This window comes from Pseudomonas sp. OA65, assembly GCF_017498305.1.
Lineage (GTDB): Bacteria > Pseudomonadota > Gammaproteobacteria > Pseudomonadales > Pseudomonadaceae > Aquipseudomonas > Aquipseudomonas zanjanensis.
This window is the reverse complement of the sequence record NZ_JAGDEZ010000025.1, coordinates 1-57,671: the sequence shown is the minus strand read 5'-3', so window position 1 is coordinate 57,671 and position 57,671 is coordinate 1. Positions and strand designations below refer to the sequence as shown.

Sequence of the window (57,671 nt, the reverse complement as noted above, 5' to 3'; positions counted from 1 at the left end):
TTCCTCATGGCGCTCACGCAAGGCCTTGACCAGTTCGAAGTCCTGGGGGTTGATGTACAGCCGCACGTTGCCCACGCCCAACGGCAACAGCTTGAGCGCTTCGCGCATGACCTGTTCGATCTGGGTCGAATCGATGGCCAGTTCGCGCTGGATCACTTGCTTGGCGATGTGCTGCACCAAACCCACCAGGGATTTCTCGATCTGGGTGTCCTGCTCGGCAATGGGGTCGAACAGGTTGAGCATCAGCGATTCCAACGCACGGAGCTTGGCCGTCAACGCCACATCGGCTTCCTGGCGGACCTTGAGCGTGGTGCTGTGGAAGCCTTCCTTTTCACCCACGGCAAAGCCTTCGTTGTAGGCTTCCTGGCGAATGCTCTCGACTTCCTCGAGGGTCAGTGGCTGGACTTCCTCCAGCGGCACTTCCTCCGGTTCCGGCAGCTCTTCCACCGGTTCCGGCTCAGGCTCGGGCACATGGGGGTCGAAGCTGGGCAGCGACCAGACGTCGAAACCGCCGACGTCCCGGGCGCGGATCAGGTCGCTGGGTGCTTCATCACTCTTGGCAGACATAACGACCTTAGATCATCTCTTCGCCGCCCTTGCCACCGAGAACGATCTCCCCGGCTTCGGCCATGCGGCGGGCGATGGTGAGGATTTCCTTCTGTGCGGTTTCCACGTCGCTGACGCGCACCGGGCCCTTGGCCTCGAGGTCGTCGCGCAACAGTTCGGCCGCCCGTTTGGACATGTTCTTGAAGATCTTTTCCTTGACGCCTTCGTCCGAGCCCTTGAGGGCCAGCACCAGCACATCGGACGATACTTCGCGCAACAGCGCCTGGATGCCACGGTCGTCGACATCGGACAGGTTGTTGAACACGAACATGAGGTCTTCGATCTGACCGGACAGGTCTTCGTCGAATTCGCGGATCGAGTCCATCAACTGACCTTCGATCGAACTGTCGAGGAAGTTCATGATGTCCGCCGCGCGCTTGATACCACCCAAGGTGGTGCGCGAGGCATTGGAGTTACCCGAGAACTGCTTCTCGAGAATCTGGTTCAATTCTTTCAGGGCCGCCGGCTGCACGGTGTTGAGCGACGACACCCGCAGGATGATGTCCAGGCGCACCTTATGGTCAAAGTTGCCGAGCACTTCACCGGCCTGGTCCGGATCGAGGTAAGCCACCACGATCGCCTGGATCTGCGGGTGCTCGTAACGGATCACGTCGGCAACCGCCCGCGGCTCCATCCACTTGAGGCTGTCCAGGCCGCTGGTGTTGCCACCCAACAGGATCCGGTCGATGAGGCCGTTGGCCTTGTCCTCGCCCAGGGCCTGGGTCAGCATCTTGCGCACGTAGTCGTCGGAACCGACGCCCAGGCTGGTCTGATCGCCGACGATGTCGACGAACTCGCTCATCACCTGCTCGACCTGCTCACGGTGCACGTTGCCCATTTGCGCCATGGCCACGCCCACGCGCTGGACCTCTTTGGGCCCCATGTGACGCAGCACTTGGGCGGCGTCGGTCGACCCCAGGGACAGCAGCAGGATCGCGGCTTTGTCGACCCGGGACAATTTGGCAACAGCGGCTCGATTATCACTCATCTGCGTTAATCCACTCTTTCACGACCTGGGCCACACGACCCGGGTCTTCTGCCACCAGACTCTTGATGGCGTTCAACTGAGCGTCGTAGCCTTCGCTCGGGCTTGGCAGCAGGATGCTCTGCGGCCCGCCGAGGCTGACGCGATCGTTGGCCAATTCGCCATCCAGGCCGCCCATGCCTCCCAGCTCGACATCGCCCAAGCCTGCCAACTGCTTGTTCTTGCCGCCGCCGGTGATGTTGTTGAGCACCGGACGCAGTACACCGAAGACCAATATCAGGATGAACAACACTCCCAATACTTGCTTGACCACATCCCAGAACCAGGGTTGCGAATAAAACGGAATGTCAGCGACTTCTTCACCGCGCTCCAGGGAGAACGGCACGTTGATCACGCTGACGCTGTCGCCACGGCTGGCGTCGAAACCGACCGCGTCCTGCACCAGGCGAGTGAAGCGCGCCAATTCGTCGGCAGTCCAGGGCGCACGGCTGGTTTCGCCGTTGGCCGGGTTGACCTTGACCTGATCGTCCACCACCACGGCGACCGACAGGCGATTCAAACGGCCCTGCTGCTGCTTGGTGTGGCTGATGGAACGGTCGAGCTCGAAGTTCTTGGTGGATTGCTGACGCTTGTCGGCCGGGTACGGCGCGAGCATCGGCTGGCCGGTGGCCGGATCCATGATTTGCTGGCCATTGGCATCGATCAACGGCTGGCCTGGCTGCACCATGCCGGCGGCCGCCGTAGCACCACCGGTGGTTTGCGGCGCGCTGGCCGGCGACGGCGGCTGGTTGCTCAGGGCACCGGGCACGCCCTGCGGACCATTGCTGGCGGTACGCTGCTCGTTCACCGATTGCTCGCTGCGCAACGCCGGTTGATCCGGGTTGAACTGCTCGGAAGTCGATTCGACGGCGCTGAAATCCACATCCGCGGAGACTTCGGCCTTGTAGCGACCATTGCCCAGGATGGGTTGCAGAATGTTATGTACCCGCTGGGTGAACATGCCTTCCATGCGACGGCTGTAGTCGTATTGCTTGCCGGCCATGGTCAGTTCGGAATTTTCCGCCTGGTCGGACAGCAGGTTGCCCTTCTGGTCGACCACGGTGATCTGCGACTTGCTCAGCTCGGGTACGCTGGTCGCCACCAGATTGATAATGGCAACGACCTGGCCTGGCTCAAGGGAGCGGCCGGAATACAGTTCGACCAATACCGAAGCACTCGGCTTGCGCTCATCGCGCACGAACACCGAGCTTTTCGGAATCGCCAAGTGCACACGGGCGCCCTTGACGTTGTTCAGGCTGGAAATGGTCCGTGCCAGCTCACCTTCCAGGCCGCGACGATAACGGGTCGCTTCCATGAACTGGCTGGTACCCAGGCCCTGGTCCTTGTCGAGAATCTCGAAACCGATGTTGCCATCGGTCGGCGTCACGCCGGCGGCGGCGAGCTTGAGGCGCGCACGCGCGACATCGTCGGCCTTGACCAGCAAGGCGCCAGAGTTAGGTTCGACGGTGTAAGGAATGTCGGCAGAAGCCAGGGTCTCCATGACTTGTTTGGCATCCATGCCCTCCAGGCTGCCGTACAACGGACGGTAGTCTGGCTGCTGGGACCACAACACCACGGCGAAACCAATCGCCACGCTGGCAGCCAGGCCGACCAACAGGCCGACCTGACGCAGCATGGTCATCTCGGAGAGATTTTCCAGGAAGGACAGACCGAACAACGGCGGTTTGCCGTCTACCGGAGTGGCCTTGGCTGGAACGTTATCAACGGCTGCTTCTGCCATGACTCAATAATTTCCTTAAACCGGCATCTGCATGATGTCTTGGTAGGCCTGAACCAGTTTGTTGCGAACCTGGGTCAGGGCCTGAAACGAGACACTGGCTTTCTGCGAGGAGATCATTACGTCCGTCAGGTCGACGCCACTTTTGCCAATCTCGAAAGCACTGGCCAACTGGTTCGACGCCTGCTGGGTATCGTTCACTTTATTGACGGCCTGACCGAGCATGTCGGAAAAGCTGCTGCCACCCACCTGGGGGACCGCGACCGATTTAGGCTGGGCCATGGCGTCCATTTGCATGGCCCGCATGTCCAGCATCAACCGATTAAATTCAATACCTTGGCTCATGGTCTACTCTCTCTGGCGGCCCGCGTTTTTTTGACACTTACTCAGCGGGTACGTAGGTATTAGCAACAAGGGTGCCAGCTCCATGGCGATAGAAAACAAATGCGCGCACGAGCTCATCCAAACTCCTGTGGGAGCGAGCCTGCTCGCGATAGCGGTCTGTCAGTCAACATCTACATCGTCTGAATCATCGCCTTCGCGAGCAGGCTCGCTCCCACAGGTTTTAGCAGTGCAATTCCTTGAATCGATGATTCAACTGGCGAACAGATAGGCCTCGACATCCATCCCGGCGTCGCGCATTTGCGCCAGCTTGTAGCGTAGCGTGCGTGGGCTGATGCCCAGGCGTTCGGCCGCCTCTTTGCGGCGTCCGCGTTCGGCGCGCAGGGTATCGATGATCATCTGGAACTCGCGGCGTCGCAGGTCGTCTTCCAAAGCACCAACCGAGTCGCCCTCGACATCCGGGGCTGCTGCCGGTGCCGGCGTCAAGGCTGGCAATGGCGCACAGGCCACCGGCCCGGCCAGGCAGAAATCCTCCGGCTGGATCAAGCCACCCTGCTGCAGGATCAGGGCCCGCTGAATGGCGTTATCCAGTTCTCGGACATTGCCCGGCCACGGGTAGGCAACCAGGCAGGCACGGGCCTCGGCTGAAAGCCGGGCCGCCGCATGCTTCATTTTATTGACGTGCTTGTTCAGCAGACGCTCGGCCAGCGGCAGGATATCGGCGGTGCGCTCACGCAACGGACGCCAAGCCAGCGGAAATACCGACAAGCGGTAATAGAGGTCTTCACGGAAACGCCCCGCCGCCACTTCGCCGGCCAGGTCGCGGTTGGTGGTCGCCACCACGCGAATGTCCAGGCTGATGGGCTTGCGGGCACCGACCCGTTCAACTTCCCGCTCCTGCAACACCCGCAACAGCTTGGCTTGCAGGCCCAAGGGCATTTCGGAAATTTCATCGAGCAGGATCGTGCCACCGTCGGCCTGCTCGAACTTGCCGGCCTGGGCCGCGATGGCGCCAGTGAACGAGCCTTTTTCGTGGCCGAACAGCGTCGCCTCGAGCATGTTGTCAGGAATCGCCGCGCAATTGATGGCGATGAACGGCTCCCCGGCGCGCCGGGATTGTTGATGAATGTAGCGCGCCAGTACTTCCTTGCCCGTACCGGACTCGCCGGAAATCAGCACGGTCGAATCACTGCGCGCCACCCGCGCGGCCAATTCCAGCAGTTGCGCACTGGCCGGCTCGATAGCCACCGGACCTTCGCCCTCCACCGCAAGACTGCCCAAGGCATGACGTGCGACCAGGTCCAGCAGCGCCTTGGGCTCGAACGGCTTGACCAGGTAATCCGCTGCGCCCTGACGCATGGCATCCACCGCTCGCTCGACGGCCCCGTGAGCCGTCATCAGCAAGACCGGCAGTTGCGGCTGACGGGCGCGCAACAGGCCAAGCAACTGATGACCATCCATGCCCGGCATGTTGACGTCACTGACCACCAGGCTGAACGCTTCCCGGCCGACCGCCAACAGCGCTTCTTCCGCCGAACCGACGGCGGCGTAATCGTGCCCGGCCAGCACCAGCGTATCGGCCAGCGCCTCGCGCAGGGCCCGATCATCCTCAACCAGCAACACCTTGATCGCCATTGCGTTCACTCCACCCCCGGCCCGTTGGAAAACAGCGGCAAGCACACCGTTGCGCAAGTGCCACGGCCCAGCCGCGAGCGCAGCTGCAATTCTCCTTGGTGGGCACGGGCCACGGCCTTGACCACAGTCAGGCCCAGGCCGGTTCCGGTGGTCTTGGTGGTAAAGAATGGCTCGCCCAGGCGCGCCAGCACCGCCGGCTCGATGCCGCTGCCGCTATCGCTGACTGACAGGCGCAAGGTGTTGTCCCGTGTGTATAAGTGCACTTTCAGCCGGACGTCGCCGCCGCTGGCCTGGATTGCGTTTTCGATCAGGTTCAACACCGCGCCCACCAGCGTGTCGCGGTTGCACAACACTTCGCCGGCATGGCTGTCGCACTGCCAACGAATCGGTAATTGCTGCACGTGGGTCAACGCCGCGGCTTGCAGCGATTGCAGCAAGGCCTTGGGGCTGACACGGTCAGTCAACGGCAGCTCGCCGCGGGCGAACACCAGCATGTCGCGCACTTGGTGTTCCAGTTCGTGCAGGCGCTCTTTCAAGCGTCCGGCGAAGCGTTGCTGGGTTTCCACCGGTAATTGCTGCTCGGTCAGATGACTGGCATAGAGCAGCGCGGCGGAAAGCGGCGTACGAATCTGGTGGGCCAGCGAGGCCACCATCCGCCCCAGGGAAGACAGGCGCTCATGGCGAGCCAACTGGTCTTGCAGGTGACGGGTTTCAGTCAAGTCGTTGAGCAGCACCAATTGCCCAGGCTCGGCATCCAGCGAGCGTGTCGAGATGGACAGGCGGCGACCGTCCTTGAGGGACACTTCATGGCCGTCGTCTTCCCGAGGCGCAAAGCAGCGGGCGATAACGTGCCGCCACAGCTCGCCTTCCAGCGGCAGGCCGAGCAATTCGCAGGCTGCCGGGTTGGCTTCGCGCACGAAACCGTGAGCATCGATTACGATGACGCCACCCGGCAAGAGGTCGAGGAGGTTTTGCAGCCGATTGGCCAGCCGTTCTTTTTCAGCCAGCTCCTGCATGCGCTGGGCGCTGACCACGGCCAGCTCACCCTTGAGCTCGGTGACCCGGGCTTCGAGCAAGCTGTAGGAATCAGTCAGTTGGCTGGACATCTGATTGAACAGCGAAAATGCCTGCTCAAGTCCAAGCCGGCTCGCCTGTTCGGCGGACGGCAGGTGTCCCGGCTCGGGGACAGGCGACATCTGGGCGGCTTGGGTCATCGTGCTCTCTCGCTTGGCTGACCGTCAGTTAAACGGAACGTTGCGAGGGCTATAGCAATACCCGTGCCGAAAAAAAACCGCCTGAAAATCAGGCGGTTGGAAAACAGGCGTCAATCATCCGCCTGTTCATCTCCTTCGCGACGGCTCATGCCGTACTTGCGCATCTTCTCCACCAGGGTGGTACGGCGGATGCGCAGGCGTTCTGCCGCACGGGCGACGATGCCGTTGGCATCGTCCAGCGCCTGCTGGATCAGCCCTTGTTCAAGGCCTCCCAGGTAATCCTTGAGGTCCAGGCCTTCGGGCGGCAACAAGGCATTGGCGGTGAAGTCCGGCGTGTGGCCGTTGATTGCCACCCGCTCCTCCAGGTCACTGCGCAGGCTGTCGACCATTTGCTCGTCTTCGTCGTCGACGTAGCGGAATTTCTTCGGCAGTTCGTTTACCCCGATCACCCCATACGGGTGCATGATCGCCATGCGCTCCACCAGGTTGGCCAACTCACGGACGTTGCCCGGCCAGCCATGGCGGCACAGGGACATGATCGCCGCCGAGTTGAAGCGGATCGAACCGCGCTTTTCATGCTCCATGCGCGAGATCAGCTCGTTCATCAGCAACGGGATGTCTTCGACGCGCTCACGCAGTGGCGCCATCTCGATCGGGAAAACGTTGAGGCGGTAATAGAGGTCTTCGCGGAAACTGCCGACCTCGATCATGCTCTCGAGGTTCTTGTGCGTGGCGGCGATGATGCGCACATCGACGCTCTGGGTCTTGTTGCTGCCCACGCGCTCGAAGGTGCGCTCCTGCAGGACCCGCAACAGCTTGACCTGCATCGGCAGCGGCATGTCGCCGATTTCGTCGAGAAACAGCGTACCGCCGTTGGCCAGTTCGAAACGTCCGGCGCGGCTGGTGATTGCACCAGTGAATGCACCCTTCTCATGACCAAACAGTTCGCTCTCCAGCAACTCGGCCGGGATCGCGCCACAGTTCACCGGCACGAACGGCGCTTCGCGGCGCTTGGAATGGTAATGCAGGTTGCGCGCAACCACTTCCTTACCGGTGCCCGACTCGCCCAGGATCAGTACGCTGGCGTCGGTGTCGGCGACCTGCTGCATCATCTGGCGTACATGCTGGATCGCCCGGCTGGTGCCGACGAGGCTGCGGAACAGGTTGGGTTCGCGATGCCGGCCGCGCTCGCGGGCCTGATCGTACATCTCGCGGTAAACCTGCGCGCGATGCAGCGAATCAAGCAGCTTGCTGTAGCTGGGCGGCATTTCGAGGGTGGAAAGCACCCGGCGACGCTGGTCTTCTGGCAAGTCAAGGGAAGAATTTTCGCCCATTAACAAAACCGGAAGGAACTCATCCCAGGTTGAGAGTGTCTTTAGCAAGCCCAAAAGCGCTGCGGGAGCATTTACGGTCCCGATAAGGACACAAATGACTTCACGACTGGACGACAAAGAGCCGACGGCCTGCTGCCAGTCATGGCTTCCGCAGGGTAAATTTTCTTCGCCAAGAAAATTCAGGATCACCGCCAGGTCGCGGCGGCGGACGCTATCGTCATCGATCAGGAGAATTTTGGTTTCACGCCACATGCAATAGCAACTTCCCTAGTCAACCCAATGCCCAGAATTAGGGGGCAAGCTAGACGCTTGCAGACTTGTTATGCCTGTAGACGCCTTAAATCTGTAAACAGCTACTAGTTAAGTCAAAAAACCGTGCACAGTCAAATTTATGGCGCAACGGATTCGGATTAACTGAGCATTAACCGAACAGATGGTAAACCTTTGCAGCGTTCTGTGCTTGATGGATCTGCTGCATCTCATCGACGATTGCCTGACGCTCCCCCGTCGCCGCCTCCAGCAATTGCCGATACACCCCCAGCAATTCCTCAAGATTGAGCCGCAACGCCGCCTCGTCCACCTGAGGCTCACCCAAGACGTCTTCCATGCAGGAACGGCACGCCAGGTCCAATTGACCGATGGCCTCCCAGTTACGCTCGGCCAGGGCATCGACCAAGGCGTCACGGGTTTGTTCGATTCGCTGCAGGACAAGACTCATGAGAGCACTCCTTAGAATTGCGGACCAGGTGCGGCAATGGCGTCCCAGCCTTCTTTGACCGTGCGAAGCAGATCGGCGACTTCGTCGAGGATCTTCGGATCGGCCTTGACGTTGGCTTCGGCCAGACGTTTCATCATGTAAGCGTAGAGAGCATCCAATTCAGCGACCGACTCGGCCTGGTTTTCCAGGTCCAGGCCTTCACGCAAACCACCGACGATGCCGATGGCCTTACTGATCAGAATGCCTCTGTTTGCAATATCCTTGCGCTCCAGGGCGCCCTTGGCCTGGGCGATACGGTCCAACCCGCCTTCCATGAGCATCTGCACAAGACGATGGGGACTGGCTTCGGAGGTTTGCGCCTGGGCGCCAATCTTCTGGTATTGGCGAAGGGCCAACATCGGATTCATGTTCTACCTCATCAAAAAACTTCGGTTCGTATAAACAGCGTATCGACGCTGCGCCAAAAAACTTTAGACCGAAAAGCCGAAAGCCCGGAGCGTTGTCAAAACGTTGCCGGGCTTTTTTTGCATCGGTGAAAAATCAGCTGTTTCTCTGTTGCGCCGTCATTGCCTCGAACATCGAAGTGATGTTGCTGGCAGTGGCCTTCAGCTTGCCGACCAGGGTGTCCATATCGTTGTACTTTTTAGTCAGCACAGCGGTCAGGGTCTCGACCCGACGATCCAGAGCCTCCTGATCGCTCTTCAGGCGGGTCTGGGTCCTGGTCAGCGTCGTGGTCCGCTGATCCAGGATACCACCCCTCTCGCTGAAGGGTTCGATCGCCTTGCCCATGCGCTCCAGCAGGCCGTTGGTGCCCGTGAACAACGTCTGGACTTCACCGCTGAGCTTTTTATCGCTCATCGCTGCGCTGAATTTGACGCCATCGAAGTTCAACGCACCCGTCTTTTGATCGGTGGTAACACCCAACTGGGCCAGCGACGTCAGCGCGTCGCCAGCGCCGGTTTCAGACAAGGGCGTTCGAATCGTCGCCAGCAGCGAGCGGGGCAACGCATCGCCGGTCAATTTTGCCGGCACCGTCAACTTCCCATCGGCATCGAGCGACGGCTTGGTCAGTGCGGTAATACTATTGGCGACCGCGTTATAGGCATCGACGAATTTCTGGATCGAGGCTTTCAGGCCATCGTTGTTCGGTGCCACGGTAACGGTTGAAGTGCCCCCGTCCGCTACTCCGAGCAAATTCAACGTCAGCCCGGAAATTGCCGTGCTGACCGTATTGCTCTTGCTGGTCAGCACCATGCCATCGACTGTGAAGTTGGCATCCTGGGCCAGGGCCCCGATGGCGCCCGCCGAAGTGGCCGTCAACGCAGTATTGTTCGCACCCACAACGTTCGTGCCATCGATCTCCAGCCCCGCAATGCCACTCACCGAAATATCGGAACCTGCGCCGGTGGTGGTTGAGCCCAGCACCAGGCGCGAACCGAAAGAGTCGGTGATGATGTTCGCACTGACACCGGCAGCCTTGAGCGAAGAGTCGGCGTTGATCGCGTCGCGAACCGATTGCAAGGTGGAGCCATCCGGCACATTGAGGTTGTAGTTGTTACCCCCCTGCGAGATGGTCATCGTACCCGTGGGAATGGCACTGGTCGTACCACCCGCAAAGGCCGCCGAAGTGACCTTGGACGCAGTGGCCAGGTTGGTGACTTTGATGGCGTAAGTGCCATTCACCGCCGTATTACTGGCGGTAGCCGTGAGAACGCCGGGAGCTGAAGATGTCGCAGCAAAACCCGAGAATTGCGGGGTTGTTGTGCTGGACAAGTCCTTCATGGCGGTATTGAAAGCTGCCAACAACGACTTCAGGGTGCCCACCCCGGAGATACTGTTGGTAGTCGTCGTCGTCGCTCGGGTGATCTGACCTTGCTTGGCGGCCTTGTCGGAATCGACCAGCGCCTTGACGATAGCGCCGGTATCAAGGCCGGAGCCTAGACCCAAGCCAGGTAGAATTGGACTTGCCATGTGGGACTCCCTTCAGTATGTCGCCGGCCTTTTGGCCTTTACAACGCCCAAAAGACATAACAACAAAATTCGTGCCGGTTGTCAGGCTTCGGCGCTGAACAACAAGCTGTTTGCATCATTCAAACTGTTGGCCAGTTTCAGGACTTCTTCGTTCGGGATCTGGCGAATCACTTCACCGGAACCACTGGCAATCACTTTGACCACTACTTTGCCTGAAGGCTCATCAATAGAGAACTCCAGATTGCGCTTGACCGACTGGACGAACTTCTCGATTTCCTGAACGGCTTTCTTGAGTTTGTCCTGCTCGGCGGCAGCGTCTTTAGGCGCTTCCTTGACCGGGGTCACGGTAGCAACCTCGGCTCGAGGCTTCTCCACGGGCTTGTCGGCCACGGTAGGTGTCGGCTTCGCCGCTGGATAAGACAAGTTCAGCTTCACGCTCATATCCATGTCCATCACCTCTTGAACGGAAAAAGCGAGAGAGCACGCAAGCGCACTCCCCCGCTAAAACTCATCCGGCTATTACTGAAGCAGCTTCAGTACAGCGGATGGCAGTTGGTTGGCCTGGGCCAGAACCGAGGTAGACGCTTGCTGCAGAGTCTGCTGCTTGGTCAGTTGCGCAGTTTCAGCAGCGAAGTCGGTATCTTGTACGCGACCCAGTGCAGCACTGGCGTTTTCGTTGATGTTCTGCAGGTTGGAGATGGTGCTGGCGAAACGGTTTTGTGCAGCACCGAGGTCGGCACGAGCACTGTTGATGGTATCGATCGCGCTGGTGATGGCGTCCATCGCCGACGCGAAGTTGGTTTCAGCAGCAGCGCTGTCGGAACCAACGATGGTGATTGCCGAGTCAACACCCAGGGCTGCAGCGTCGAAGCTGGCGCTCAAGGTCAGGGAGATCTGGTTGTCAGCACCAGTGTTCGAGCCGACCTGGAAGGTCATGGTGCTAGCAGTACCGTCGAGCAGGTTCTTGCCGTTCAGGTTGGTGCTGTTGGCGATACGGGTCAGTTCGTCGCTCATCTGCGAGAACTCTTTGTTCAGAGCGATACGGTCATCTGCGCTGTTACTATCGTTACGGGACTGGATGGCCAGTTCACGCATACGTTGCAGAATGTTGGTCTGCTCTTGCATCGCGCCTTCAGCGGTCTGCGCCATGGAGATACCGTCGTTGGCGTTTTTGATCGCCATGGTCTGACCGCGGATTTGCGAGGTCATGCGGGTAGCGATCTGCAGGCCGGCGGCGTCGTCTTTGGCGCTGTTGATTTTCAGGCCGGAAGACAGGCGAGTCATCGAAGTGGAGAGAGCGTCGGAAGCACGGTTGAGGTTCTTCTGAACGTTCAGCGAAGTGGTGTTGGTGTTTACTGTTAAAGCCATGACGAATTCCTCGTTGGTTGGGTACTGCGGCTTCCGGCCCTTGGCAACCGCCGGGGGTGTGGCCTAGAGAACCTTCGTAATAGTTATCGTCGGATTAGGAACTTGCTTGAGGGCTTTTTTCAAAATATTTGCTAGCAGACTGCCACCCCTTGAAAAACAAGGGTTTAGCCCCGGGCCGAAGCCCGAAAAATGGCGTCAAGAAACCGCAGGATAAAATCGCGGACAAAAAAAAGCGCCACAGGCCAGCCTGAAGCGCTATTGAGAAAAGCGTGAATGAGTCAATCGCGATACAGAATCGCCGAGCCCCACGACAGGCCCACACCAAAACCACTGATCGCCACACGCTTCCAGTCAGCATCCAGGACGTGCTTTTCCAGCAGCAGCGGAATGCTCGACGACACGGTATTGCCGGTCTCGACCATGTCCTTGATGAATTTCTCAGGCTCACCCTCGAAACGCCGCGCCACGGCATCGACAATCGCCGCACTGCCCTGGTGAATGCAGAATGCGTCGATGTCGCTGGCTTGCAATGAGGATTCATTCAACAGTTCGTGCAAATGAGCCGGTACTTTCAGCAAGGCAAAGTTGAACACCTGGCGACCGTTCATGAAGAACACACCGTCGCTGACCTTCAGGTGCGGCGCACCGGAACCGTCTGTGCCGAACTTGGCCTTGCCCAACTGCCAACTGGCGTCTTCGGCCATCCACGTGGCGGTGGCGGCATCGCCGAACAGCATGGTGGTGTTGCGGTCCTCAGGGTCGACGATTTTCGAATACGGGTCGGCGGTGACCAGCAACCCGTTCTTCAGCCCTGCGGCCTCCATGAAGCCTTTCAGGGCATAAATGCCGTATACGTAGCCCGAACAGCCCAGCGATATATCGAACGCCGCCACATGGGTCGGCAGCCCGAGTTTGTCCTGCACGATGGCGGCCGTGTGCGGCAGGCCTTCTTCATCACCGTTCTGGGTGACGACGATCAACGCATCGATGGATTCGCGCGAAAGCTGCGGGTTGTTGGCGAACAATGCATTCACTGCTTCGACACACAGGTCCGAGGTTTCCTGGTCAGCGTCTTTGCGCGGCAGGAACGCCGAACCAATCTTGCCAAGGATGAATTCTTCATCCTTCTCGAATTTGGCACCCTGAGCGTAGTTATCCACACCAGCGGTCGGCACATAACTCGCTATGCTTTTTATGCCAATCATCATGGCTTCCCGATCATGTACTGCGACTAGGTTCACCCCCAAAAGCTCAGGGGCGCTTCAAAAATGGTTGATTTCCAAGGGCGGACGCCTTGTTCGGCGAACGAACAGGCCTTCACTCCGGGGAATACAATACAGTGAAGATGCACTTTATGACCTATGCGTCACGCCGTTTTGTTCTGCAAAGGCATTTTTTCATGACAAACGAAGCCGTGTCATTTGCCACACGGGCATAGGACACCGGATAGAAAACTCGGAGATAGCAGCGTAATTCGCGATGGATACCGACAGGTTTTTATCTGCTGGCATCGATGAAAAGCCCCGCAAGGCGGGGCTATCCGGTAGATCAGTTGAGCAAGTCGGCCCAGGGTACGTTGCGCACCGGTCCCAGGGTGAAACCAGCGCCTTGCAACGCCAGGTTCCCGTTGTAGAAGCGATCCTGGGCGAGCGCCTCGGACCACTTCTCACGCAGCGCCGCACGCGCCGCTGGCGTATTCGCCAGCACGCCGGGCTGGATGACCTGCACGTGTGGCGTCCATACCGTCAGGTACCCGGCCTGGCCGACCCTGAGGCACAGGTCAACGTCGCCCAAGGCATCGTCGAACAGACCGCTGTCTATACCGTCAGCAGCGTTAAACAACTGCTTGGAAATCATCAAGCAGGCAAAAGACACCGCCGAACAATTCTGCTCGACCACCAACCGGTTCATGTAGCCCCTGGCGGTCTTCGGCTCGCCGATGAAGGCCGAGCCGACTTCTTCGTTCAAGCCCAGAATCAGGCCAGCCTGAGTGATGCGTCCATCGCGCTCGACCAGTTTGGCGCCGACCACACCGACTTCCGGACGCAAGGCTTGATTGAGCAGCGATTCGATCCAGTTGACGTTGAGCACTTCGCTGTCGGCCGCCAGGGTAACCAGATAGTCGCCCTTGGCCTCCTGGCTGGCAGCGTTGATCCAGGAGCCCGTCGCAACGCCCGACTCGATATCCAATAACCGAACGCGACTGACCTGATGCCCCTGGCCATCTAGCCAAGTGCGCAGTACGGGATGATTTTCCGCCCCGGTAGGGACTAATACTTCGTAGCGTTGATATCGGGTGCGCTGCAGTACGCTGAGCAGGCAACGCTGTAGCGTCGCCGGATCGACCATGCCATGGACGATGATCGATACCAGGGGGCGTTCGGCAAAGCGGTAATCGATTTTATGCGTACCCGGCACGACCGCGCTCACGTCAGCCTGATAACCGCGAACCGCCAGGTGGCGCAGCAACGTCTTGCGCTCATCGGCGTTGTCTTCCACAGCAGGGGCCTGGCAAATCAGCAGGGGTTCATCCAGGTGGGCAAGCCCCTCCAGGCCGTCCCGCTCGATCAGACGCAACAGCAAGTCGAATTCCATCGCATTCTTGAACTCGCGCGAGTACCCGCCAAGTTTCACCAGTGTCTCGCGGCGTATCAGCCAATGACGGGCCATCAAGGCCGGGGCACTTTGCAGCAAGTCAAGGTTGAACCCTGGCCGGAAGACATCGACCAGCGTCCCGTCGGGCTGGCGCTGGAACTCGTCCATTGCCACGGCCTGGCATTGTGGCGCGGCCAGCAATTCCACACCTGCGCGGAACAAACCGCTTGGCGTCAATTCATCACCGGCCTCGGCCATGACCATCCAATCGCAATCGCTCTGGCTGACAACCTGATTGATTTTGTCGACGTAATTGCTTTCGTTGACCTTGACGAAATGCAGGAGACTCTGCGGTGTGGTCTCGGCCGGCAGGTCGCCGGTGGTGAACACAACGATCTTGAACGCCCGGCAATAGCCATTGATCACGCTGTCGAAGGTTGCCTGCATCTTGAAGATGTCGGCTTCCAGATCCAGGATCAAAATGCCAAACGTCGGCCCCCCGTTGCGAGCAGCCAGGTACTTCGACACTTTCTGGGCTTCACTGGCGCTCGGTTCACGCGCCTCGAGCCAGCGCAGCAATTGACCGGAGCGCGTGGCGTCGAACAACCTCGCGGTATTTTCAAATGCGGCCGCCTTGAGCCGTTGTTCCCAGGCCTGGATCATTTGCACATAGCGCGTGTCACCCTTGGCCTGCATGACCTCATGCAGTTGCTTCACCAGATCCTGGTTGAAGGCATAGCTCAGGAAAGCCCTCGCCAGCCGTTCATCGAGCGGCACGGCGTCGGTGTTGCGCTGGGGACGAGACAGCTCCTTCTGCTTGAGCATGACGGCTTCCAGCTCCTTCAGCTGCACCTGCCCGCTTGGCGCCGCATGAAGCAGGAATTCCAGTGAAGAGAGCGCGTCGAAAAAAGCCTGGTTATAAAAGGGCAACTCGACGTATTGCGTCGGCTCGAAACGCCGAACCGGTTCGCCACGCCGCGAATCCCAGGTCGACTCGAACACTTTTCCAGCCTGCGGCACCGAACGCTCGCCCAGTTTCTTGAGTATGGCCCGGACATGTTCTCGTGACGAAGCGTCCATGCCCAAGGCGTCGGCCAGCATCGCGCTCATGCGTTCCTGTTCAGCGACTGCTCGCAAGTCCTCGGTACCAGGCGCCGTGCCCACCGGGTTCCCTGGCTTCGCCACGCGACTGCGCTCGTGTACACCATAGGGGATGTCCAGCAAGCGAACCTTTGCATCCGCCACCAAGCCAAAGCAATGGCCGGCCTCCTGCAACCGCGAATCGAAACCGACAGGTAGCGAAGCGTAACTGCGCCGCAGGGTTTCAGTGCGCGTGAGGGCATTGACCAATGATGGGCAATCCTCGGCAAACACAGCGAGCCGGGCTTCGGCCGCTGCGCCGGAATAATCCTCACAACCCTTGCGATCGAGCAGGTAATAGTCGACACGGTCGGCATGGGCCTCGAAAGCGAGGCTGTAGCCTTGGCAGATACTGTATTCGGCGTGTGCTTCGAGGAAACTCAACGCTTGTTCGAGCGCTTGGGGCAGCAGGAAACTCTCGGCATCGGCAATCGCCAGGTAAGGCGTGGCGACTCGCTCGATGGCATGGCGAACCTTGTCGCCGAAACCGATGGCCGTGGGTGCGTGCAGGTATTGCACGCCGGGGAATGCTGCCGTGATATCAGCGTTGATCTGGCTCGATGAGTCGATCACCAGCACCGCGAACGAACTGTCATGATAGTGGCGCAACGCCCGCTGCAGGGCAGTCGACTGGTCGTGAGCGAGCAGCACCAGGGTAAACCGTTCATTCAACGTCGCAGTCGATCCTGTTGGGACATTGCTTTGCATATTCATTCCTTAACGAGTGGATGGTCGCATCAGCGACACCGGGAGTTTCGCGGTTGGAACTCATCAATCCGGTAGCCAACCATTGGCCCAGTACTGCAGGTTATCGCCGCGCAAGATAAAGTCGCGCAGCACCACTTCACGTAATTCGTCGCCCATCCGATAACTGGCAATCGGATCCGCCAGGTGCATGCGGATGGCCTCCAGCCATTCTTCGGTGCTGTTGGTGAGGACCCGGGTACAAGGCAGGTGCCCCCGGTAAGCCTCGGTATCCGAACAAATGACCGGATAGCCACACGCACCGTATTCCAGCAGGCGAAGGTTGCTTTTGCAGTCGTTGAATATATGAAATTCCAGCGGCGCCAAGGCCAGGTCGAGATTCAGGCTGGCCAGCTTCGCCGGATAATCCGCCAGGCTCACGCCAGGATGAAACTCATGGATATAGGGCTTGAGCAAATCCGGACACATGCCGAAGAAAACCCATTCGACTTCGTCGGCCAATTCCCGAACGACATCGGCAATAAGCTCCAAGTCGCCACGGTGGCTGGTGCCGCCGCCCCAACCGATACGCGGTTTGCTCGAGGTTGCACGCTGGCTTCTGAGCGAGTTCCACAGGCCGGCAGCCAGCATGTTCGGCACCACGCGAATGTCGTGGTGCATGCTGGACAAGACGTCCGCCAGCGGATGCGTGGACACCACGACCCGATCACACAGGCCGATCCCTCGGCGCAACATATCCTCAAGGTTGTCCGGCATGTTGCGGCGGTGTTCGTTTTTTTCCGGGACCCTGGCGATGTAGTCATCCAACTCATAGATGCGCATGGCGTTGGAGTAAGTCTTGACTTGAGTGATGTCCTTGAACTTACCCACGTTATAGCGGCCCTGAAGGATGATTACATCCGGTGACTGGCGCTCGATGTCGATGATCGAGGGCGTATCGTAGGCCACACGCCCCACGATTCGACCCGCCGCTTCCAGTTCGAATAACGGTTGGCTCACCCGGTAATGCCCCACCGCCGAGGTATTGACCGCCATCCCCAGGATCGAAGGGACGTTGCGGGTGATCAACGGATTCCAGCCGGTGCGTGGTCCGGGCTCAAGACTGAAGCTTTTCCCGGTCAGGGTCAGGTTGCGGTTGTAGGCCGGATCGTTGGCGATCCTGGGCAACCAGCGCTGATAGAATGCCTCTTGTTCCTGCTCCAGCCGCTGCTTCCACGCAGGATCACGACTGGCTTCCACGCCGGGCGCCAACACGACATCACTGTAAGGCGTGGTGACGATCAGGTAACCGTTTTTGCAGACCTGCTGGCACAACTCCAGGGAGTTGATGCGCTGCGTGGTGATCGACTCATCGAACCCACCGGCCTCCTGTAGAACCTGCTTGCGCACCAACAGGCAGTGATCGCCAACAGCGCTCCAGTTCTGCACCGTCTGCAAGCGTTGCATATAGCCGCCAGACGTTACCGACTCGTTGACAAAGGCCCTGCCCGCCAACCCACCCAGTCCCATGATCATGCCGGAGTCGATGACCCGGCCTTGCTGGTTGAGTGTGCGAGGCCCCACGATACCGACCTCGGGACGCTGCCCATGATTGAGCAACTCTTCCAGCCAGGCGGCTTCCAGCACGATGCAGTTGGGATTGAGCAACAACAGGTATTCGCCGCGGGCATGCTGTGCGGCGAAATTGCGTATCACCGCTTCGCTGGCACTTCCCGGATGCAGGAATATTCGCAACTTCTCACTGCCCAGCTCCGCCATGGCCCGCAGCCAATGTTGTAGCTCGGCGTTCTCACTGGCGTTATCGACAATGATGATTTCGTAGTGTGGATACGCAGTCGTACTGATCAGGCTGTTGACGCAACGCTCCAGCGCGCTCAGGTCATCCTTGACGCTGATGATGATCGACACCAGGGGTCGCTCGGCGAACAGGTATTCAATGCGCGGAATCAACGCCAGCAGCGGCCCTGGGTGCAGCTGGTGCGGCACGCCAATGCGCTGTAGATGAGCGCCGATCAGTTCGGCGTTTTGCTCGATGACTTTCGGCAAGGACAACCATTGGGCAAACGAAAACGTCGACTCGACCTGGACTTCCGGAATGTGGCCGATGACCTGCGGCCCATCCGTTTCCACCAGTCGCCAGATCAAGTCTTGGGGCGCCAATTCGCCCAGGCTCGAATCGAATCCACCCGAGGACAAAAATCGGGCCCGCTCGAACGCCAATGTCCGCCCCACATAAGGATAACCGCGCATCAGGTCGAGGTTGAAGTCGGGCTTGAAGATTGGCTCCACCGACTTGTCATCCAACAGCGCGCCTTCATCGCTGTAGAAACAGGCTACACCCGGCGAACCGACAATCCGGTCGGCCATGATCAGCAGCGTAGACTCGGTCAAGCGATCGCCGGCACGCAGCAGGTAGAACCAATCGGCGCCATCCAGTTGAGGCAGCAGCCCATTGAGCTGCTGCGCCCAGTCCGCTTGCAGGCCAAGTCGCAGGACATGGTTCTCTACCGGCTGGCGACCATTGGACAGCAGCAACACCGATTCGCAGGCATAGGCTTGGGTAGCGATGCTCTGCAGGGTAACACTCAGCGCATAAGGATCGTCCTGCTCGTCAATGACGACGGGGACGATCCTCGGACGATAGGCCCAGCGAGCGATCTGCCGCGACAAGACTTGCTTGCGCAATGGACTGAAATGCCGACACGCCAACCACTGCACATAGAGGTCTGCGTAGCTTTCGATGTCCGTGCCGACTTGCGAGCCAATGACGCCCTGGCGAGTCGCAATGATCGAGTAGACATTGATTTCTTCCCACTCGGGCGCCCCTGGCTCCTGGGGCTGGCCCAGTGTCTGGTAACGCACCCAGCCACTGGCAGGCGCCGGATCGCCACTGCGCTGGGCCAGCATTTCCTTGAGCCAGGTCAGCTCCATCGTGGCCGCTTCAAGCATCTTGGCCTGACGCGCCAGGCGCTCCGGATGCAACCGCTGGCCACTTCCCTCGGCATAAAGCTGGACCAGATTGCCCCGGCGCAACAGGCAGATGAACAAGGCAAAATCGAGGACTGCCTCGAACCCTTCACCGGGCTGGGCCAACGCTGGCAGTAAGTCCTCCACATCGGCGCGGCGCATCAACGCGCCACTCAAACCACCGAGGATATTACGGGTGGTTTTTTCAAAATACGCCAGCATGTCAGTGCCGTTGAACAATGCATCGAACTGCGTTATGCCGGTGTTTTCAACGCGGATCGGCAAGGCATAGTTGTCGGCATCGATCAAATGATGCTTGTTGATCACTAGCGATACGTGCGCATGCTCCTGCAGGATGGCCGCCTGTTGACTGACGCAGAACGCCAGCAACTGGTCGTCATCGCAGAGGAACTTGATGAACTCGCCCCGGGACTCTTCCAGACAGCGCAACAGGTTCTGCTGGAACCCCAGCCGCGTCGGGTTGCGCAGGTAACGCACCGCAACCTTGGAGGTCGCGCCAAGCTCCTGGACAATTTGCTCGATGCCATCGGTGCGGCAATCGTCGCAGATGACAATCTCGAGGTTCTGGTAGGTCTGCTCAAGCGCGCTTAGCAAGGCAAGGCGGAAAAAGCGTGGGTGGTACGCGGGGATGGCGATGCTGACAAGAGGAGCTGATTTCACACGCATGGCTCTCAACCGGTGGGCGCCAACTCGGGCGAGAGCAGGACGTCCTGAATCGTACTAGGAACGGGTCAGGGACCGCTTATAGCGTCACGGTCCCGGCCCCGGATCACACTTTGTTGAACAAGCCCAATTGAGCGATCTTGCTGAACGCCAACTGCGACGCTTGAAGCATAGTCTGCTGCAAGGTCAGGCGCGTCATCACCTCGGCCGGGTCGGAATCGCGAATCGCCGACTGGGTCTGCGAGTTGGCCAGGACAAAGCTCTGATTGGTATCGCTTTGGGTATCGAGCGACTGGCCGCGACCACCGACTGAACTCAGTGCACTGGTCAAGTGGTCGGTACCACTGGCCAGGTTACCGATAGCCGAAGCCAGTGACGCGTTCAGTTTCTGGATGGCGATGTTGTCGCCATTGGCCGGCGTATTCAAAGCAGTCCGCAACTGGTTGACGGTGTCCAGGATGTTCTGCGTCTCGTGGGTATTGACCGCGATGCTGAACTGATCGTTGGCCGCCGGCGCGCCATTGAGTGTGAAACTCACACCCGATGCGGTGGCGACGTTGCCTGCAAGGGTACCGCTGGAGACGGGTTTGCTGTCCGCGGTCAGTGGCGCGGCGTAGAGGTCGAAGTCCGTGGCACTGGTGAACTTCAGCACCGCCGAGCTCGTCGGGAAGCTGGCATGGTAGGCCGCCGGATCGGTAATTGCGCTGCCCGTGATTTGGGTCGCGGTGGTGTTGCCAGGGCTGCGAGCCGGTGTGAACGAATCAGGTTTGGCGGCCAGGGTGAAGGTATGGCCGGGCAAGATCGTGCCGGCAACATCACCCGCATGAAGGTTGACGTTCAAGGTCAAGTCGACGCCGCGAAAGCTCACGGTCTGGCCGGCCTGGCTGTTGGGATCAATAGTCCCGCCCTTGCTGGCTTCGGCAGTCACATCGTTGCCGCCCGAGTCGGTGATTTTCAACTGGGTGCCACTGACGAATTCCACCGTATAAGGCTCGCCACTGCGGAACTGGCTGTTGTAGCTGACGCTGGACGAGACCTGGCCGTTGGTCAGCACCACGCGACCATCGTCCACCACCGGCGCGGTCATGGTGACCTGGGTACGACTGGTGTTGACCGCTTGCTGGAACACGTCCCAGCCGGTGCTGTTGGTGGCCATCGACATGGTGTCGCCGATCGGCAGGTCCAGGGTGACCTGGTCGCCGTTGTAGCTATAGGTACCGTCGTCGTTGCGGGTGAACGGCACGACATCACCCTTGGAGCCAGCGAAGATGTACTTGCCGTTTTCATCCTTGGTGTTCATCAGGCTCAGCAATTGATCTTCGATCGAGCCCAATTCCGAGGCGACCGCTTGACGGTCTGCGTCGGTGTAGGCGGCGTTGCCGGCACTCACGGCCAATTCCTTGGCGCGCTGCAGCACATTGCCGATGCTGGTCATGACCGCTTCGGTGGTGCCCAGGGTCGCCTTGATAGTGGTGACGTTGGCTTCGTACTGGGACAGCATCGAAGCCTGGTTGCCCAATTGCAGCAGACGCGAAGCACCCACCGGATCATCGGCGGCGGTGTTCACGCGCACCAGGCTGCTGGCTTCCTCGCTGGTCTTGACCACCTTGGCGAAGTTTTTCTGGTAGTTCGCAGCCGTGCTTTCGTAGAACTGAGAGGTGGAAATGCGCATGGGCTACGGCTCCTTAAAGACTGTTGATCAATGTGCTGAAGATTTGTTGCGCAGCCTTGATGATCTGCGAAGACGCGGTGTAGTACTGCTGGAACTTGACCAGATTGCCGGTTTCTTCATCCAGGTCCACGCCGGACAGCGAGTCGCGGGCATTCTTGGCGTTGTCCAGGATTGCGCCCGTGGCGGCGCTGTCGAGCTTGCCCTGGGCGGCCTTGGCGCCGACGCCTTCCACCAGCTTGCCGTAGGCGTCGTTCAGGGAAATGCCTTTGCTGGCGGAATCGGTGTCGACGGTCTTGGCGGTCTGCAAGCCGGCCAGGATCGTACCGTTACGGTTGTCCAGGCTGCCAGGCTGGCTGAGGCTGATGTTGATACCTGAACCTTCGGACGGCGCCCCGGCGATGGACATGTCGAACGCGACGGTGCGCTGCACCGGCGGTACGGACGAATCCATGATCGGGGCACCGGTGGCATCCTTGAGCGGAACACTCAAGTTCAGCGTGTTGCTCTGGCCGGGCTTGATCGTGCCGCTACTGATCAAGCCGCCCTGGGCATCGAGCAGCCGGTAGGCCTGGCTGGTGCCATCGGTCGAAGTTGCACCGAACACCACTTTGACCGGCATCGAATTCTTGATGCCGTTCTGGATGATGCTGGTGGTGGCTTCGTCGTAGATGTCCAGCTTGGTGGTCATGGTCGGCTGGCCGCTGGCCGGGATGGTCAGCGTGCCGCTGCCGCCCGGCGTGATCGCGGCGCCCAGCGGGGCGGCAATCGCCAGCCGCTTGGAGTCGGTCATCTCGGTCTTGATGCTGCCCGCCGCGTTGCGGGTCGGGGTGATCTTGAACGAATCGCCGGCGGCCGCGGTGCCATTGGCGAAGGTCAGCGAGAAGCCATCGACGACCGGCGCTGGCGTGGTCGTCGTGCTGAACGCGCCCAGCGAGGTGTTATCAGGCAGGCGCTGTACGGTGTAGTTGGTGCCGCTGGTGAAGGTGATCTTGTAGTCGTTGGTGGTCAGCTTGCCGGTGTCTTCGATGGACACGTTGAAGTTGCCGGAGCCTGCGCTGTTGCCCAGCGAGGCGACGCTGCGCTGGCTCATCTGCGCGGCGCTGTTGATGCTGCTGAACAGGTTGGAACCAAACGCACCGTTCTTGTCGATGCCCGAGGCCTGGATGCTGTTCATCTGATCGGCGACAACCAGTGCCACGCGGCCCAGCTCGTTCATGGCCGGGTCGAGCACGGTGCTGCGGTAGCGCATCAGGCCACCGATCTCGCCACCGGTCATCACCTGGGTGAGGTCCATGACACTGGAGCCGCTGTTGAGCTGGATGCCAATGCGCCCCGGATCGTTCTTGTCCGGCACCGCTTCGAGTTTATTGGTGATGTTGCCCATCACCAGCGGCTGGCCGGAACCGAGGTAGATGTCCAGGCTGCTGCCGTTCTCGACGACTTGGGTGCCGGTGAAGGTCGACAGTTGGCGAATGGTTTCGCTGCGCGCGTCGAGCAAATCGTTCGGCGCGCCACCCGAATTGGAGACTTCGGCGATTTTCTTGTTCAACTGGGCAACGGTGGTGGCCAGGCTGTTGATCTGGTCGACCATGTTCGACAGGTTGCCGTTGATGTTGTCGTTCTGCGCGGTCAACTGGCTGGCAACCGAATTGAAACGGTTGCTCAAGGCTTGGGCATCGCTGAGCAGCAACTGGCGGGACGCATCGTCGCCCGGCTTGGCATTGACGTTCTGCACCGAGGCGAAGAACTTGGTCAGCGCGCCGTTGAGGCCGGTGCCACTGTCCGACAGCAGCGAGTCCAGCGGCGTGATCTGCCCCTGGTAGGCTGCCGCATCGCTGTTGAGCGAGGTGGTGGTTTTCAACTGCGCTTCAAGATACGAGTTATACACCCGACGCACATCCGCCAGGGTCGTGCCGGAACCGATGAACACGTTGCCGTACTGGTTCGACGCCTTGGTGGTCTGCACGGTCTGCTGACGCGAATACCCGGCGGTATCGACGTTGGCGATGTTGTTACCCGTGGTCACCAGTGCGGTCTGGCTTGCGGACAGACCCGACATCCCGATATTGAGCAAACTCATGGTTCAGACCTTATAAAGTCGTGGTGGCACTAGCCGACGCGTAGTTTTGGTAACTCGTCATCTGCCGGGCTATGTTCGAAATCTTGTTGGCGTAGTTCGGGTCGGTGGCGTAACCGGCCTTCTGCAACTCGCGTACAAACTGTTCCGGGTTATCGGCCGACTTCAGCACATCTTGATAGCGACTGTTGCTTTGCAGCAGGTTGACCAAGTCATGGAAACTGTCGCGGTACGAAGCGTAGGAACGGAACTCGGCGGTCTCCTTGACCATCGCGCCATTGCGGAATTCGCTGGTGATCGCCCGGGCCGAATCACCCGTCCAGTTCTTGCTGGCCTTGATGCCGAACAGGTTGTGACTGCTGCTGCCATCGGGCTGGCGCATCACCGATTTGCCCCAACCGGTTTCCAAGGCGGCCTGGGCCACCAGGTAACGTGGGTCGACACCGATGCGGTCGGCGGCTTCCTTGGCCATTGGCAGCATGGCGTTGACGAACTCATCGGCATCGCGGAAGGCTTTGCGGGCCGGCGCCAGCGGTGGCTGGGCCACGGCGCGACCATAGACCTGCATGTCGCCTTTGGGCTCGGACGCCTTGAGCGCGGCCAGCCAGTCGCCATTGGCCAATTCGCCGGTGGCCGGCTTGACGGCGGCGATGGCGCGATCCGGCAACAGGTTCTGCGCAGGGACATCGGCATTGGCCGCTGTCGACGGCACCAACCCGGCAAGCAGGCGGTCAGCCAGTTTCGGCGGCAGGGCCAAGCGACGCTGGTTGAGCAGTTCCATGTCGTTGCGGTGGACGCCCTCGCCTTGCGGCGCACTCACGGCCCGCGAGGCCCAGAGCGGACGCTCGCCGTTGCTGCGTGCCAAAGGTCCGTCGCGCAGCGTCCCGGCGGCCACTGGCGTGGGCACCGGTGCCTTGGCAACCTTGTCCAGCGCCTCCTGCTGCTTGGCGGCCGACAACGTGGCTGCTTCGCCCGATGCCAGCGGTTTGTTCTTCGACATCTGGCGCAACAGCACATCGGCCAGGCCGATACCCCCGCCTTCGCGGGACATGGAAACGGCCAACTGCTGGTCGTACATTTCCTGGTATTGCTTGGCTTCCGGCGTGTTCATCGGATTGTCCTTGCCCAGCGCCTCGGTGGCCGAACGCATGGACTTGAGCATTTCACCGAGAAACAGCGACTCGAATTCCTGCGCCACTTTGCGCAGGTTGCCTTCGCTGTTCTTGTCGCCGACCTTGAGCTGGTTCAGGCGGTTCAGGTCCGAGTAGGACCCCGAATCCCCGCTGACCAGGGCGCCTTTGCGCATATCCACCATGACCGTTTTCCTTAAATCACGATCAGGTCGGCTTGCAACGCGCCGGCCTGCTTCAAGGCTTCAAGAATGGCCATCAAGTCGCCCGGCGCTGCGCCGACCTGGTTCACTGCCCGGACGATCTCATCCAGGGTCGTGCCCGGGCCGAACTTGAACATCGGCTTGGCTTCCTGTTCGGCATTGACCCGCGAACGCGGGACCACGGCGGTCTGGCCGTTGGACAATGGCCCCGGCTGGCTGACGATCGGGTCTTCGGTGATGGTCACGGTCAGGCTGCCGTGGGTCACGGCGGCCGGGGAAACCTTGACGTTCTGGCCGATCACGATGGTGCCGGTACGGGAGTTGATGATGACTTTCGCCACCGCCTGGCCCGGGTCGACTTCGAGGTTTTCCAGGATCGACAGGTAGTCGACGCGCTGGCTCGGATCCAGTGGCGCGGTGACACGGATCGAACCACCGTCGATGGCCTGGGCCACGCCTGGGCCAAGCATGTCGTTGATCTTGTCGACAATGCGCTTGGCGGTAGTGAAGTCGGAACGGTTGAGGTTCAGCGTCAGGCTGTTGCCCTGGTTGAAACCGCTCGGCACCGCCCGCTCCACCGACGCACCGCCAGGGATGCGGCCGGCCGACGGAACGTTGACGGTGATTTTCGAACCGTCGCGACCCTCGGCGTCGAAGCCGCCCACCACCAGGTTGCCCTGGGCGATGGCGTAGACGTTGCCATCGATACCCTTGAGCGGCGTCAGCAACAAGGTGCCGCCACGCAGGCTCTTGGAGTTACCGATGGACGAGACGGTGATATCTACCTGCTGCCCAGGCTTGGCGAACGCCGGCAGATCGGCACTGATCGACACCGCCGCGACGTTCTTCAACTGCACGTTGCCGGAGCCGGCGGGCACCTTGATGCCGAACTGCGACAGCATGTTGTTGAAGGTCTGCAAGGTGAACGGGGTCTGGGTGGTCTGGTCACCGGTGCCGTTCAAGCCCACGACCAGGCCGTAGCCGATCAACTGGTTGGAACGCACGCCGGAAATGCTGGCGATGTCTTTCAGGCGCTCGGCTTGAGCGGTGAAGGCTGCCGACATCATCAGGGCACCGATCAACAGCTGTTTAAGATTCAACTGGGCCACCTAGAAAGGGAACTTCGGGCTGAGGAAGAAACGATCGAACCAACCCGGCTGACTCGCATCGGCAAAGGCGCCGGTGCCCGAGTAGGTGATGCGCGCATCGGCCACACGGGTGGACGAAACGGTGTTGTCGGTAGCGATGTCGTCGGCGCGAACCATGCCGGCGATGCGCACCAGTTCGTCACCGGTGTTGAGGGTCAGCCACTTCTCGCCGCGCACGACGATGATGCCGTTGGGCAACACATCGGCGACGGTCACGGTGATCGAGCCGGTCAGGCTGTTGCTCTGGCCGGACTTGCTGTCGCCCTTGGTGGCCCGGTCGGAGCCGTAGCCCGCATTGAGGCTCAGGTCGCCGCCACCGATCGGGTTGTTGGTGGTCAGGCTGGAGCCGAACAGCGAGGTCAGGCCGACGCTGGTCTCGCTGGTCTTGTCGATTTGCGAGTTGGCGTTCTTGCTGGCCTGGGTCCGCTCATTCAGAGTGATGGTGATGATGTCACCGACCCGGAAGGCCTTGCGGTCGCTGTACAGGTTCTGCTCGAAGCCAGCCTGGTAGATCGAGCCATTGTTGGCGGCAGCCGGCAACGGCGTGCGCGGCAACACCGGAGCGTAATACGGGTCATTGGGCCTGGGTGTCGGCGCGACACAGCCCGCGAGTGCGGTGATCCCACTCAGTGCCAGAACAGATACGAAGCGTTTCATGACCCTACCTCTTGGTGTTGCAGGCGACCCGCGGGTCGCCCTGTCTACGTGATGACGGACGTTGCGGCGTGATTACAGATTCTGCGTAACGAACGAGAGCATCTGGTCGGCGGTGGAGATCACCTTGGAGTTCATCTCGTAGGCACGCTGGGTGGTGATCATGTTGACCATCTCCTCGACGGTGCTCACGTTGGACGTTTCCAAGGTGTTCTGCAGCGTGGTACCAAAACCGTTCAAGCCTGGAGTGCCGACTTGCGGCGCGCCGCTGGCGGCGGTTTCCATGAACAGGTTGTTGCCCACCGCTTGCAGGCCGGCCGGGTTGATGAAGTCGGCGGTCTGCAGGTTGCCGATCACCTGCGAGGCCGGATTGCCCGCAATGGTGATGGACACGGTGCCGTCGCGGCCCACGGTGAAGGTCTGGGCATCGTTCGGGATGATGATGGCCGGCTCCAGGGCGAAACCGCTGGCGTTGACGATCTGGCCATTGGAATCGAGGTGGAACGTACCGTCACGGGTGTAGGACGTGGTGCCGTCCGGCTGCAGGATCTGGAAGAAACCACGACCGTCGATGGCCATGTCCAGCGGCTGCTCGGTGGTTTGCAGGCTGCCGGCGTTGAAGTTTTTCTGGGTGCCGACAATGCGCACACCAGTACCCACTTGCAGGCCCGACGGCAATTCGCTGTCCTGGGTCGACTGGGCGCCTGGCTGGCGTTTTACCTGGTAGAGCAAGTCCTGGAACTCGGCGCGATCACGCTTGAAACCCGTGGTCGAGACGTTCGCCAGGTTGTTGGAAATAGTGGAAAGGTTGGTGTCCTGGGCGGACAGACCTGTTTTGGCAACCCAAAGAGCCGGAAGCATTCGATTCTCCTCGTACGCCTGTTTTTCGGCGCGACGCTGTAATTAATAGTTAGATCTGCAAGACCCGAGCCATGGCTTCATCGCCTTCTTTGGCGGTGTTCATCATTTTCACGTGAAGCTCGAACTGCTTGGCCAGGGCCAGCACCGAGGTCATTTCATCCACGGCATTGACGTTGCTCGCCTCCTGGAAGCCCGACACCAACTGCACGTTGGCATCGATGGGCGCCGGCTGGCCGTCCTTGGTCCGGATCGTGCCGTCCAGGGTCTTGGTCATGTTCTTGAGGTCTGGGTTGACCAGCTTGATGCGGTCCACTTCAGCCATCACCCGCGGGCCTTCGCCCATGGCGCGGATGCTTATGGTGCCGTCCTGGCCGATTTCGATTTTCTGCTCCGGCGGCACGGCGATCGGACCACCGTTGCCCATCACCGGCATGCCGTTGCCGGCCCGCAGCACGCCCAGGGCGTCGACATTAAGGCTGCCGGTGCGCACGTAGCTTTCACCGCCGTCAGGATTCTGCACGGCCATCCAGCCCGGCCCGCTGACCGCCACGTCGAGGTCACGACCGGTTTCCACCAGCGCCCCCGGGGTGAAGTCAGTGGCAGGCCGTTCGGACAGGGCAAACGCCCGCGCCGGAAAGCTGTCGCCGAACACCGGCATCGAGCGCGCCTGCTCCAGGTCTTTCTGAAAACCATTGGTGGAGATGTTCGCCAGGTTGTTGGCATGGGCCCGTTGCGCCAGTGCGTTCTGGCTGGCGCCGGTCATTGCCACATAAAGGTACTTGTCCACTGTCGTTCCTCTGCATGCCGGACGTTTGCCGCCCACTGCTGTGTTGCACAGCCTTAAGCAATTTGCAGACCAACTTTTTTCTGGCGGGCCCAGGCCTGGAAAACAAAGGGCCTGGGGGATTCAGGGAGCACCGCTCAGATGTGCTGAAGTCGAAAAACCGGCGGTGTCATGCCGCTAAGTGGCAAGGGCTGCCAAAGCACTGCCGAGAACATCCACCACGCGATCTTGCTGATCGGTGGTTAAACCGAGCCACATAGGCAAACGCAACAGCCGCTCGGAATAACCATCGGTAATTTCCATCGAGCCATGCACCCGCCCATAACGCGCCCCACCGGGCGATGAATGCAGCGGCACGTAATGGAACACTGCATAGATCGATTGGCTCTTGAGCGTCTCGAGGACCAACTGGCGCTCCACGCCAGGGGCGAGGAGTACGTAATACATATGCGCATTATGCTGGCAATGTTCAGGAACGATCGGACGACGCAGCAACCCTTGCTGCTCGAGCCCCGCTAAAGCGGCATGGTAGCGGTCCCAGATCGCCAGGCGGCGATTGGTGATGGCTTGCGCCTCTTCCAACTGGGCCCAGAGGAAGGCAGCCGTCATCTCTCCAGGCAGGAACGAGGAACCCACCTCTTGCCAGGTGTATTTATCTACCTCGCCCCTGAAGAATCGACTGCGATCGGTACCTTTTTCGCGAATGATCTCGGCTTGCAATGCCATTGCAGGATCATTGACCAGCAACGCCCCCCCCTCTCCCGAGATCACGTTCTTGGTTTCGTGAAAGCTGAATGCACCAAGGTTTCCGATACTGCCCAAGGCTCGACCCTTGTAGGTTGACATCACACCTTGCGCGGCGTCTTCAACCACCGCCAGCCCATGCTTATGCGCAATAGCCAGGATAGTGTCCATCTCGCAGGCCACACCGGCGTAATGGACAGGCACGATAGCCTTGGTCCGTGACGTTATTGCCGCCTCGATCAGGCGCTCGTCGAGGTTCAGGGTATCAGGACGAATATCGACGAAGACCGGCACCGCGCCACGCAATACAAAGGCATTGGCAGTGGAGACGAAGGTATAGGAAGGCAAGATGACTTCGTCCCCAGGCTGGATGTCCAGCAACAACGCCGCCATTTCCAGCGCAGCCGTACATGAGTGGGTGAGCAATGCCGTGTTGCAACCCGTGTGCGACTCCAACCAACGGTGACAACGCTTGGTGAATGGGCCATCACCGGCGAGCATGTTGCCGAATTTGGCCTGGGCAATGTAGTCCAGTTCTTTGCCGGTCATGTACGGGCGGTTGAAGAATATCGTTTCGTTGCTCATTGCAAACTTCCCTGGGTGGGCATAGTAAATAGTGGCGCACGGCACAAACCTCAAACCGTACTGATCCGCCCACCTATCTGACTGCCGATATCAAGATTTTCATAGAAGTACGGGGTGAATCCGGCGCGCTTCATGGCCTGCTGGGTTTCAGTAATATCGTATTCAATCCGATGCAGGTCGAACGTTTCGCCGTCCCAGGTCGCGAAACTTGCCCGGGGATCACCATCACGTGGCTGGCCGACTGAACCGGGATTGCAATAGACCTTGCCTTCCCCGTTCCACAAGTACTGGACGTGGGTATGGCCTGAGGCGAAATACCGGCCAGGCAACGGCGCGAAATACGCTTGTGAAGGGCGCACGTATTCGTCCAGCGGATCGTTCCAACCGCCATGAACGATGCTCAATCCATGCTCGATCGAGCGTTCAGGAAGCGATTCCAACCAGGCCAGGTTCTGGGAGGTGATGATGCCCCGCTGATAGTCCAGGCAGGCATTGGCGCTATTGGAGCGAGGGCAGCGCTCATCCCTGGCAAGGTACCAATCATGATTGCCCATCACGGAGAAAATGTTTCGCTCACGCAGGGCTTCGCAGCACTCATTGACTTGACTGTAATAACCGGCCGTATCACCCAGGCAGATAATCCGCGACGCTCCCAGCTCATCCAACTTGGCAAGCACTGTCCGCAGGGCGCTGTAGTTGCCATGTACGTCAGAAATGATTCCGATCATAGACAATGAAATCCTCTATATAACGAACAGCGAAACCACTGCGAATGGTTGGCTGGGCCGGTGTTTTGCCATCGAGGTAAAAATCCAGGCACATGGCCGCCTCGTTGTAGCCGAATGCGCGCCGTATCGAACTGGTCGAAGATATTCGCGGGTTGATCTCCAGCAGACTCCAGGAGCCATCGCTGCCACGACGGAATTGCAAGTTGGTCGGGCCCTCCGGCTTGAAGGCGCAGCACAACCTGGCGACTGTTTTATCCAGCGAATCATCCTGATACACCCAGGCCTTGGCGGTGGACCCGTCCGACGCCAGCTTGCGCTGGAAGGCGATGATCGGACCCGTGTCGCCGTGGCCATCGCCGAACGCCGCCACGGTGAATTCATCGGCCGCGCTGCCAATGATGGGTTGCGCCATGAGGTAGTCACCGAGCAAGGCCGCGTGAGGCGTAAAGTCGCGCTCCTCGCGAACCCAGACCAGCCCTTTGGAGGCGTAGCTTCGGCGCGGCTTGAGCAAGAACGGCAGACCCAAGGCCGCCTTGAGCGAGTGAAAATCCCCCGACAGCAAGCTGGGAATACGGCTGGCATCCCCCAGCGCCACCAGCGCCTGGTCCATGGTCCACTTGTCTTTGGAAAGATCGATCAAGCGCTGGTTGTTAAGCACAACCTGACAATCGAACGTCGCCAACAACGCTCGGTTATCCGACAGCCAATGGACATCCTGCTCGATCCCGGGAATCAGCAGGTCGACCTCATGCCTGGCCAGCGTATCGCCCAGCCACTGACCGTACTCCGGATCGGCGGTCAACGGGGCCTGCACGAATACATCGCTCCAGCCACGACCGACAGCGTCGTCGTAGATATCCGTGCCGACCAGCCGGACAGAGGGGGCCGCCTCGCGAAACGACTTGAGCAGACCGTAGCCCATGATTGCACCTACGCCAGTCACCATGACGGTCTTCATGACAGGCTCTCCCGGTGCGCTCTCATCCGCTCAAAACCCTGGTGAACATCGATTCGCGGGACGAAACCTATTTGCTCGTACAAGTCATGCCCACAGTCAAAGGGAGGCAGATCGGGAATATCGTTTTTTTCCGGCAGGAAGCGGACGTCCGACGGCTTGCCAAACGCCTCGAACGCGGCCCGGGCAATCTCGGAAAGACGCGGACTGTCGGGATGGCCGCAGTTGTACAAGCCAGCAATGCCCTGTTCCGCCAGCCGCGCGCAGACCTCGGCAAGATCACTCAAGTGCAGATAGTTGCGCCGGGGGTCGTTGCTGCCATACAGCTCGACGGTGCGCCCCGCCTGCGCCTTGTCGGCAATGGCGTACAGCAACGGTTGGTGAGGCCGGCACTGCTCGCCGTCATCGTAGACCTGACTGATGCGCAGGACCGTCAACGCCATGCCGCGCTCCTGGCAATACAGACTCGCCACTTCCTCGGCATGGCGCTTGGACAGCGAATAGATGCCGAAGTAGGGATCCGTCGCCTGGTGGCTGGCCCAACGCGACGACAGCAGAATGAAATGACGCGCCCCGCACTGTTCGGCCAAGCGGCAGGCAGCCAATGCACCGACACTGTTGACCCGTTCGGCGCGAATCAGATCATCTGGCTGGCCACCGCCAAAATCGGCCGCTGCCAACACGACCACGTCGAAGCGCTCGTCGCAGGCGCCGGGCTCCTGATTATTCAAGTCAAAGGCAATATCAGCGTCCCGGCGCCCCGCCAATTTGACTTGGCCATAGCGCGACAACTCCCGGGCAACGGCCTTGCCAACGACCGAAGTACTTCCTATGACCAGGCTTTTCATGACGGGACGACTGTCGCTTCCAGCATCATTGCACAACAAAGTTCTGGATAATCGACGCCTACGGTGCACATGGCTTGAATGATGTCCGGACTCAAGTTCAAGTCTTTCAATTGCCCGGTGGTGAAGGGTTTGAGGAACACGCCTTCCTTGCGCACTACCTGGAGGCCCGCGGCTTCAATTTCAGCCGTCAGGGCCTGTAGCGAGTAGCTGCGCCTATGGCCCAGCTCCAGATCGCCACTGCCCAGCGCCGTCATGTCGCCAAGCAGTCCAGCCGCATGACCGAACCGCCGATGCAGGGATTCGCCATTGGGAACCAGCACGAAGCAACGACCACCCGGAGCGAGGAAGCGCTTGAACCTTTGCAGCACGGTCTGTGGATCATCGACATGCTCAAGGATAAAACCCATCACGATGAGATCGAAACGCTTGTCGGTGTCGAATGTCTCGAAATAACTTTCGACGATCTCGGCCGTATTGTCCGGGTATTGGGACTTGAACTGGGCGATCACCGATGCGGAGCCGTCGATGACTGTGTGCTCGCTGAAGAACTGCGAGAAGCGGTGGGTGCTGAAGCCATGGCCAACACCAAGCTCCAGCAGGCTCTGCTCCTTGGTGCACAGCGCCATGATGCGTTGGGGATACCAATTGAGAATGATGTTGTTGTCAAACGCGTAGCCAAAGCTGTCGCTGTAGGCTGCGATGAAGGTATCGAGATCGTTGCTCATGTCACAGGCTCTCCGCTGAGCGACCAAGGTCATATTTGTAGGGATCAATCGGCCAACCAGGCCCGTCGCCAGGCGTCCAGGCGCTCGCCTTCGAGCAGCCACTGCGCCCGCACCGTCGACTGCAAGGCGTCTCCCAGCGTCGCAGAAGCCTCACGGTCTTCCAGGTGCAAGCGAATCGCCCGGATCCAGTCTTGCGCCTCGTTACTGACCCGGGACAACGGCAATACCTCGCCGCCGACAAAACCCGGCACCCGGCTGCAAATGACCGGATGGCCGCACGCGGCATGCTGCAGGACACGCAAGTCACCCGAGCAGGCATTACCCAAGGTTTCAGCCATGGGTACCAGTGCAAGATCCAGATTCAAGGCTGCCATGGCGCCCGCCAACTGCTGTTGCGCGACCGCTGGGTGCCGCTCCTTCAGAAAAGGCTGCAGTGACGCGGGGCAGTCGCCCAGCACCACCCAGTCCACTTCGCCAGCGAACGCGGGCAGCACATCCGCCAGCAATTGCGTATCTTTACCGCCCAGCCAGCCCAGGCGCGGCTTGGGTCCCGTGCGTCGCTTGCTTTGTACCCGCCCCCAGGCGGTCGGCAGCAGGGTTTCCAGCACGCGGATATCGTCGTGCTGGCCCTGCAACAGTTCGGCCAGCGCCGGCGTGGGGACCAGCACCCGATCGGCCTGCAGCATGCCGAACCGCAGACGCTCCAGCAGCTCATCGGCAGCGTAGTCGCCCTTCAACTCCATCTGCGGCAAGTAACCGTCCAGATCGTACACGGTGAAGGCTTTGGAAAACGCCCTCAGGCGGCTCAGGGCGAGCAGCCCGGCGTCATCCAGGGGGCGTTGCAACACGATGGTCGTCGGCGCCAGGCGCTCGATCTCCACCGGCGATAGCAGGCTCGAAACCGCCGCGCCTTCGATTTGCCCCGATTCAAGCAACGTGCTGAACGGCTGGACCAATCGCGAATAGGCCCCCGCCCGCTGGTCGGTGACAAAAACCAGCACCCTTGGCACGCTGCCTTGCAGGGGATACCAGCACAGATCCTTGTTTTCCCGGACAAACCCTTCGCCGGCGCGCAGCGAAAGGTTGGCATTGTAGGCCGGGTCGCGGGCCAATTGCGGCAACCAGCGCGCGAACAAGGCATCCTCCTGTTCGCTACTTGCACGGGTAACTGCCGCCGGGTTGACCAACAGCCGCGAGTGAGGCGTCCAGACGTTCAGGTAACCGGCCTGCTGCAGCTTCAGACACAGATCGACATCGGTCCAGGGCGCCAGCAGCGGGTCGGTGTCGAAACCATCGGCTTCGAGAAACAGCTCCCGCCGCAGCATCAGGCATTCACCGCCCACTGCGGAGCAGTTCTGCTCAAGCCCAAGCCGCCCCATGTAACCCGTCGACTGCGATGACAGGCCCTCAAACGCCCGACCGACGACTCCGCCCTGTCCCAACACAAGGCTCGCCTGGCGTATGCGGCCTTGGCTATCCTGCAACTTGCCTCCCACGGCGCCCACTTCCGGACGCTGGGCGTGATTAAGCAACGCTTGCAGCCATTCAGGCTCAAGCACAACGCTTTGCGCATCGAGCCAGAGCAGGTACTCGCCGCGCGCCTCTTGAGCCGCCGCATTACACATAGCGGCACGCGACTGCCCGGGCATGAACCGCAACACCTGGAACCGGCCTTCGCCCATGTCCTCGACCAGCCCCAGCCACTCCAGCAATGCGGGCTCGTCGTTGCCCGGTTCAACCAACAAGACCTCGAAGTCCACCGCACGGGTCTGTGTCAGCAGACTTTCCAGGCAACGCTGGAAATTCGCCAACTGTCCTTGCAGGTAAATCAGAATACTGACCGAGGCCTGCCGCTCATGACCGTAGTCGATACGATAGCGGCCCGGCTCCAGTACAATCGCTCGCGCCTGGGCGTAACCACGTGCTTGCAGGTGCGCATCGATGACCGCACGCTCGTCCGCGCATTCCGACTGCCGCACCTCGTTGGCGATCAACAGGGGTTCGTTGACATGACCGACGCTCGCCACGCCCTGCTCGCTGATCAAGCGCAACTGGTAGGCCAATTCAAAGGCATCACCGCAGCCATTATCAAAACCGCTCAAGCGCACCAGCGCCTCACGACGGTACAGCCAGTGACGGGAATGGCTGGCCGGAAACGCCAACAACAAATCCAGATTCAGGTCGGGTCGCAACGAGAGGTCGATCACACCGCCCGTACGCTGCGCCTCGTCGGCGTACACCGCCAGGCACCCGTCGGGCGCATCAAGCAGATTCAGAGCCGTCACCAGCAACCCTGCGGCGATGAACTCCTCCCCCGCCTCCACCAGCATGAACCAATCGCTCTGGACGCCCTCGAGCAAGCCATTGATCGCGGCTGCCGGTTGCTTGGGATCACACGCCAACCACTGGACGTTGGCTCGCCCCGGGTCGGCGGCCCCCATCACGCACACATGGATGCGCTGGTACAACTGTCGATCCAGGCTGTCCAGGGTGTGAGCCAGCGCCAACTGATTGCCGTCATCGCGGACCAGGACAGTGAAACTGGGTGCAGCCACGCTCGCCAACCGCTCTTCGATCTGACGCAATTGCTGCGCCGTCGGGTAACGTTGGCGCAACCAGTCGAGCGCACCCAGACGATTCCCAACCGCCTCTCGAACGGCAGACGCCTGGGTTTTCGCAATAAACACGTCCAGTTGCTGCCAGAAAGACGCAGTGCGCTCAACGTAACGTTGCAGGACGTCGCCCAGGCTTGCCCGCGCATGTTCCAACGGGTCCGGCTGATCGAGCATGGCGAAGCCGACGCTGCCGAAGAAACTATTGTCGAGCAGTGGCTGGTCGACGCCATGTCCCGGAATGAAGATCACCGGGCAGCCACACAGCACTGCCATGACGCAGGTCATTGACCACTCATAGCTGTACATCACCTCGGCATTGCGCAGCAGCTCGGCCAGCTCAGGCAAGGACAAAGGATTGGCCATGCTCAGCAGGCGCACATCCGCTGGCAGTAGCGAGTAGTCGATCTGGTCCAATGGGTGGCGGTTCTGATAGAGATAGCTGCCTTTACGCACAACTGCGGCGCCCACCGTCGAGAACATTTCGATATCGATCGCCGGCAGGCACAACAGGTCACCGTCAAGGTCACCACGGTGCTCGGCAAGCCGGGCGGCGTAATAGAACAACAAATCGGTGGGCGCGGCGTCCATGCCTTTCCCCGTGAGGAACCCCTCGAAATTCAGGAGAAAACGCGCCACGACCGCACAGTTGAGCGGATTGCCGGGGAATACCTCGGGATAAACCGCGATCGGCACCTTGCCCGCTGCCATATGGCGCTGTTTGATCGCAGAACTGATCACCGGCGTCTTGAGGTCTGGATTGACCACTTCGGTGCCGCAAATATAGGCCTCACGACCACTGAGGTTGAGCATATGACAGAGGTAGTGCAGCGAGACGACGCCCGACGACGATTCACGGTAAGCAGGCGCCAAGAAGTAGTACGGATGCTCGGGTTTGGCATACATCAGCCGTAGACGCGCCAACGCCTGTTCAAGCGAATGAGCGTCCAGCTGCGCAAGGTTCGACATCGGGTGCAATCTCCAGAATCAAGTCAAAAAGGGTGTCACTGGCAAGGCCCGCTCAGGCAGCCCTTTTTTCCAGAAAAGCCGATGCATCCGCGCCGGTGTTGAACAACAGGTCGATGACGCTGACCGCATGCTGGAACTCGCCGTACACCTGTGGATACTCGGGATAGCCGGCATAGCTCATGTACGACACGGCGATCCCGTTGGCGGCGAACGCCGCTTCGTCGAGGTAGTGACTGGCGGCGGGTCCAGAGAGGTATTCGTTGGCCCCGAGGGCCTGGCAGAGGTGGATCAGGCGTTCATTCTTGCCCTCTACGCCCCCCAGATCCTCGGAACGGTGAAGCGGCGTATGGATGCCCAGCAGGGGACACAAGCCCGCGATAAACAGGTGGTTGATGCGAGTCAGCAGGGTGAGGTCGGCTGCCTGCTCGTAGAGCGCGCGAATCGGCGCTTCCATCTGGGCGAAGCACGGTGCGCGCCGGTAGCTCTGCTCGATCGTCTTCCAGTGCGCGGCGGCCCAATCCGGACTGGTGATCTGGACTTCATTGATCAACTGTCCGAGACGGCCCTTCTTCTTGACGGGAATACTGAGCCAATGCTCACCCTGGGCAGTCTTGATCTTGTTACGGTTGCGCCAGTCACTCCGGGTGTACTGGACGTCGTCGTACAGGATGAACGCATCGACGCTGCGGATCAGATCGAAATACCCCTTCCAAGGGATGTAGTTCGACTGCACCACAGCTATTTTTTTTTGCATCCTGAGCCTCACGTACGCAGCCGAAACAAGGCCTCAGCCCTGTCAAAAAAACGCCACCTACTTTGAATAAGCGGGGGACAGCCCCGATGTAGCAAATCCCATACCAGGAAAAAACGCGCCCCCGCTAAGGCTCGGTCTTGCCTACTTCATACTCCCGCAACTTATTGGCAATGGTCGTATGGGAAACCCCCAGCCGCCTGCCCAGTTGCCGGCTGCTGGGATGTTCGGAATACAAGCGCTCCAGCACCGCTTTCTCGAAACGCCCCACGATCTCGTCCAGGCCCCCCTCAAGGGAGAAATCGCCAAGGGGCTGGCGCACGCCGTAGTCCGGCAGGCGGATGTGCTCGGCTTTCACCTTCCCGCCATCGCACAAGGAAACCGCTTGGAACAGCACGTTTTCCAATTGCCGGACGTTGCCCGGCCAATGGTAATGACTGAGGCGGTCCATGGCCGCCGGCGCCAGCTTGGGCAGTGCACAGCCGATCTGGCGGCTGGCCTGGTCGAGGAAATGCTCCACCAGTGGCCCCAGGCCATCGAGGCATTCGCGCAGGGGTGGGATGTGCAGCGAAAGCACATTCAAGCGGTGGTACAAATCCTGACGGAATTCGCCCCGGGCGCAGAGTTCGGACAAGTCCACCTGGGTCGCGCAGATCACCCTGACGTCCAGGTACACCTCTTCATCGCTGCCTACGCGGCGGAAGCAACCGTCCTGCAGGAAGCGCAGCAGTTTCACTTGCAGCCGCGGACTCATCTCCCCGACCCCGTCGAGGAACAGCGTTCCTCCGGCGGTCAGTTCCAGCAGTCCGAGCTTGCCTTCGGCCCTTGCCCCTTCAAATGCACCGGGGCCGTAGCCGAACAGCTCGGTCTCGGCCATCGACTCGGGCAGCCCGGCGCAGTTGAGTGCCATCAAGGGTGATTGCCCGCGCGGGCTGGCCAGGTGACAAGCCCGAGCCAGCAGCTCCTTGCCGGTGCCGGTTTCGCCTTCTATCAATAGCGGCGCGTCCAGCGGTGCCATGCGCCGGGCCTCACGGACCACCGCCGCCATCACTTTTGAGCTCTGGAAAATACTGTCGAAGCCGCGCAACTCCTGCTTGCGCACGTTGTAGATACGTTCACCCACCCGGTCGGCCCGGTGCAGGGTCAGCACCGCACCGGCCATGGCTTCGCTGTCGTCGTGCTCCGATTGCAATGGCGCGATGTCGGCCAGGAACACGTCGCCCTTGACCTTGACCCTCAGGCCGTTGATGCGCGACTGGTTGGCGCGCACCAGTTCCGGCAAGTCGAAATCCTCGGCGTAGCGTGACAAGGGAATCCCCGGCACCTCGTCGACCCGCACCCCGAGCAACTGCGCCGCCGCCCGGTTGGCCGCGACAATGGAGCCGCCCATGTCGATGGACAACACTGGGAACTCCAGGGCACCGAGCAGGGCATTGAGTTCCATGTGCCGACGCTCGCTGGGCATCAGCCCTACACGCTTGACGCCAAACACCCCGGCGATGCCTTCGAATTTCGGACGCAACGCCTGGAACTGGATGTTGATCAGGTTCGGGCAGTGCAGGTAGATCGCATTGCCATGTTCGCCACCGACCTCGCCCCGGGCGACGTTGATGCCGTACTCCACCAACAGGTTGAGGATGTCCCGGAGGATGCCGATGCGATTCTGGCAATGGACTTTGATGCGCATGAAAGGACCCAGGTGCATATGAGATAGAAAAGCGCGCCATTCCAGCCCCTCTGTGGCGAGGGAGCTTGCTCCCGCTGGGCTGCGCAGCAGACCCAAAACAGGGGCCGCTTCGCGCCCCAGCGGGAGCAAGCTCCCTCGCCACAAAGGTTTTCGGCGTGGCAACGCAAATAATCGTCAAGATTATGTGACAGATGTAGGCCGTTTCCCACCTGAAAATCCCGGAAAGATCGTACCGCCCGTCAAATCGTAACGAAAACTTTACGATTCAGCCCGTCGCTCGCCCAATCCATCCTCGCCAAGCCGATGCGCACACCGCTGCTTCGGGTTATCTCTAATGCATCGCTCGACATAACAACAAACGCATCTTCCCCCTGAGGGAAATCAGCAGGAGAGCAGCATGAAGCAGACGCAATACGTGGCCCGCGAGCCCGATGCGCAAGGTTTTATCCACTACACCGCTGAAGAACACGCGGTGTGGAACACGCTGATCACCCGCCAGCTCAAAGTTATCGAAGGCCGTGCGTGCCAGGAATACCTGGACGGCATCGACAAGCTGGGCCTGCCCCACGACCGCATCCCGCAACTGGACGAAGTCAACAAAGTGCTGGGCGAGACCACGGGCTGGCAAGTCGCCCGCGTGCCGGCGCTGATCCCTTTCCAGACCTTCTTCGAATTGCTCGCCAGCAAGCAGTTTCCGGTGGCGACCTTTATTCGTACCCGTGAAGAACTGGATTACCTGCAAGAGCCGGACATTTTCCACGAGATCTTTGGCCACTGCCCGTTGCTGACCAACCCTTGGTTTGCCGAATTTACCCACACCTACGGCAAACTCGGCCTACAGGCTTCCAAGGAAGAACGCGTCTACCTGGCGCGCCTGTATTGGATGACCATCGAGTTCGGCCTGGTGCAAACCCCGCAGGGCCGGCGCATCTACGGCGGAGGCATCCTCTCGTCGCCCAAGGAAACCGTGTACTGCCTGTCCGACGAGCCCGAGCACCAGGCCTTCGATCCGTTGGAAGCCATGCGCACGCCGTATCGCATCGACATCCTGCAACCGGTGTATTTCGTGTTGCCCGAGCTCAAGCGTCTGTTCGACCTGGCCCACGAAGACATCATGGGCATGGTCAAGCGCGGTCGGGAACTGGGCTTGCACGCTCCGAAATTCCCGCCAAAAGCGGCGTGAACCGCGTCTTTTAATCCCAATTGAGTCTGTTGCACGACGCGGCTTTGCTTTAGCGTGGGTGCATCGACGTTTTCCAAATATTCGATCCAGGAACACACCATGAACACTCTGAACCAAGCCCATTGCGAAGCCTGCCGCGCCGATGCCCCACAAGTCAGCGACGAAGAACTGCCGGTGTTGATCAAGCAGATCCCGGACTGGAACATCGAAGTGCGCGACGGCGTGATGCAGCTGGAGAAAGTTTTCCTGTTCAAGAACTTCAAGCACGCCCTGGCGTTCACCAACGCCGTTGGCGAGATCTCCGAGGCCGAAGGCCACCACCCAGGCCTGCTCACCGAGTGGGGCAAAGTCACCGTGACCTGGTGGAGCCACTCCATCAAAGGCCTGCACCGCAACGATTTCATCATGGCCGCCCGCACCGATGACGTGGCCAAGACCGCCGAGGGCCGCAAGTAATGCATTTCGATGCCATCGGCCGGGTGCCTGGCGATCCGATCCTCGGCCTGATGGAGGCTTACGGGGCGGACAGCAACCCGAGCAAGTTCGACCTGGGCGTGGGTGTCTATAAGGACGCCCAGGGCCTGACGCCGATTCTTCAGTCAGTGAAGCAGGCCGAGCAGCGGCTGGTGGATCGCCAGGTTACCAAGACCTACATCGGCGGTCATGGCGACGCCGCGTTCGGCCAGTTGATCAATGAGCTGGTGCTGGGCGTCGACTCGCCGTTGATCCGTGAAAAACGCGCCGGCGCCACCCAGACACCCGGCGGCACCGGTGCCCTGCGCCTGAGCGCCGACTTCATCGCCCAGTGCCTGCCGGGCCGTGGCGTCTGGCTGAGCAACCCGACCTGGCCGATCCACGAAACCATTTTCGCCACGGCCGGGGTCAAGGTCAGTCATTACCCGTACGTGGGTGCCGATAACCGCCTGGATTTCGAGGCGATGCTGGCGACCCTGGCCCAGGCGCCCAAAGGCGATGTGGTGCTACTGCACGCCTGCTGCCACAACCCCACCGGATTCGACCTGTCCCATGAGCAATGGCAGCAGCTGCTGGAAGTGGTGCGCAGCCGCGACCTGCTGCCGCTGATCGACTTCGCCTACCAAGGCTTTGGCGATGGCTTGGAACAGGACGCCTGGGCGGTCCGGCTATTTGCCGAAGCGTTGCCGGAAGTGCTGATTACCAGCTCCTGTTCGAAGAACTTCGGCCTGTACCGCGACCGTACGGGTGCATTGATCGTCTGCGCCCGGGATGGCGAAAAACTGATCGATATCCGCAGCCAATTGGCCAACATCGCCCGCAACCTGTGGTCGACGCCACCAGACCATGGCGCAGCCGTGGTGGCGACCATCCTCGGCGACCCGGAACTCAAAAGCCTGTGGGCCGATGAGGTCCAGGCCATGCGCCTGCGCATCGCGCAATTGCGCAGCGGTTTGCTGGAAGCCCTCGAGCCCCATGGTCTGCGCGAGCGCTTCGCCCATATCGGCGTGCAACGCGGGATGTTTTCCTACACCGGCCTGACGCCGGAACAGGTCCAGCACCTGCGCGAACGCCACAGCGTCTACATGGTCGGTACCGGCCGGGCCAACGTGGCCGGCATCGACGCTACGCGCCTGGACTTACTGGCCGAGGCGATTGCTGACGTTTGCAGATAACCAGCCTTTACCTTTAATAGCTGAACAGATCCCCTTGTGGCGAGGGGATTTATCCCCGCTGGGCTGCGCAGCAGCCCCCAACCTGGGGTGGCCTGACATTTCAAGGTGTCTGATCTAGGGGCTGCTGCGCAGCCCAACGGGGATAAATCCCCTCGCCACAGATAAATCCCCTCGCCACAGATAAGTCCTCTTCACCACAAAAGCTGCGCCAGACGTTATACCTGCGGGCCCGTCCACTCCCGGACAAACTGCCCGATATCTTCCTTCGGTGCGGTGCGCGCTTCTTTCTGCGGTGTGCCCAGGTAGAGGAAACCGATCACCTCTTCCCCGTCTTCAAGGCCCAGCCCCCTGGCCACGTGCGGCGAGTACGCCAGCTCGCCGGTGCGCCACACACCGCCGATACCTTGGGCATACGCCGCCAGCAGGATGCCATGGGCCGCGCAGCCGGCCGCCAACAGTTGCTCGGACTTGGGGATCTTGAAATGGTCCTGCAGACGGGCGATCACCACCACGACCAGGGGTGCGCGCAACGGGCCATTGAGGGCCTTTTCCACGACCGCTTCGGGCACCAGCGGGTCATTGAACTTTGCCGCTTCGGCCAGCAGTTCGCCCATGCGCTGCCGCGCCTGCCCTTCCACCGTCAAGAAGCGCCATGGCCGCAACTGGCCGTGATCCGGTGCCCGCATGGCCGCGGCGAACATGAGCTCGCGCTGTTCCGGCGTGGGTGCCGGCTCCACCAGGCGCGGGACGGAAACACGGTTGAGCAAAGCGTCGAGAGCCTGCATCGGCCACCTCCTGAAAAAATGTCCAGCTATTCTAGTGGCTGTGCGGCGAGTCCGTTAGCGCAAATTCCGTGGCCAGGCAGCCAGGCGCCGCCGAGTGCCGGTTTACAGGACGCTGGCCGCAGGTAGAATGGCGCCCTTCCCTTTCAGCCTGAGCGGACTTCATGGCGTTGCCGACCCTGCGAATCATCGGTTTCATCATCGGCATCTTCCTGATCACCCTGGCGATCTTCATGGTCGTGCCCATGGTCACGCTGATGATCTTCGAGCGCACTGGCGACCTGCCGTCGTTCCTCTGGTCGAGCATGATCACCTTCCTCGCCGGCCTGGCGCTGGTGCTTCCCGGGCGCCCGGAACACATCCACCTGCGGCCGCGGGACATGTACCTGCTGACGGTCAGCAGCTGGCTGGTGGTGTGTATCTTCGCTGCGCTGCCGTTCCTGCTAACCCAGCACATCAGCTATACGGATTCGTTCTTCGAAAGCATGTCGGGCATCACCGCCACCGGCGCCACCGTCCTGAGCGGCCTGGACACCATGTCACCGGGCATCCTGATGTGGCGCTCGCTGCTGCACTGGCTCGGCGGTATCGGCTTCATCGGCATGGCGGTGGCGATCCTGCCCCTGCTGCGCATCGGTGGCATGCGGCTGTTCCAGACCGAGTCATCGGACCGCTCGGAGAAAGTCATGCCCCGTTCCCACATGGTGGCGCGGTTGATCGTGGCGGCCTACGTGGGCATCACCATTCTTGGCACCCTGGCGCTCTGGTGGGCCGGGATGAGCCTGTTCGATGCCATCAACCATGCGATGTCGGCGATTTCCACCGGCGGTTTCTCCACCTCGGACCAGTCCCTGGCCAAATGGACCCAGCCGGCGGTGCACTGGGTCACCATCGTCATCATGATCCTCGGCAGCCTGCCGTTTGCCCTGTATGTCTCGACGTTGCGGGGTAATCGCCGGGCGTTGATCAAGGACCAGCAGGTCCAGGGGCTCATTGGCGTGCTGCTGGTGACCTGGCTGGTGCTCGGCACCTGGTATTGGGCGACCACCGACCTGCATTGGCTTGACGCCCTGCGGCACGTGGCGCTGAACGTGACGTCCATCGTTACCACCACCGGCTTCGCCCTGGGCGACTACAGCCTGTGGGGCAATTTCTCGCTGATGCTGTTCTTCTACTTGGGGTTCGTCGGCGGTTGCTCGGGTTCGACGGCCGGCGGGATCAAGATCTTTCGCTTCCAGGTCGCCTACATCCTGCTGCGGGCCAACCTTAATCAACTGATCCACCCCCGTGCGGTGATCAAGCAGAAGTACAACGGTCATCGCCTCGACGAGGAAATCGTCCGTTCGATCCTGACGTTCTCGTTCTTCTTCGCCATCACGATCTGCGTGATCGCCCTGCTGCTGTCGCTGTTGGGGGTGGAATGGATGACGGCGTTGACCGGTGCGGCCAGTACCGTGTCCGGCGTCGGCCCGGGGCTGGGGGAAACCATCGGACCGGCCGGCAACTTCGCACCGCTGCCGGACGCCGCCAAGTGGATTCTGTCGGGGGGCATGTTGCTGGGCCGGCTGGAGATCATCACCGTGTTCGTGCTGTGTATCCCGGCGTTCTGGCGTCACTGACCGGTTCAGGCTGGCTCGCCAATCGCGCCCGGTATTCGCCGGGCGTGGTATCGAACCAGCGGCGAAAAGCCCGGAAAAAATTGCTCGGGTCGGCAAATCCCAACAGGTAGGCAATTTCCAGCAGCGTCATGCCCGGCTGTGCCAGGTACTGCTCGGCCAGCTCGCGGCGGGTATCTTCCAGCAGGCTCTGGAAACTGGTGCCCTCTTCCTGCAAGCGCCGTTGCAAGGTGCGCTGGGACAGGTGCAACGTCTGCGCCACCACGTCTCGCTTGGGTTCCCCCTGGGGCAACAGCCGACACAATACTTGTCTCGCCTTGTGGGTCACGCGGCTTTCCGAAAAACGCGCGAGGTATTCCCCGGCAAACCGGTCGTGGAGCTGCGCCATGGCTTCGTTGGCCGTTGGCAGCGGCGCCTCCATGTCGGCCCGTTCGAAGATCAGCGCGTCGTAAGGCGCGCCGAACACCAACGGCGCATGAAAAGCTCGCTGATAAGGCGCCGGGTCCAGGGGTTCGGCGCCCTGGAACAGCACCTTCACCGGATGCAGGGTGCGCCCAGTCAACCAACTGCACAGGGCAAGCGCGCAGGCCAGGGACGCTTCGGCACTTTGACGAGTGGGAGGCAGATGGTCGCCATGCACGGTCAGGATCAGCCCATAACCGCCTTCCAACGGACGAAAACTCAAGTCAGCGCTTTCGGCGATGATCCGCTGATAGCGCACGAGCCGTTGAAAACCCTCCACCAGGGTGCGACTGGACATCAAGGCGTAGCCCGCCACATGGAACGAGGCCGGGCGCACCACCCTGCCCATGTTCAAACCAATGGCCGGGTTACCGGACAATTCCACCGCCCGTTGCCAGAGCCGCGTCATCGAGTCCTGGGGGAAGCGTGCATCCGGGTCATCCAGCGCATCGAAGTCCAATCCCAGTTGTTTGAACAGCGCCCGACAATCCAGGCCGTCCATTTCCAGCGCCTTGACAATCCCCATCGCCCAGCTTGAAGAAGTCGTTCGTTCGCTCATGACGTTTACTTGCATGACGAGCCGCAGGGTACGGCTGGATTTGCGAAGGATAGCAGTGTCCGGTCTTACCAATAACGCCCCTTTTGGACGAGCGGCTGTTGTTGTCAGGCAAGGCGCCGCGACGAGTCATAGCCCGCTATGGCGAGGAGCGGCAACGCAGCATGACGGCAACAGAAGCCGTCCAAGAGGGGCGTTATTGGTAAGACCGGACACTAGAGTGGCGCTGATTGTCACTGGCCGTTGTAATTGATAGCTCTAGACTTAAATATCAAAACAATAACCACAGAGTCAGCCGTCGTGGAAAACGCCAAACGATTCAATACCTTCGCCGAGTTCTACCCGTATTACCTCAGCGAACACAGCAACAGCACCTGCCGACGATTGCATTTCATCGGCACCTCCCTGGTCATCCTGGTTTTCGTCATGGCCCTCGTCGTGGGTGCCTGGTGGCTGTGGGTTGCCCTGCCGGTGGCCGGCTACGGCTTTGCCTGGGTCGGGCACTTCTTCTTCGAAAAGAACCGTCCCGCCACTTTCCAGCATCCGCTCTACAGCCTGCTCGGTGATTTCGTCATGTACCGCGACATGCTGCTGGGCAAGGTGGCGTTCTAGCCAAAGGATTGCCTATGAACACTCACGCACGTTTTACCCACATGCAGGACGGCACCCAGGAAGATTGGGCGATCATCGCAGCCGATTTCAGCGCCTACGCCCGGCAATTGCCGGCCCGGATCCTGGCCCACTTGAAATTGCTGGACGGTGATTTCGGCGGGTTCCCAGTGGACCGCCTGACCCATTCCTTGCAAACCGCCACCCGTGCCTACCGTGACGGGCGCGATGAGGAATACGTGGTCTGCGCCCTGCTCCACGACATCGGCGACACCTTGGGTTCGTATAACCACCCGGACATCGCCGCCGCTATCCTCAAGCCCTTCGTCAGCGCCGAAAACCTGTGGATGGTGGAGAAGCACGGGATTTTCCAGGGCTATTACTTCTTCCATCACCTGGGCATGGACCGGCACCTGCGCGAGCAGTTTTTCGAACATCCGCAGTACCAGGCGACCATTGATTTCTGTGCGAAATACGACGCGGCGGCGTTCGATCCCGAGTACGACACATTGCCGTTGAGCTTCTTCGAGCCGATGCTGGAAAGGGTGTTTGCCGCGCCGAAGCAATCGATCTACAAGGCGGCGATGGCGGAGCAAGCCTGAATCCAACGGACGCAGAAAAACCTGTGGCGAGGGAGCTTGCTCCCGCTTGAGTGCGCAGCGCTCATAAAAAGGGACTGCTGCGCAGCCCAGCGGGAGCAAGCTCCCTCGCCACAGGGGTTATGTGTTCGCTTGAGAAAACGTCAGGCCGGCCTACACCGGCTCAGTCACTTTCAACTCAGTCTTGGCCAGCGCCTCCCGCGCCTGGGCGTCCGCCAACCGGTACAACTCGATCGTCCCATCCCAATGCTCGATCAGCGCCGTGCAGGATTCGACCCAGTCGCCACAATTGAGGTATTCCACCTCGCCCACCATCCGCATCTCGGCATGGTGGATATGCCCACAGACCACGCCATGCAATTCGCGCTTCACACACTCGTGGGCGATGGCTTCTTCGAAGTCGCTGATAAAGCTGACGGCCGTCTTCACCTTGTGCTTGAGGTACGCCGACAGCGACCAGTAACCGTAGCCATAACGGGCCCGCCAGTGGTTGAGCCAGCGGTTCAGCGTGAGGGTGAATTCGTAGGCCGAGTCCCCGAGGAACGCCAGCCAACGGTGGTAACGGGTGATGACATCGAACTGGTCGCCATGGATCACCAGCAGGTGCCGGCCATCGGCGGTGACGTGCACCGCTTCGTCCACCAACTGGATATTGCCCAGGATCAGCTTCGAATAGCGCCGCAGGAATTCGTCATGGTTGCCGGTGACGTAGATCACTTCGGTACCGCGCTTGCTCATGGTCAGCAAGCGGCGGATGACGTTGGTGTGGGCCTGGGGCCAATACATGCCACCGCGCAGCTTCCAGCCGTCGATGATGTCCCCCACCAGGTAGATCTTGTCGGCGTGGTAGCCCTTGAGAAACTGCGACAGGTGCTCGGCCTGGCAGTCCCGGGTGCCCAGGTGCACATCGGAGATCCACAGGGTGCGTACACGTTGCTTGCGGCTGGGTTTGGCGAGCTCGGCGCTGGTCATTGGGCAACCCTCTGATCGTTTTCGCCACTGTGCACCCCAGCGGTTAATGGCCTATGACAAACACAAGTCCATTGCATGACAGCGCCGGGCGTTGCCCCTCGGTGTATGCTGGCGGCCTGACACGGGAGACCGCGATGCGACCGATCCTCACGCTACGCCACTACAGCCACGACTTGATCGCCCACAGCCACGACCACGCGCAGCTGGTGTTCGGGTTGTCCGGCGCGCTGGACTTCGAGGTCGAAGGTCGTGGCAGCCAAGTGGTGCAACAAAGTTTCGTGGTGGTACCCGCCGGCGCCCATCATGGCTGTGGCAGCCCCCACGGCAGCCGCTGCCTGGTACTGGATGTGCCCAGTGACGACTGGGTCGGACAATGCCTGGGGGATCACGCCGACGCCAGCCGCCGCTTGCTCGACGACCCCGCTCGCCTGCCCCTGGACGCGGGGCAAAGCCAACTGGTCAGTTGGCTGGCGAGCAGCCCGGTGGACGACCCGCTGATCGCCCAGCAAGGCGCGGTGCTGCTCTTGGCGAGCCTCAATGGCGTTCGCCAGAACGCCCTCGGTGGTCGGCGCCTGCCCTACGCCGCGCTCAACGCCCACATCGACCAGAACGCGGCCTACCCGCTGCAAGTGGCGGACCTGGCGCGGGTCGCCGGCCTTTCCAGTGCCCGTCTGCACGCGCGTTTCATCGCCGAGTGCGGGCAAACCCCGATGGCGTACATCCGTAGCCGCCGCTTGCACCAGGCCGTGGCGTTGTTGCGGGAGTCGGACCTGCCCATCGGCGAGATCGCCCACCGGGTCGGCTACAGCTCCCAGAGTGCTTTCGCCGCGGCGGTGCTGCGCGAATTCGGCGCCTCGCCGGGCACGCTGCGGCATCAGCGCTAGGTTCGCGCTAAAAATCGCTAGGATCGCGACAGATATTGCCGCCTCACCCGCGCTTAAATACTCCAATCTGTGAGGGGAACAGTCCTGTGGGAGCGAGCCTGCTCGCGATTGCTATCTGTCAGTCAATATCTGCATTGCCTGGACCAGCGCTTTCGCGAGCAGGCTCGCTCCCACAGAAGACATTCACCAGTTGCCCCACTGTCTGTTGAAAGGATTGAAATGACTCCACGTACTGCCCTCGGCGCCCTGCACATTGGCGCACTCATGTTTGGCCTGACCGGTGTCTTCGGCAAACTCGCCGCAGCCTCGCCAGCGGTCATCGTGTTCGGTCGCGCCGTCTTCGCCGTGCTGGCCCTGGCGATGTTTGCCCGGTTCGCCAGCCGCAGCCGCTGGCAGAAACTGCGGGCCCAGGATGGTCGGCGATTGCTGCTGGGCGGCCTGTTGCTGGCCGGGCACTGGGTGAGTTTCTTCATCGCGGTGAAAGTGGCTGGCGTGGCAATCGCCACGCTGGGGTTCGCCAGTTTCCCAGCCTTCACGGTATTGCTCGAGGGGCTGATCTTCCGCGAGCGGATTCGCGCCAATGAAATCGGGTTGGTGATATTGGTGAGCGTCGGCCTGGTGCTGGTCACGCCGAACTTCGACCTGGCCAGCGGTGCCACCACCGGCCTGCTGTGGGCCGTGGCCTCGGGGCTGCTGTTTTCCCTGTTGTCCTTGACCAACCGCGCTGGCTCCGCCCATGTGCCGCCGGTACAGGCCGCGCTGTGCCAGAACGTGGTGGTCGGGTTGTGCCTGCTGCCGGTGGCCGCACCGCAATTGAGCGATGTTCGCCCCATCGACTGGTTGTGGATCGGCTTGCTCGGCGTGTTCTGCACCGGCCTGGCCCACAGCCTGTTCGTCGCCAGCCTGGCGGTGATCAAGGCCCGCACGGCGGCGGTGGTCTTCGCCATGGAGCCGGTCTACGGCATCGCCATGGCCTGGTGGCTGTTCGACGAGCGCCCGACGTTGCGCATGTTGCTTGGCGGCGTGGTGATCATCACGGCCATCGTGATCTCAAGCCAACTGGGCGGCTCGAAAAAACCGCGGGTGGAGACCCAAGCCGCGGCTCACTGAACCCGATCGTTGTGGCCCAGGTCCCGCTCCGGGTCGATCCGGTCGCGGACCCGCTGCTTGAGGACCTTGGCCTCGGGAAAACCGCCATCGGCCTTGCGCTCCCAGATCTGCGTATCGTCGCAACTGATGTGGAATACACCGCCGGTGCCCGGCACCAGGGACACTTTGCCCAGGTCGTCGCCAAAGGTGCTGAGCAGTTCCTGGGCCAGCCAAGCGGCGCGCAGCAACCATTGGCACTGGGTGCAATAGGTAATGACGACTTCCGGTTTGTGTTCGGTCATGGCGGGTGGACTCCTGGGTGCTAAGGCGTCGTTATAATACCCGTCTTTGATCGCCCGCCCCGAGATTGACGATGCGCCGCCTCCTGCCCCTCCTGCTTCTGCTGCTGTTGCCCCTTTTCGTCCAGGCTGTCGAAGCACCGCGGCCGAAAATCGGCCTGGTGCTGTCCGGCGGCGCGGCGCGGGGGCTGGCCCATATCGGCGTGCTCAAGGCCCTGGAAGAGCAAGGCATCAGGATCGACGCCATTGCCGGCACCAGCATGGGCGCGGTGATCGGCGGGCTGTACGCCTCGGGTTACAAGATCGACGAACTGGAAAAACTCGCCCTGGGCATCGACTGGCAACAGGCCTTGTCCGACGCACCGCCGCGCAAGGACGTGCCGTTCCGGCGCAAACAGGATGACCGCGACTTCCTGGTAAAACAGAAGCTGAGTTTTCGCGACGACGGCAGCCTCGGCCTGCCCTTGGGGGTCATCCAGGGCCAGAACCTGGCCCTGCTGCTTGAAAGCCTGCTGGCCCACGCCAGCGATACCCGTGACTTCGACAAATTGCCGATCCCGTTTCGCGCCGTCGCCACTGACATCGCCACCGGCGAAAAAGTCGTGTTCCGCAAAGGTCATCTGCCCAAGGTCATTCGCGCCAGCATGTCGATCCCGGCCGTATTCGCCCCGGTGGAGCTGGACGGCCGGCTGCTGGTGGACGGCGGCATGGCCGATAACATCCCGCTGGACGTGGCCCGGGAAATGGGCGTGGACATGGCCATCGTCGTGGACATCGGCACGCCGCTGCGCACCCGCAAGCAACTGGTCACGGTGGTCGATGTGCTGAACCAATCGACCACCCTGATGACCCGGCGCAACTCTGAAGAGCAACTGGCGACCCTGAAAAAAGACGACGTACTGATCCAGCCGGCCCTGGCGAGCTTCGGCTCCACCGACTTCGGCCGTGCCCAGGAAATGATCGACGCCGGCTACCGCGCCACCCGCATACTCGACGCACGCCTGGCCCCTCTACGCCCGTCCGAAATGCCCGACGCCGAACTCATGGCCGCCCGCACACCCAACGAACGCACGCCGGTCATCACCGCCATTCGCGTGGAGAACGACTCGAAAGTCGGCGATGACGTGATTCGCTACTACATTCGCCAGCAGATCGGCGAGCCGCTGGATCTGGGGCGCCTGCAGACCGACATGGGTACGCTGTACGGTCTGGATTACTTCGAGCAGGTGCAATACCGCGTGGTTCACAAAGGTCCGGACCATACGCTGGTGATCAGCGCCCGGGGCCGACGCACCGGCACCGACTACCTGAGGCTGGGGCTGAGCCTGTCGGACGACATGCGCGGCGACAGTGCTTTCAACTTGGGGGCCAGTTATCGGATCAACGGGATCAATCGCCTGGGTGCCGAATGGCTGACTCGGGCGCAGATCGGTGATAAGCAGGAGTTGTACAGCGAGTTCTACCAGCCATTGGATGTCGGCTCGCGCTACTTCATTGCCCCCTATGGGCAATTCGAATCGCGCAACGTGGAGTCCATCCTCGACAACGATCCGGTGGCCCAGTATCGCGTCGAGCGCTATGGCTTCGGGCTGAACGTGGGCCGCCAGATCGGCAACAGCGGCGAAATCCGCTTCGGCGTCGGCCAGGCCTGGGGCAAGGCCGATGTGCGCATCGGCGACCACGACCAGCCCAGCGAGAATTTCAACGAGGGTTTCTACGAGCTCAAGTATTCGTTCGACTCCCTGGACAGTGTGTATTTCCCCCATGAAGGGGAAGACATCGGCTTGAGCTGGCGCCAATACGAACCGGGGCTGGGCTCCGACCAACGTTACCGTCAATGGGAGTTCAAACTGGACAAGGCCCTGAGCAGCGGCCCGGACACTTTCATCCTGGGCGGGCGCTACGGCCGCACCCTGGACACCGCCGAGGTGGTGACGTCCAGTTTTGTGCTCGGGGGCGCGCGGCAATTGTCGGGCTTTCGCGAAGATGGAGTGTCCGGACAGAACATGAGCCTGATGCGTGCCGTGTATTACCGCCGCCTCACACCGCGGGCCTACCTGCCCTTGGACTTCCCGCTGTACATCGGTGGCTCGTTGGAGCGCGGCCGGGCCTGGAACAACGACAACGAATTCGACAGCGGCTACATCAATGCCGCGAGCATTTTCCTCGGCTTCGATACGCCGCTGGGGCCACTGAATTTCAGCTATGGGTTTAACGACGATGATGAACAGGCGGTTTACCTGAACCTGGGGCAGACGTTTTGAGAAGTAGGCGCTTGCCTGGGAAAGGTAGAGGGGCTGACCTGACGCCTTCGCGAGCAAGCCCGCTCCCACATTGGATTCGGGATGTACGCGAAATCTCTATCCACCAAAGATCCCTGTGGGAGCGGGCTTGCTCGCGATAGCGGTGGGTCTGTGCCAGTGATGTTGGCTGTGCTGCCGCCTTCGCGAGCAGGCTCACTCCCACACTGGATTCGGGATATACGCGAAAATCCCTGTCCACCAAAGGTCCCTGTGGGAGCGAGCCTGCTCGCGATAGCGGTGGGTCTGTGCCAGTGATGTTGGCTGTGCTGCCGCCTTCGCGAGCAGGCTCGCTCCCACATTGGATTCTCTGTGTACCAAAGATCCCTGTGGGAGCGGGCTTGCTCGCGAAGGGGCCGGTTGACTCGACATCCATTAACAGCTTCAGCGAATCCCAGCCAGCAGCACCCGGGCAGTCTCCTTGAGGGGGTCGTCGCCCTCTTCGAGTAATTCTTCAAGCAGGGTCACGGCCGTCTTCAGGTCGCCATCGTCGATGCAGTTCTGGGCCTGTTCCAGTTTGGCCGAATGTTCCGGGGGCTGGGGTTCGAGGGACGAGGTGTCCGGGGAAACAGGCTCAAGGGCCAGTGGCTCAAATTCCAGCGCCTGCTCTTCATCGGCAAAACCATCGAGGAAAGCGTCGTCCAGCGACTCGGTTTCCAGGGGCGCTTCCCATTGCAGCTCCGGTTCGTCGAAACCTGAAAGCGACAAGCCCTCGGCAGGGTCGTTGGCAAGTGGTGCGACAGGTTTGTTTTCGGTGGAGGTGTCCTGGTCATCAGCAAGGTCCCAACTGGTTTCCATGGACAGCGCATCCAGATTCAGTTCGAACTCATCATGAGGCACCTGTTCAGGTTTCGGTTCAGGTTCAGGTTCAGGTTCAGGAGCCAGGGGTTCTGTCGGAGCCACTATCGGTGCGGTGATCGCGGCAACCTTGGGATAGCGCCCACGAATGTCCTCCAGCGCCCCGGCATCGACCCCCTGTGCCAGCAAATGATTTTCCTGGGCCTGAAAACCGATGACATCGCCCTGCCTGCCCAGGACCTCCAGCAGTTTCAGGCCCAGGTCGGTGCGTTCAGGCTCCGCCAGCAATGCCGCGCGCAACAGCCCAGCGGCCTCGGTGAAACGGCCGTAGGTCAGGTAGATCCCGACGCCCTCCAGCACATCACCCAGGGGCGCATCACCGTTATTGAACGTTGTCGCGGCCTCAGGGGGCTCCGTGTCGGGGATTGAGTCGAAGTGTTCGTCGCCGGTTTCCAGCATCGGCTCGGGGCGCTCAGCCATCGGCTCCAACTCGGCCTGCTGCTGGCGACGCCGAAGGAACAGTAACAACGCCAACAACCCCAACAGGGCTACCAACCCAGCCACCCATGTCCAATCGACGCCCTCTGGCTCTGCAATCGGTTCGGTAACGGGGGGCACGTCCGGAGCCGGCTCCGAGGCAGGCTGCGCCGGTTGCGGTTGCGCCGACGCAACGGGGACTGGAGCCGTCTCGGCGAGCCGGGTCTGCAACTCATTGATCTGCTGGCGCTGGCCGGCGAGTTCCGCGTCTTGGGCTTGCAGCCGCGCTTGCAGTTCCTCGATGGTCTTTTGTTGCTGCTGATTCTGCAGCACGCTGGCGGCCAACTGTTCATCGGACACAGCGGAAGCCTGGCCGGCGGTGGTTGCAGGCGTTGTCGGCAGCACGGCCGAATCGGGCAACAACAGGCGCTGGCCGATGGAGAGCCGGTCGCTGCCAGGGTTCAAGGCCTGGATCCCTTGCACCAGCTCATTGACCGACGCGTTACTGCCGGCATCATGCAGGCGCTGGGCAATGATCCAGGGGTTGTCTCCCTGCACGACCGTATAGCGCTTGCCTTGTACCGCCGGGGGCGGCTTGATGGCCGGGGCGGCCTGGCTCGGCGCAGACTGCGCATCCGTGGACGGCTCGTCACGTTCCGGCACGATACCCGGCGTGCCCGGAGGGTCCATCAGCACGGTGTACTCGCGCAGCAGGCGCCCATTGGGCTGATTGAGCTGCACCAGGAAACTAAGGAAAGGTTCCTCCACCGGTTTGCTGGAGGTCACCCGAATGAAGCTGCGTTCCCCGCGCAAGACCGGCGTAAAGCGCAGGTTATTGAGAAAGAATACCCGCTCCACACCCGCACGACTGAAATCGTCCGGGCTCGCCAGGCTGGCCGACAGATCACCCTCGCCGATCCCGCCGACATCGACCAGGGCGATATCGGCGCGCAACGGCTGGTTCAGGGCGGAATGCAGCGTGATTTCGCCAAGCCCCAACGCTGAGGCCAGGGCTGAATACCCCAGGGCACCCACGACGACCGACACGTTGACCCAACTGCGCAACGTGGACTGCAAACTTTCAAGCATGGGCATCCCTTTCGATTACCAGAACCAACCTCGGCGTAAACGCCCTCAATAGGAACGCTTACTACTGGTTATAGTTCGCTAACCGACGAATCTCAAAAGTCTGACGCCAGGGATATGCCTCAGGATTTTTCCAGGTTGGCCAGGATCGTGCCGTGGACCCGCATGCACACGCGCATGTCGGCCTCATCAACACCTTCGAACAGCTCCCGCCGCAATTGCGTGGCAATGGTTTCGATTTGCTCGATCAACGGCAGGGCCGGTGCGCAGAGCACGATTTTCTTGGCCCGGCGGTCTTCTGCCACGGCCTGGCGCTGCACTAGCCCCTGGGTTTCCAGGCTGTCGAGCAAGCGGGCCAGGGTCGGGCCTTCAACGGCGACGCTCTGGGCCAATTCGCGCTGGGTCGGCGCCTGTTCGAAACGGGCCAAGTGCAGCAGCACCAGCCAGCGCGCCTGGGACAGGCCCAGCCCGGCCAGGCGACGGTCCAGTTCGGCACGCCAGCCTCGGGACATCTGCGCCAACTGCATGCCAAAACGGTGTTGATCGGTTAACGGCATAAAAAACTCATCAGATCTGAAATAGAGAAAAACTAATTATTAGTCAGCTAAGCATGAGCTTTGGATTCAAGCAAGGCTGGCCTTGTACTGAATCGTTAAAGGAACGCAACTCACTGATCAGACTTCAAATTCCGACTGCAACGCAGCCCTGACGCAGTACAGCACACCTTCGGGCACTCGTCCGACAAACAACGCGGCGACTTCGGACACTGGCGGCAACTCGCCTTCGCCATCCAGGAACGCGTCCTGTACTTCGCCCATCAGCTCCTCGGGCAGATCCAGCGCCTGTTCCAAGGACAACTGCTGTTTGCCAATGGCCTCGGCCAGCATCGTGTAGACGTTCTTTTCCGAGCACTGCAATTGCCCGGCGATCTGCACCGGTGTCATGCCGGCCCGGGCCAGCGTGATGAGCTCGTGGCGCACATCGGCCACCGCTTTCGGCGCTTCGGCTTCGCCGCCCAGCACTTGGAGGAAGGCCTCGCCATAACGCTCCAGCTTGCGCGCCCCCACACCGCTGACCCGGGCCATTTCCGCCAGGGAAGTGGGCTGGCTGCGGAGCATTTCCAGCAGCGTGGAGTCGGGGAAGATGACGTACGGCGGTACGCCGTGTTCCTCGGCCAGCTTGCGACGCAAGGCGCGCAAGGCTTCCCATTGATCGCGCTCTTCGCCACGGACCAGTTGGCTGGCCTGGCTCTTGCTGCTCTTGACCGCCGATGCCGGCTTGAGATCGCGGCGCAGTTCGAGGGTGACCTCGCCTTTGAGCAACGGCCGGCACGTCGCACTCAGGCGCAGGCCGCCGTAGCCTTCCAGGTCGATGTCGGCCAGACCGCGGGCCACCAGTTGTCGGAATAATGAACGCCACTCACTCTCGGTGCGCGCCTTGCCCACGCCGAACACCGACAGGTGCTGGTGGCCGAAGTTGCGCACCTTCTCGTTGTCCTTGCCCAGCAACACGTCCACCAGGTGCCCGACGCCATAACGCTGGCCGGTGCGGAAAATCGCCGACAAGGCCTGGCGGGCCGGTTCGGTGGCGTCCCAGGTTTCCACGCCATCGACACAGTTGTCGCAATGCCCGCAGGGCTGGGGCATGTCTTCGTCGAAATAGGCCAACAAGGTCTGGCGACGGCAACGGGTTTCCTCGCACAGCGAGAGCATGGCGTCGAGTTTGTGCTGCTCCAGGCGCTTGTGGCGCTCATCGCCTTCGGAGTTCTGCAACATCTGTTTAAGCATCACCACGTCTTGCAGGCCGTAGGCCATCCAGGCATCGGCCGGCAAGCCGTCACGGCCGGCACGCCCGGTTTCCTGGTAGTACGCCTCGAGGGACTTGGGCAGGTCCAGGTGCGCGACAAAACGCACGTTGGGCTTGTCGATGCCCATGCCGAACGCAATGGTGGCCACCATGATCAGGCCTTCCTCGTTGAGGAAGCGCTTCTGGTGATAGGCCCGCAGGTCGTTGGGCAGGCCGGCGTGATAAGGCAACGCCGGGAACCCTTGTTCACACAGGAACGCCGCCACTTCGTCGACTTTTTTGCGCGACAGGCAATAGACAATGCCGGCATCGCTGCGGCGCTCGGCAAGGAACGCCAGCAGCTGCTTACGCGGCTGCTCCTTGGGCACGATGCGGTAGAAAATATTGGGACGGTCGAAACTTGACAGGAACCGCTCGGCATCCTGCAAGTGCAGGCGCTCGACGATTTCCTCGCGGGTGCGCTTGTCGGCGGTGGCGGTCAGGGCGATGCGCGGCACGTCGGGGAACAATTCCGCCAGTTGCCCCAACTGCAGGTATTCACGCCGGAAGTCATGACCCCACTGGGACACGCAGTGGGCTTCGTCGATGGCGAACAGGGCAATTTCCAGGCTCTGCAGGAACGCCAGCATGCGCGGCTGCACCAGGCGTTCCGGGGCCAGGTACAACATCTTCACTTCGCCGCGCTTGATCCGCGTCGCCAGGTCTCGCTGTTGCTCGGCGCTGAGGGTGGAGTTCAGCGACGCTGCGGCGACACCCAGTTCCTCAAGGGTCGCGACCTGGTCGTCCATCAGCGCGATCAGCGGCGAAACCACCACCGCCAGGCCGTTGCGCAGCAGTGCCGGTACCTGGAAGCACAAGGACTTGCCACCGCCGGTGGGCATGAGCACCAGGGCATCGCCACCGCTGGCCACGCGCTCAATAATGGCACCCTGGCGGCCACGGAAACTGTCGTAGCCGAAGATGTCCTTGAGGACGCGTTGAGCCTGTTCGAGCATAGAAACTCCAAAAATCACCAAAACATCCCTGCAAGGCTGGTTCAGAATCACAAACGCTGCACCGGCAAATCGTAAGTGCGCGTTTCGAACTAGCGGGACGCCGCAGGGCATCACAAAACGCGGCAGTATACCCGAGGCCTTCGTTGCAAAGGGGGCTGCTGACAGGAGGTGATAGGGCGAGTGCTGGACAAGGCCCGAACCTGTGGCAAGGGAGTCCCCGCCGCGTCGCCGACGCTGCGCTGTCGCGCAGCAAACAAGTGCTCGGCTTAAGATTGGGTGCGCGCGGGGAAAGAGGCCGTAGCTATCACTGGTGTGTCAGCACCCGCGAGGGAGAG

Annotated in this window: 46 protein-coding genes (1 of these 46 running past the window's edge); 9 read left to right on the top strand and 37 right to left on the bottom strand. The window is 60.9% G+C overall.

Annotation, left to right across the window (positions count from 1 at the left end):
* The 30 genes from fliH to J3361_RS19835 form a co-directional block, all read right to left on the bottom strand.
* Positions 1-567, bottom strand: the 5' portion of a protein-coding gene (fliH, locus tag J3361_RS19980) for a flagellar assembly protein FliH (protein WP_207966023.1). The gene continues 273 nt to the left of window position 1, outside the view; only the first 567 of its 840 coding nucleotides appear in the window; the start codon lies at positions 565-567; the stop codon falls past the left edge of the window.
* A 7-nt stretch (positions 568-574) separates the two neighbouring features.
* Positions 575-1,594, bottom strand: coding sequence for a flagellar motor switch protein FliG (fliG, locus tag J3361_RS19975; protein ID WP_003199086.1), 1,020 nt, complete (start codon positions 1,592-1,594; stop codon positions 575-577).
* Positions 1,587-3,371, bottom strand: coding sequence for a flagellar basal-body MS-ring/collar protein FliF (gene fliF, locus J3361_RS19970; RefSeq protein ID WP_207966022.1), 1,785 nt, complete (start codon positions 3,369-3,371; stop codon positions 1,587-1,589). Before fliF ends, fliG begins: the two co-directional genes overlap by 8 nt.
* 15 nt (positions 3,372-3,386) lie before the next feature.
* On the bottom strand, positions 3,387-3,713 hold the full coding sequence (gene fliE / locus J3361_RS19965) for a flagellar hook-basal body complex protein FliE (RefSeq protein ID WP_003199082.1): 327 nt from the start codon (positions 3,711-3,713) through the stop codon (positions 3,387-3,389).
* A gap of 249 nt (positions 3,714-3,962) precedes the next feature.
* Positions 3,963-5,345, bottom strand: a complete 1,383-nt coding sequence (gene fleR / locus J3361_RS19960) for a sigma-54-dependent response regulator transcription factor FleR (protein ID WP_207966021.1) — start codon at positions 5,343-5,345, stop codon at positions 3,963-3,965.
* A gap of 5 nt (positions 5,346-5,350) precedes the next feature.
* The gene (locus J3361_RS19955) at positions 5,351-6,541 is read right to left on the bottom strand and encodes an ATP-binding protein (RefSeq protein ID WP_207966041.1); all 1,191 of its coding nucleotides are present in this window, start codon (positions 6,539-6,541) and stop codon (positions 5,351-5,353) included.
* Between the two features lie 128 nt (positions 6,542-6,669).
* The gene (locus tag J3361_RS19950) at positions 6,670-8,145 is read right to left on the bottom strand and encodes a sigma-54 dependent transcriptional regulator (RefSeq protein WP_207966020.1); all 1,476 of its coding nucleotides are present in this window, start codon (positions 8,143-8,145) and stop codon (positions 6,670-6,672) included.
* Positions 8,146-8,314: 169 nt separating this feature from the next.
* Entirely contained in the window at positions 8,315-8,611 is a 297-nt protein-coding gene (locus J3361_RS19945) for a flagellar protein FliT (RefSeq protein ID WP_207966019.1), read from the bottom strand.
* Between the two features lie 11 nt (positions 8,612-8,622).
* Entirely contained in the window at positions 8,623-9,018 is a 396-nt protein-coding gene (gene fliS / locus J3361_RS19940; protein ID WP_207966018.1) for a flagellar export chaperone FliS, read from the bottom strand.
* 133 nt (positions 9,019-9,151) lie between these two features.
* Positions 9,152-10,582: a flagellar filament capping protein FliD gene (gene fliD / locus J3361_RS19935; protein WP_207966017.1), complete on the bottom strand. Its 1,431-nt coding sequence runs from the start codon at positions 10,580-10,582 to the stop codon at positions 9,152-9,154.
* 81 nt (positions 10,583-10,663) lie between these two features.
* Positions 10,664-11,029 carry a flagellar protein FlaG gene (locus tag J3361_RS19930; protein ID WP_207966016.1) on the bottom strand — a complete coding sequence of 122 codons (366 nt, stop codon included), beginning with the start codon at positions 11,027-11,029 and terminating at the stop codon, positions 10,664-10,666.
* Positions 11,030-11,101: 72 nt separating this feature from the next.
* On the bottom strand, positions 11,102-11,950 hold the full coding sequence (locus tag J3361_RS19925; RefSeq protein WP_207966015.1) for a flagellin domain-containing protein: 849 nt from the start codon (positions 11,948-11,950) through the stop codon (positions 11,102-11,104).
* Positions 11,951-12,228: 278 nt separating this feature from the next.
* Positions 12,229-13,155, bottom strand: a complete 927-nt coding sequence (locus tag J3361_RS19920; protein ID WP_207966014.1) for a ketoacyl-ACP synthase III — start codon at positions 13,153-13,155, stop codon at positions 12,229-12,231.
* A 343-nt stretch (positions 13,156-13,498) separates the two neighbouring features.
* Positions 13,499-16,393, bottom strand: a complete 2,895-nt coding sequence (locus J3361_RS19915) for a TIGR00180 family glycosyltransferase (protein ID WP_207966013.1) — start codon at positions 16,391-16,393, stop codon at positions 13,499-13,501.
* A gap of 63 nt (positions 16,394-16,456) precedes the next feature.
* Complete coding sequence (locus J3361_RS19910; RefSeq protein ID WP_207966040.1) at positions 16,457-20,038, bottom strand: glycosyltransferase; 3,582 nt, start codon at positions 20,036-20,038, stop codon at positions 16,457-16,459.
* Between the two features lie 109 nt (positions 20,039-20,147).
* Complete coding sequence (locus J3361_RS19905; RefSeq protein WP_207966012.1) at positions 20,148-21,713, bottom strand: flagellar hook-associated protein 3; 1,566 nt, start codon at positions 21,711-21,713, stop codon at positions 20,148-20,150.
* Between the two features lie 13 nt (positions 21,714-21,726).
* Positions 21,727-23,793, bottom strand: a complete 2,067-nt coding sequence (gene flgK / locus J3361_RS19900; RefSeq protein WP_207966011.1) for a flagellar hook-associated protein FlgK — start codon at positions 23,791-23,793, stop codon at positions 21,727-21,729.
* 10 nt (positions 23,794-23,803) lie between these two features.
* The gene (gene flgJ / locus J3361_RS19895) at positions 23,804-25,102 is read right to left on the bottom strand and encodes a flagellar assembly peptidoglycan hydrolase FlgJ (RefSeq protein WP_207966039.1); all 1,299 of its coding nucleotides are present in this window, start codon (positions 25,100-25,102) and stop codon (positions 23,804-23,806) included.
* A 14-nt stretch (positions 25,103-25,116) separates the two neighbouring features.
* The gene (locus J3361_RS19890) at positions 25,117-26,190 is read right to left on the bottom strand and encodes a flagellar basal body P-ring protein FlgI (protein ID WP_207966038.1); all 1,074 of its coding nucleotides are present in this window, start codon (positions 26,188-26,190) and stop codon (positions 25,117-25,119) included.
* A 42-nt stretch (positions 26,191-26,232) separates the two neighbouring features.
* Positions 26,233-26,928, bottom strand: coding sequence for a flagellar basal body L-ring protein FlgH (gene flgH / locus J3361_RS19885; RefSeq protein ID WP_207966010.1), 696 nt, complete (start codon positions 26,926-26,928; stop codon positions 26,233-26,235).
* Between the two features lie 72 nt (positions 26,929-27,000).
* Positions 27,001-27,786: a flagellar basal-body rod protein FlgG gene (gene flgG / locus J3361_RS19880; protein WP_057448533.1), complete on the bottom strand. Its 786-nt coding sequence runs from the start codon at positions 27,784-27,786 to the stop codon at positions 27,001-27,003.
* A gap of 49 nt (positions 27,787-27,835) precedes the next feature.
* The gene (locus J3361_RS19875) at positions 27,836-28,573 is read right to left on the bottom strand and encodes a flagellar basal body rod protein FlgF (RefSeq protein ID WP_207966009.1); all 738 of its coding nucleotides are present in this window, start codon (positions 28,571-28,573) and stop codon (positions 27,836-27,838) included.
* A gap of 174 nt (positions 28,574-28,747) precedes the next feature.
* Entirely contained in the window at positions 28,748-29,899 is a 1,152-nt protein-coding gene (rffA, locus tag J3361_RS19870; RefSeq protein ID WP_207966008.1) for a dTDP-4-amino-4,6-dideoxygalactose transaminase, read from the bottom strand.
* Between the two features lie 50 nt (positions 29,900-29,949).
* Positions 29,950-30,627, bottom strand: coding sequence for a metallophosphoesterase family protein (locus J3361_RS19865; RefSeq protein ID WP_207966007.1), 678 nt, complete (start codon positions 30,625-30,627; stop codon positions 29,950-29,952).
* The gene (locus J3361_RS19860; RefSeq protein ID WP_207966006.1) at positions 30,608-31,585 is read right to left on the bottom strand and encodes an ATP-grasp domain-containing protein; all 978 of its coding nucleotides are present in this window, start codon (positions 31,583-31,585) and stop codon (positions 30,608-30,610) included. Before J3361_RS19860 ends, J3361_RS19865 begins: the two co-directional genes overlap by 20 nt.
* On the bottom strand, positions 31,582-32,430 hold the full coding sequence (locus tag J3361_RS19855; protein ID WP_207966005.1) for an NAD(P)-dependent oxidoreductase: 849 nt from the start codon (positions 32,428-32,430) through the stop codon (positions 31,582-31,584). Before J3361_RS19855 ends, J3361_RS19860 begins: the two co-directional genes overlap by 4 nt.
* A complete protein-coding gene (locus J3361_RS19850; protein ID WP_207966004.1) occupies positions 32,427-33,155 on the bottom strand; it encodes a class I SAM-dependent methyltransferase in 729 nt (242 codons plus the stop codon). Before J3361_RS19850 ends, J3361_RS19855 begins: the two co-directional genes overlap by 4 nt.
* 44 nt (positions 33,156-33,199) lie before the next feature.
* Positions 33,200-36,736, bottom strand: coding sequence for a glycosyltransferase (locus tag J3361_RS19845; RefSeq protein ID WP_207966003.1), 3,537 nt, complete (start codon positions 36,734-36,736; stop codon positions 33,200-33,202).
* Positions 36,737-36,788: 52 nt separating this feature from the next.
* Positions 36,789-37,490 carry a WbqC family protein gene (locus J3361_RS19840; RefSeq protein ID WP_207966002.1) on the bottom strand — a complete coding sequence of 234 codons (702 nt, stop codon included), beginning with the start codon at positions 37,488-37,490 and terminating at the stop codon, positions 36,789-36,791.
* A 124-nt stretch (positions 37,491-37,614) separates the two neighbouring features.
* Positions 37,615-39,174, bottom strand: a complete 1,560-nt coding sequence (locus J3361_RS19835; protein WP_207966001.1) for a sigma-54-dependent transcriptional regulator — start codon at positions 39,172-39,174, stop codon at positions 37,615-37,617.
* A gap of 397 nt (positions 39,175-39,571) precedes the next feature.
* On the opposite strand from J3361_RS19835, the gene phhA reads away from it, so the two are divergent.
* The 3 genes from phhA (at position 39,572) to J3361_RS19820 (ending at position 42,006) form a co-directional block, all read left to right on the top strand.
* On the top strand, positions 39,572-40,357 hold the full coding sequence (gene phhA, locus J3361_RS19830; protein ID WP_186704640.1) for a phenylalanine 4-monooxygenase: 786 nt from the start codon (positions 39,572-39,574) through the stop codon (positions 40,355-40,357).
* A gap of 99 nt (positions 40,358-40,456) precedes the next feature.
* The gene (locus J3361_RS19825) at positions 40,457-40,813 is read left to right on the top strand and encodes a 4a-hydroxytetrahydrobiopterin dehydratase (RefSeq protein ID WP_003184087.1); all 357 of its coding nucleotides are present in this window, start codon (positions 40,457-40,459) and stop codon (positions 40,811-40,813) included.
* On the top strand, positions 40,813-42,006 hold the full coding sequence (locus J3361_RS19820) for an amino acid aminotransferase (RefSeq protein WP_207966000.1): 1,194 nt from the start codon (positions 40,813-40,815) through the stop codon (positions 42,004-42,006). The genes J3361_RS19825 and J3361_RS19820 overlap by 1 nt, the downstream gene beginning before the upstream one ends.
* A 215-nt stretch (positions 42,007-42,221) precedes the next feature.
* Here the strand turns inward: J3361_RS19820 and J3361_RS19815 are convergent, their stop codons facing one another.
* Positions 42,222-42,791, bottom strand: a complete 570-nt coding sequence (locus J3361_RS19815; protein WP_207965999.1) for an NAD(P)H nitroreductase — start codon at positions 42,789-42,791, stop codon at positions 42,222-42,224.
* Between the two features lie 161 nt (positions 42,792-42,952).
* Between J3361_RS19815 and J3361_RS19810 the strand changes: the two genes are divergently transcribed.
* The gene (locus J3361_RS19810) at positions 42,953-44,407 is read left to right on the top strand and encodes a TrkH family potassium uptake protein (RefSeq protein WP_207965998.1); all 1,455 of its coding nucleotides are present in this window, start codon (positions 42,953-42,955) and stop codon (positions 44,405-44,407) included.
* On the opposite strand, the gene J3361_RS19805 is transcribed toward J3361_RS19810, so the two are convergent.
* Positions 44,364-45,425: an AraC family transcriptional regulator gene (locus J3361_RS19805; protein WP_207965997.1), complete on the bottom strand. Its 1,062-nt coding sequence runs from the start codon at positions 45,423-45,425 to the stop codon at positions 44,364-44,366. The genes J3361_RS19810 and J3361_RS19805 overlap by 44 nt on opposite strands.
* A gap of 297 nt (positions 45,426-45,722) precedes the next feature.
* Between J3361_RS19805 and J3361_RS19800 the strand changes: the two genes are divergently transcribed.
* Positions 45,723-46,034 (top strand): DUF962 domain-containing protein, encoded by a 312-nt coding sequence (locus J3361_RS19800; RefSeq protein ID WP_186728592.1) that lies wholly within the window; start codon positions 45,723-45,725, stop codon positions 46,032-46,034.
* Positions 46,035-46,048: 14 nt separating this feature from the next.
* Entirely contained in the window at positions 46,049-46,633 is a 585-nt protein-coding gene (locus J3361_RS19795) for an HD domain-containing protein (protein WP_207965996.1), read from the top strand.
* A gap of 150 nt (positions 46,634-46,783) precedes the next feature.
* On the opposite strand, the gene J3361_RS19790 is transcribed toward J3361_RS19795, so the two are convergent.
* The gene (locus J3361_RS19790) at positions 46,784-47,602 is read right to left on the bottom strand and encodes a UDP-2,3-diacylglucosamine diphosphatase (RefSeq protein ID WP_207965995.1); all 819 of its coding nucleotides are present in this window, start codon (positions 47,600-47,602) and stop codon (positions 46,784-46,786) included.
* Positions 47,603-47,736: 134 nt separating this feature from the next.
* On the opposite strand from J3361_RS19790, the gene J3361_RS19785 reads away from it, so the two are divergent.
* Positions 47,737-48,486: an AraC family transcriptional regulator gene (locus J3361_RS19785; RefSeq protein ID WP_207966037.1), complete on the top strand. Its 750-nt coding sequence runs from the start codon at positions 47,737-47,739 to the stop codon at positions 48,484-48,486.
* Positions 48,487-48,705: 219 nt separating this feature from the next.
* On the top strand, positions 48,706-49,596 hold the full coding sequence (locus tag J3361_RS19780; protein ID WP_207965994.1) for a DMT family transporter: 891 nt from the start codon (positions 48,706-48,708) through the stop codon (positions 49,594-49,596).
* On the opposite strand, the gene J3361_RS19775 is transcribed toward J3361_RS19780, so the two are convergent.
* A complete protein-coding gene (locus J3361_RS19775; RefSeq protein WP_207965993.1) occupies positions 49,590-49,877 on the bottom strand; it encodes a SelT/SelW/SelH family protein in 288 nt (95 codons plus the stop codon). The two genes, J3361_RS19780 and J3361_RS19775, sit on opposite strands and share 7 nt — an antisense overlap.
* Positions 49,878-49,948: 71 nt before the next feature.
* Here J3361_RS19775 and J3361_RS19770 point away from each other — a divergent pair, with 71 nt between their 5' ends.
* Positions 49,949-52,138, top strand: coding sequence for a patatin-like phospholipase family protein (locus J3361_RS19770; RefSeq protein ID WP_207965992.1), 2,190 nt, complete (start codon positions 49,949-49,951; stop codon positions 52,136-52,138).
* Positions 52,139-52,558: 420 nt separating this feature from the next.
* Here the strand turns inward: J3361_RS19770 and J3361_RS19765 are convergent, their stop codons facing one another.
* The 3 genes from J3361_RS19765 to recQ all read right to left on the bottom strand — a co-directional run bounded on the left by J3361_RS19765 (position 52,559) and on the right by recQ (position 57,336).
* The gene (locus J3361_RS19765) at positions 52,559-54,538 is read right to left on the bottom strand and encodes a FimV/HubP family polar landmark protein (RefSeq protein WP_207965991.1); all 1,980 of its coding nucleotides are present in this window, start codon (positions 54,536-54,538) and stop codon (positions 52,559-52,561) included.
* A 119-nt stretch (positions 54,539-54,657) separates the two neighbouring features.
* The gene (locus J3361_RS19760; protein WP_003199001.1) at positions 54,658-55,092 is read right to left on the bottom strand and encodes a MarR family transcriptional regulator; all 435 of its coding nucleotides are present in this window, start codon (positions 55,090-55,092) and stop codon (positions 54,658-54,660) included.
* Between the two features lie 117 nt (positions 55,093-55,209).
* Positions 55,210-57,336, bottom strand: a complete 2,127-nt coding sequence (gene recQ, locus J3361_RS19755; RefSeq protein ID WP_207965990.1) for a DNA helicase RecQ — start codon at positions 57,334-57,336, stop codon at positions 55,210-55,212.
* Positions 57,337-57,671 lie beyond the last annotated feature (335 nt).

What these genes read in the sequence shown, in the direction of transcription:
- fliG (WP_003199086.1), bottom strand. Translation starts at nt 1,594, where the DNA reads ATGAGTGATAATCGAGCCGCTGTTGCCAAATTGTCCCGGGTCGACAAA.
- fliF (WP_207966022.1), bottom strand. Translation starts at nt 3,371, where the DNA reads ATGGCAGAAGCAGCCGTTGATAACGTTCCAGCCAAGGCCACTCCGGTA.
- fliE (WP_003199082.1), bottom strand. Translation starts at nt 3,713, where the DNA reads ATGAGCCAAGGTATTGAATTTAATCGGTTGATGCTGGACATGCGGGCC.
- fleR (WP_207966021.1), bottom strand. Translation starts at nt 5,345, where the DNA reads ATGGCGATCAAGGTGTTGCTGGTTGAGGATGATCGGGCCCTGCGCGAG.
- J3361_RS19955 (WP_207966041.1), bottom strand. Translation starts at nt 6,541, where the DNA reads ATGTCGCCTGTCCCCGAGCCGGGACACCTGCCGTCCGCCGAACAGGCG.
- J3361_RS19950 (WP_207966020.1), bottom strand. Translation starts at nt 8,145, where the DNA reads ATGTGGCGTGAAACCAAAATTCTCCTGATCGATGACGATAGCGTCCGC.
- J3361_RS19945 (WP_207966019.1), bottom strand. Translation starts at nt 8,611, where the DNA reads ATGAGTCTTGTCCTGCAGCGAATCGAACAAACCCGTGACGCCTTGGTC.
- fliS (WP_207966018.1), bottom strand. Translation starts at nt 9,018, where the DNA reads ATGAATCCGATGTTGGCCCTTCGCCAATACCAGAAGATTGGCGCCCAG.
- fliD (WP_207966017.1), bottom strand. Translation starts at nt 10,582, where the DNA reads ATGGCAAGTCCAATTCTACCTGGCTTGGGTCTAGGCTCCGGCCTTGAT.
- J3361_RS19930 (WP_207966016.1), bottom strand. Translation starts at nt 11,029, where the DNA reads ATGGATATGAGCGTGAAGCTGAACTTGTCTTATCCAGCGGCGAAGCCG.
- J3361_RS19925 (WP_207966015.1), bottom strand. Translation starts at nt 11,950, where the DNA reads ATGGCTTTAACAGTAAACACCAACACCACTTCGCTGAACGTTCAGAAG.
- J3361_RS19920 (WP_207966014.1), bottom strand. Translation starts at nt 13,155, where the DNA reads ATGATTGGCATAAAAAGCATAGCGAGTTATGTGCCGACCGCTGGTGTG.
- J3361_RS19915 (WP_207966013.1), bottom strand. Translation starts at nt 16,393, where the DNA reads ATGCAAAGCAATGTCCCAACAGGATCGACTGCGACGTTGAATGAACGG.
- J3361_RS19905 (WP_207966012.1), bottom strand. Translation starts at nt 21,713, where the DNA reads ATGCGCATTTCCACCTCTCAGTTCTACGAAAGCACGGCTGCGAACTAC.
- flgK (WP_207966011.1), bottom strand. Translation starts at nt 23,793, where the DNA reads ATGAGTTTGCTCAATATCGGGATGTCGGGTCTGTCCGCAAGCCAGACC.
- J3361_RS19890 (WP_207966038.1), bottom strand. Translation starts at nt 26,190, where the DNA reads ATGATGTCGGCAGCCTTCACCGCTCAAGCCGAGCGCCTGAAAGACATC.
- flgH (WP_207966010.1), bottom strand. Translation starts at nt 26,928, where the DNA reads ATGAAACGCTTCGTATCTGTTCTGGCACTGAGTGGGATCACCGCACTC.
- flgG (WP_057448533.1), bottom strand. Translation starts at nt 27,786, where the DNA reads ATGCTTCCGGCTCTTTGGGTTGCCAAAACAGGTCTGTCCGCCCAGGAC.
- rffA (WP_207966008.1), bottom strand. Translation starts at nt 29,899, where the DNA reads ATGAGCAACGAAACGATATTCTTCAACCGCCCGTACATGACCGGCAAA.
- J3361_RS19865 (WP_207966007.1), bottom strand. Translation starts at nt 30,627, where the DNA reads ATGATCGGAATCATTTCTGACGTACATGGCAACTACAGCGCCCTGCGG.
- J3361_RS19860 (WP_207966006.1), bottom strand. Translation starts at nt 31,585, where the DNA reads ATGAAGACCGTCATGGTGACTGGCGTAGGTGCAATCATGGGCTACGGT.
- J3361_RS19855 (WP_207966005.1), bottom strand. Translation starts at nt 32,430, where the DNA reads ATGAAAAGCCTGGTCATAGGAAGTACTTCGGTCGTTGGCAAGGCCGTT.
- J3361_RS19850 (WP_207966004.1), bottom strand. Translation starts at nt 33,155, where the DNA reads ATGAGCAACGATCTCGATACCTTCATCGCAGCCTACAGCGACAGCTTT.
- J3361_RS19845 (WP_207966003.1), bottom strand. Translation starts at nt 36,736, where the DNA reads ATGTCGAACCTTGCGCAGCTGGACGCTCATTCGCTTGAACAGGCGTTG.
- J3361_RS19840 (WP_207966002.1), bottom strand. Translation starts at nt 37,490, where the DNA reads ATGCAAAAAAAAATAGCTGTGGTGCAGTCGAACTACATCCCTTGGAAG.
- J3361_RS19835 (WP_207966001.1), bottom strand. Translation starts at nt 39,174, where the DNA reads ATGCGCATCAAAGTCCATTGCCAGAATCGCATCGGCATCCTCCGGGAC.
- phhA (WP_186704640.1), top strand. Translation starts at nt 39,572, where the DNA reads ATGAAGCAGACGCAATACGTGGCCCGCGAGCCCGATGCGCAAGGTTTT.
- J3361_RS19825 (WP_003184087.1), top strand. Translation starts at nt 40,457, where the DNA reads ATGAACACTCTGAACCAAGCCCATTGCGAAGCCTGCCGCGCCGATGCC.
- J3361_RS19820 (WP_207966000.1), top strand. Translation starts at nt 40,813, where the DNA reads ATGCATTTCGATGCCATCGGCCGGGTGCCTGGCGATCCGATCCTCGGC.
- J3361_RS19815 (WP_207965999.1), bottom strand. Translation starts at nt 42,791, where the DNA reads ATGCAGGCTCTCGACGCTTTGCTCAACCGTGTTTCCGTCCCGCGCCTG.
- J3361_RS19810 (WP_207965998.1), top strand. Translation starts at nt 42,953, where the DNA reads ATGGCGTTGCCGACCCTGCGAATCATCGGTTTCATCATCGGCATCTTC.
- J3361_RS19805 (WP_207965997.1), bottom strand. Translation starts at nt 45,425, where the DNA reads ATGAGCGAACGAACGACTTCTTCAAGCTGGGCGATGGGGATTGTCAAG.
- J3361_RS19795 (WP_207965996.1), top strand. Translation starts at nt 46,049, where the DNA reads ATGAACACTCACGCACGTTTTACCCACATGCAGGACGGCACCCAGGAA.
- J3361_RS19790 (WP_207965995.1), bottom strand. Translation starts at nt 47,602, where the DNA reads ATGACCAGCGCCGAGCTCGCCAAACCCAGCCGCAAGCAACGTGTACGC.
- J3361_RS19785 (WP_207966037.1), top strand. Translation starts at nt 47,737, where the DNA reads ATGCGACCGATCCTCACGCTACGCCACTACAGCCACGACTTGATCGCC.
- J3361_RS19780 (WP_207965994.1), top strand. Translation starts at nt 48,706, where the DNA reads ATGACTCCACGTACTGCCCTCGGCGCCCTGCACATTGGCGCACTCATG.
- J3361_RS19775 (WP_207965993.1), bottom strand. Translation starts at nt 49,877, where the DNA reads ATGACCGAACACAAACCGGAAGTCGTCATTACCTATTGCACCCAGTGC.
- J3361_RS19770 (WP_207965992.1), top strand. Translation starts at nt 49,949, where the DNA reads ATGCGCCGCCTCCTGCCCCTCCTGCTTCTGCTGCTGTTGCCCCTTTTC.
- J3361_RS19765 (WP_207965991.1), bottom strand. Translation starts at nt 54,538, where the DNA reads ATGCTTGAAAGTTTGCAGTCCACGTTGCGCAGTTGGGTCAACGTGTCG.
- J3361_RS19760 (WP_003199001.1), bottom strand. Translation starts at nt 55,092, where the DNA reads ATGCCGTTAACCGATCAACACCGTTTTGGCATGCAGTTGGCGCAGATG.
- recQ (WP_207965990.1), bottom strand. Translation starts at nt 57,336, where the DNA reads ATGCTCGAACAGGCTCAACGCGTCCTCAAGGACATCTTCGGCTACGAC.